General features: G+C 66.1%; 51 protein-coding genes (2 of these 51 cut by a window edge). 22 read left to right on the top strand and 29 right to left on the bottom strand.

Features of this window, described 5'->3' with window-relative positions; genetic code table 11:
• From HS053_RS05365 to HS053_RS05380, 4 genes are all read left to right on the top strand, one after another.
• A protein-coding gene (locus HS053_RS05365) for an SDR family NAD(P)-dependent oxidoreductase (RefSeq protein ID WP_174210191.1) crosses the window boundary here: on the top strand, positions 1-629 show its 3' portion. It extends 385 nt beyond the left edge of the window; 629 of the gene's 1014 nt are visible here — the last part of the coding sequence; its start codon lies off the left edge, out of view; its stop codon occupies positions 627-629.
• 130 nt (positions 630-759) lie between these two features.
• Positions 760-1536: a hypothetical protein gene (locus HS053_RS05370; protein ID WP_174210192.1), complete on the top strand. Its 777-nt coding sequence runs from the start codon at positions 760-762 to the stop codon at positions 1534-1536.
• Positions 1529-2668, top strand: a complete 1140-nt coding sequence (locus HS053_RS05375) for a GSCFA domain-containing protein (protein WP_174210193.1) — start codon at positions 1529-1531, stop codon at positions 2666-2668. The genes HS053_RS05370 and HS053_RS05375 overlap by 8 nt, the downstream gene beginning before the upstream one ends.
• An 80-nt stretch (positions 2669-2748) precedes the next feature.
• Complete coding sequence (locus HS053_RS05380) at positions 2749-3510, top strand: glycosyltransferase family 25 protein (protein WP_174210194.1); 762 nt, start codon at positions 2749-2751, stop codon at positions 3508-3510.
• A 3-nt stretch (positions 3511-3513) separates the two neighbouring features.
• Here HS053_RS05380 and HS053_RS05385 read toward each other — a convergent pair whose 3' ends face one another.
• Positions 3514-4509 carry a TRAP transporter substrate-binding protein gene (locus HS053_RS05385; protein WP_174210195.1) on the bottom strand — a complete coding sequence of 332 codons (996 nt, stop codon included), beginning with the start codon at positions 4507-4509 and terminating at the stop codon, positions 3514-3516.
• Between the two features lie 101 nt (positions 4510-4610).
• Between HS053_RS05385 and HS053_RS05390 the strand changes: the two genes are divergently transcribed.
• Positions 4611-6617 carry an ATP-binding protein gene (locus HS053_RS05390; protein ID WP_458358878.1) on the top strand — a complete coding sequence of 669 codons (2007 nt, stop codon included), beginning with the start codon at positions 4611-4613 and terminating at the stop codon, positions 6615-6617.
• Positions 6614-7219 carry a response regulator transcription factor gene (locus HS053_RS05395; protein ID WP_174210196.1) on the top strand — a complete coding sequence of 202 codons (606 nt, stop codon included), beginning with the start codon at positions 6614-6616 and terminating at the stop codon, positions 7217-7219. Before HS053_RS05390 ends, HS053_RS05395 begins: the two co-directional genes overlap by 4 nt.
• 33 nt (positions 7220-7252) lie before the next feature.
• Here the strand turns inward: HS053_RS05395 and HS053_RS05400 are convergent, their stop codons facing one another.
• The gene (locus HS053_RS05400) at positions 7253-8437 is read right to left on the bottom strand and encodes a sialidase family protein (RefSeq protein ID WP_206677581.1); all 1185 of its coding nucleotides are present in this window, start codon (positions 8435-8437) and stop codon (positions 7253-7255) included.
• A gap of 306 nt (positions 8438-8743) precedes the next feature.
• Here HS053_RS05400 and HS053_RS05405 point away from each other — a divergent pair, with 306 nt between their 5' ends.
• The 8 genes from HS053_RS05405 (at position 8744) to HS053_RS05440 (ending at position 17363) form a co-directional block, all read left to right on the top strand.
• Entirely contained in the window at positions 8744-10381 is a 1638-nt protein-coding gene (locus HS053_RS05405) for an ABC transporter substrate-binding protein (protein ID WP_174210197.1), read from the top strand.
• 79 nt (positions 10382-10460) lie between these two features.
• Complete coding sequence (locus HS053_RS05410; RefSeq protein WP_174210198.1) at positions 10461-11417, top strand: ABC transporter permease; 957 nt, start codon at positions 10461-10463, stop codon at positions 11415-11417.
• Entirely contained in the window at positions 11417-12367 is a 951-nt protein-coding gene (locus HS053_RS05415) for an ABC transporter permease (protein WP_174210199.1), read from the top strand. The genes HS053_RS05410 and HS053_RS05415 overlap by 1 nt, the downstream gene beginning before the upstream one ends.
• Positions 12364-13359, top strand: a complete 996-nt coding sequence (locus tag HS053_RS05420; RefSeq protein ID WP_174210200.1) for an ABC transporter ATP-binding protein — start codon at positions 12364-12366, stop codon at positions 13357-13359. The genes HS053_RS05415 and HS053_RS05420 overlap by 4 nt, the downstream gene beginning before the upstream one ends.
• On the top strand, positions 13356-14360 hold the full coding sequence (locus HS053_RS05425; protein WP_174210201.1) for an ABC transporter ATP-binding protein: 1005 nt from the start codon (positions 13356-13358) through the stop codon (positions 14358-14360). The genes HS053_RS05420 and HS053_RS05425 overlap by 4 nt, the downstream gene beginning before the upstream one ends.
• A complete protein-coding gene (gene pdxA, locus HS053_RS05430; protein ID WP_174210202.1) occupies positions 14357-15319 on the top strand; it encodes a 4-hydroxythreonine-4-phosphate dehydrogenase PdxA in 963 nt (320 codons plus the stop codon). The genes HS053_RS05425 and pdxA overlap by 4 nt, the downstream gene beginning before the upstream one ends.
• Positions 15316-16239, top strand: a complete 924-nt coding sequence (locus HS053_RS05435) for a dihydrodipicolinate synthase family protein (RefSeq protein ID WP_174210203.1) — start codon at positions 15316-15318, stop codon at positions 16237-16239. The genes pdxA and HS053_RS05435 overlap by 4 nt, the downstream gene beginning before the upstream one ends.
• Entirely contained in the window at positions 16239-17363 is a 1125-nt protein-coding gene (locus tag HS053_RS05440; RefSeq protein ID WP_174210204.1) for an iron-containing alcohol dehydrogenase, read from the top strand. Before HS053_RS05435 ends, HS053_RS05440 begins: the two co-directional genes overlap by 1 nt.
• Before the next feature lie 30 nt (positions 17364-17393).
• On the opposite strand, the gene HS053_RS05445 is transcribed toward HS053_RS05440, so the two are convergent.
• The gene (locus HS053_RS05445; protein ID WP_241699759.1) at positions 17394-18155 is read right to left on the bottom strand and encodes a FadR/GntR family transcriptional regulator; all 762 of its coding nucleotides are present in this window, start codon (positions 18153-18155) and stop codon (positions 17394-17396) included.
• Positions 18152-19243: a four-carbon acid sugar kinase family protein gene (locus HS053_RS05450; RefSeq protein WP_174210205.1), complete on the bottom strand. Its 1092-nt coding sequence runs from the start codon at positions 19241-19243 to the stop codon at positions 18152-18154. Before HS053_RS05450 ends, HS053_RS05445 begins: the two co-directional genes overlap by 4 nt.
• Positions 19244-19315: 72 nt before the next feature.
• Between HS053_RS05450 and HS053_RS05455 the strand changes: the two genes are divergently transcribed.
• Both HS053_RS05455 and katG read left to right on the top strand, forming a co-directional pair.
• Complete coding sequence (locus tag HS053_RS05455; RefSeq protein ID WP_174210206.1) at positions 19316-20215, top strand: DMT family transporter; 900 nt, start codon at positions 19316-19318, stop codon at positions 20213-20215.
• A 139-nt stretch (positions 20216-20354) separates the two neighbouring features.
• Positions 20355-22583, top strand: coding sequence for a catalase/peroxidase HPI (katG, locus tag HS053_RS05460; RefSeq protein ID WP_174210207.1), 2229 nt, complete (start codon positions 20355-20357; stop codon positions 22581-22583).
• Positions 22584-22646: 63 nt separating this feature from the next.
• On the opposite strand, the gene HS053_RS05465 is transcribed toward katG, so the two are convergent.
• Positions 22647-23279, bottom strand: coding sequence for a TetR family transcriptional regulator C-terminal domain-containing protein (locus tag HS053_RS05465; RefSeq protein WP_174210208.1), 633 nt, complete (start codon positions 23277-23279; stop codon positions 22647-22649).
• Entirely contained in the window at positions 23266-25311 is a 2046-nt protein-coding gene (locus HS053_RS05470; RefSeq protein ID WP_206677582.1) for a CocE/NonD family hydrolase, read from the bottom strand. The genes HS053_RS05465 and HS053_RS05470 overlap by 14 nt, the downstream gene beginning before the upstream one ends.
• A gap of 117 nt (positions 25312-25428) precedes the next feature.
• Between HS053_RS05470 and HS053_RS05475 the strand changes: the two genes are divergently transcribed.
• Positions 25429-27483, top strand: a complete 2055-nt coding sequence (locus tag HS053_RS05475) for an oxidoreductase (RefSeq protein WP_241699761.1) — start codon at positions 25429-25431, stop codon at positions 27481-27483.
• A 1-nt stretch (position 27484) separates the two neighbouring features.
• Complete coding sequence (locus HS053_RS05480) at positions 27485-28996, top strand: trimethylamine methyltransferase family protein (RefSeq protein WP_174210209.1); 1512 nt, start codon at positions 27485-27487, stop codon at positions 28994-28996.
• Positions 28997-29135: 139 nt separating this feature from the next.
• Here HS053_RS05480 and HS053_RS05485 read toward each other — a convergent pair whose 3' ends face one another.
• From HS053_RS05485 to HS053_RS05540, 12 genes are all read right to left on the bottom strand, one after another.
• A complete protein-coding gene (locus tag HS053_RS05485) occupies positions 29136-29813 on the bottom strand; it encodes an HAD-IA family hydrolase (RefSeq protein ID WP_174210210.1) in 678 nt (225 codons plus the stop codon).
• Positions 29810-30472 carry a phosphoglycolate phosphatase gene (gene gph / locus HS053_RS05490; RefSeq protein ID WP_174210211.1) on the bottom strand — a complete coding sequence of 221 codons (663 nt, stop codon included), beginning with the start codon at positions 30470-30472 and terminating at the stop codon, positions 29810-29812. Before gph ends, HS053_RS05485 begins: the two co-directional genes overlap by 4 nt.
• Entirely contained in the window at positions 30472-31164 is a 693-nt protein-coding gene (rpe, locus tag HS053_RS05495) for a ribulose-phosphate 3-epimerase (RefSeq protein WP_174210212.1), read from the bottom strand. Before rpe ends, gph begins: the two co-directional genes overlap by 1 nt.
• Positions 31161-32060, bottom strand: a complete 900-nt coding sequence (gene cbbX, locus HS053_RS05500; protein ID WP_174210213.1) for a CbbX protein — start codon at positions 32058-32060, stop codon at positions 31161-31163. Before cbbX ends, rpe begins: the two co-directional genes overlap by 4 nt.
• 80 nt (positions 32061-32140) lie before the next feature.
• On the bottom strand, positions 32141-32530 hold the full coding sequence (locus HS053_RS05505; RefSeq protein WP_174210214.1) for a ribulose bisphosphate carboxylase small subunit: 390 nt from the start codon (positions 32528-32530) through the stop codon (positions 32141-32143).
• Positions 32531-32540: 10 nt separating this feature from the next.
• The gene (locus HS053_RS05510) at positions 32541-34007 is read right to left on the bottom strand and encodes a form I ribulose bisphosphate carboxylase large subunit (protein WP_174210215.1); all 1467 of its coding nucleotides are present in this window, start codon (positions 34005-34007) and stop codon (positions 32541-32543) included.
• A gap of 14 nt (positions 34008-34021) precedes the next feature.
• Positions 34022-35101 carry a class II fructose-bisphosphate aldolase gene (gene fba, locus HS053_RS05515; RefSeq protein ID WP_174210216.1) on the bottom strand — a complete coding sequence of 360 codons (1080 nt, stop codon included), beginning with the start codon at positions 35099-35101 and terminating at the stop codon, positions 34022-34024.
• 12 nt (positions 35102-35113) lie between these two features.
• Entirely contained in the window at positions 35114-36307 is a 1194-nt protein-coding gene (locus HS053_RS05520) for a phosphoglycerate kinase (protein ID WP_347233296.1), read from the bottom strand.
• On the bottom strand, positions 36304-37305 hold the full coding sequence (gap, locus tag HS053_RS05525) for a type I glyceraldehyde-3-phosphate dehydrogenase (RefSeq protein ID WP_174210218.1): 1002 nt from the start codon (positions 37303-37305) through the stop codon (positions 36304-36306). Before gap ends, HS053_RS05520 begins: the two co-directional genes overlap by 4 nt.
• 1 nt (position 37306) lies before the next feature.
• On the bottom strand, positions 37307-39283 hold the full coding sequence (tkt, locus tag HS053_RS05530; RefSeq protein WP_174210219.1) for a transketolase: 1977 nt from the start codon (positions 39281-39283) through the stop codon (positions 37307-37309).
• Between the two features lie 23 nt (positions 39284-39306).
• Complete coding sequence (locus tag HS053_RS05535; RefSeq protein WP_174210220.1) at positions 39307-40179, bottom strand: phosphoribulokinase; 873 nt, start codon at positions 40177-40179, stop codon at positions 39307-39309.
• Positions 40180-40183: 4 nt separating this feature from the next.
• Entirely contained in the window at positions 40184-41191 is a 1008-nt protein-coding gene (locus HS053_RS05540) for a class 1 fructose-bisphosphatase (RefSeq protein ID WP_174210221.1), read from the bottom strand.
• A gap of 117 nt (positions 41192-41308) precedes the next feature.
• Between HS053_RS05540 and cbbR the strand changes: the two genes are divergently transcribed.
• Positions 41309-42244, top strand: a complete 936-nt coding sequence (gene cbbR, locus HS053_RS05545) for a LysR family regulator CbbR (RefSeq protein WP_174210222.1) — start codon at positions 41309-41311, stop codon at positions 42242-42244.
• Positions 42245-42255: 11 nt separating this feature from the next.
• Here cbbR and HS053_RS05550 read toward each other — a convergent pair whose 3' ends face one another.
• On the bottom strand, positions 42256-43110 hold the full coding sequence (locus HS053_RS05550) for a DMT family transporter (protein ID WP_174210521.1): 855 nt from the start codon (positions 43108-43110) through the stop codon (positions 42256-42258).
• Between the two features lie 82 nt (positions 43111-43192).
• A complete protein-coding gene (locus tag HS053_RS05555) occupies positions 43193-43798 on the bottom strand; it encodes a LysE/ArgO family amino acid transporter (RefSeq protein ID WP_174210223.1) in 606 nt (201 codons plus the stop codon).
• A 197-nt stretch (positions 43799-43995) separates the two neighbouring features.
• On the opposite strand from HS053_RS05555, the gene HS053_RS05560 reads away from it, so the two are divergent.
• A complete protein-coding gene (locus tag HS053_RS05560) occupies positions 43996-44877 on the top strand; it encodes a LysR family transcriptional regulator ArgP (RefSeq protein ID WP_174210224.1) in 882 nt (293 codons plus the stop codon).
• 200 nt (positions 44878-45077) lie between these two features.
• On the opposite strand, the gene HS053_RS05565 is transcribed toward HS053_RS05560, so the two are convergent.
• From HS053_RS05565 to HS053_RS05580, 4 genes are all read right to left on the bottom strand, one after another.
• Complete coding sequence (locus HS053_RS05565; RefSeq protein WP_174210225.1) at positions 45078-45821, bottom strand: YebC/PmpR family DNA-binding transcriptional regulator; 744 nt, start codon at positions 45819-45821, stop codon at positions 45078-45080.
• A 128-nt stretch (positions 45822-45949) separates the two neighbouring features.
• Positions 45950-47734, bottom strand: a complete 1785-nt coding sequence (locus tag HS053_RS05570) for an SLC13 family permease (RefSeq protein ID WP_174210226.1) — start codon at positions 47732-47734, stop codon at positions 45950-45952.
• Between the two features lie 71 nt (positions 47735-47805).
• A complete protein-coding gene (locus HS053_RS05575) occupies positions 47806-48708 on the bottom strand; it encodes a DMT family transporter (RefSeq protein WP_174210227.1) in 903 nt (300 codons plus the stop codon).
• Positions 48705-49517 (bottom strand): TIGR00282 family metallophosphoesterase, encoded by an 813-nt coding sequence (locus HS053_RS05580; protein WP_174210228.1) that lies wholly within the window; start codon positions 49515-49517, stop codon positions 48705-48707. Before HS053_RS05580 ends, HS053_RS05575 begins: the two co-directional genes overlap by 4 nt.
• 167 nt (positions 49518-49684) lie before the next feature.
• Between HS053_RS05580 and HS053_RS05585 the strand changes: the two genes are divergently transcribed.
• Both HS053_RS05585 and pdeM read left to right on the top strand, forming a co-directional pair.
• Positions 49685-52072 carry a ligase-associated DNA damage response DEXH box helicase gene (locus tag HS053_RS05585; protein ID WP_174210229.1) on the top strand — a complete coding sequence of 796 codons (2388 nt, stop codon included), beginning with the start codon at positions 49685-49687 and terminating at the stop codon, positions 52070-52072.
• Between the two features lie 27 nt (positions 52073-52099).
• Positions 52100-52747, top strand: coding sequence for a ligase-associated DNA damage response endonuclease PdeM (pdeM, locus tag HS053_RS05590; RefSeq protein WP_174210230.1), 648 nt, complete (start codon positions 52100-52102; stop codon positions 52745-52747).
• Here the strand turns inward: pdeM and HS053_RS05595 are convergent.
• From HS053_RS05595 to HS053_RS05615, 5 genes are all read right to left on the bottom strand, one after another.
• A complete protein-coding gene (locus HS053_RS05595; RefSeq protein WP_174210231.1) occupies positions 52731-53525 on the bottom strand; it encodes a LytTR family DNA-binding domain-containing protein in 795 nt (264 codons plus the stop codon). The genes pdeM and HS053_RS05595 overlap by 17 nt on opposite strands.
• A gap of 81 nt (positions 53526-53606) precedes the next feature.
• Complete coding sequence (gene folD / locus HS053_RS05600; RefSeq protein WP_174210232.1) at positions 53607-54497, bottom strand: bifunctional methylenetetrahydrofolate dehydrogenase/methenyltetrahydrofolate cyclohydrolase FolD; 891 nt, start codon at positions 54495-54497, stop codon at positions 53607-53609.
• 10 nt (positions 54498-54507) lie between these two features.
• The gene (locus HS053_RS05605) at positions 54508-55386 is read right to left on the bottom strand and encodes a bifunctional 5,10-methylenetetrahydrofolate dehydrogenase/5,10-methenyltetrahydrofolate cyclohydrolase (RefSeq protein ID WP_174210233.1); all 879 of its coding nucleotides are present in this window, start codon (positions 55384-55386) and stop codon (positions 54508-54510) included.
• Between the two features lie 33 nt (positions 55387-55419).
• Entirely contained in the window at positions 55420-55728 is a 309-nt protein-coding gene (locus HS053_RS05610; protein ID WP_174210234.1) for a chorismate mutase, read from the bottom strand.
• Between the two features lie 154 nt (positions 55729-55882).
• Positions 55883-56729 carry the 3' portion of a formate--tetrahydrofolate ligase gene (locus tag HS053_RS05615; RefSeq protein WP_174210235.1) on the bottom strand. It continues 830 nt past the right edge of the window, so the window shows 847 of its 1677 coding nt (coding positions 831-1677); its start codon lies off the right edge, out of view — the gene reads right to left on this strand; it ends in the stop codon at positions 55883-55885.

Consider the following 56729-nt stretch of genomic DNA (forward strand, 5'->3'; position numbering starts at 1 on the left):
CTTCGGCCTTTGGTGCCAATACCAAGATGCCCTATGCCGAAACCGACCGCGCCGACCATCAGATGTCCTTCTATGCCGCGACCAAGAAGGCGAATGAAGGCATGGCGCACAGCTATGCCCATCTCTTCGATCTGCCGGTGACGATGTTCCGGTTCTTTACCGTCTATGGCCCCTGGGGGCGGCCGGACATGGCGCTGTTCAAATTCACCAAGGCGATTTTGGCCGGGGAACCGATTGACGTCTACAACTATGGCGACATGAAGCGCGACTTCACCTATGTCACCGATCTGGTCGAGGCGATCCGTCTTCTGATCGACACCCCGCCGCAGCGCCCGGCTGATGGCATCGTGCCCGAAGGCGACAGCCTGTCGCCGGTGGCACCGTGGCGTGTGGTTAACATCGGCAATTCCGATGCGGTGCAACTGACCGATTTCATCGCCGCCATCGAAGAGGCAACCGGCCTGACCGCCACCCGCAACCTGATGCCGATGCAGGCGGGCGATGTGCCCGCGACATGGGCCAATGCCGACCTTTTGCGCAAACTGACCGGCTATAGCCCGCGCACCGATGTGCGCGAAGGTGTGCGGGCCTTTGTGGACTGGTATCGGGACTATTACCGCACGAACTGAGCGCCCGGGTGCGGCGGGCTCGCCCCTTGTCAAGCTGCGGCAAGGGTGGTTACCTCAATTCGGCAGGCAGCGCAGCGGTTTGCGCCGGGCATTCCGGCGCCCGACGGGGCGGTGCAAAAGGGGTAAGTCGGTGCCAAGCAATGTCGTGGTTTTCGGGCACAGCCATGTCTGGTCGTTTCGCCGGGCCATCGGCCTTGGCATTCCGCAGACCGAAGGGTTCACCTTCGAGGCCCCGCTTTGCGGCACCAAGGAAATGCCCGGCCCGATCGTGCTGCGCGATCTGCGCGGGCGGCCGCAACTGACCGCCACGCTGGCGGCGCTGCTGTTGCGGGGGGCAAGTGCCCCGAACCTTGAGGACACCTGGCTGCTGAGTGCGGTGCAGGGCAATCATTACAACCAGATGGGCATGTTGTCGCCTGACGGGCCCTTCGACTTCGTTCTGGAGGAACGGCAGGATCTGGCCGGGCTGCCCGGGGCGGCCATGCTGCCCACGGCGGCGGTCCGGGCCGCGCTGCGCGACACGATGGACGAAATCCCCGATTATCTGAAGGTCTTGGGCAAATGGCGCCCGCCGGCGCGCACCCTTATCGCCGGGCCACCGCCACCCGGCGAAAGCGAGGCCCCCCTCATCGAGGCGCAGGCCAGCCTTGCCACCCGCCATCCGGTGACCGCCGCCCCGGTGCGGCTGAAGCTCTGGCATCTGCAAAACGCGCTTTACCGTGATCTTTGCCGCCAGAACGGCATGATCTTCGTGCCGGGCGATATTGCCGGGACGCAGGACGAGACCGGCTATCTCAAGCCCGAATATGTCAAGGACAGTGTCCATGCCACACATGAATGGGCCATGCTTTACCTGCAGAAAGTGGCAGGCGTGATCCGCGCCCGCAAGGAGGGCCGCAATGTCTGAACCCGGCAAGGCGGTTCCCTGCCCCTACAAAAGCCTGCCCGGCCATGCCTATTGGCGCCGCGGCGTGTCTGCGGTGGCGCCCGATCAGATCGACCCGGTGGTCGCCCCCCGCTTTACCATCACCGCCGCCGACAAGGTGGCCACCGCCGGAAGCTGCTTTGCCCAGCATATCGCGCGGTATATCCGCAACGGCGGCGGCAGCTATTTCGTGACCGAACCGGGCCATCCCATTCTGGGGGCCGAACGGCTGGCGGAATACAATTACGGCACCTTCTCGGCCCGTTTCGGCAATCTTTATACCGTGCGCCAGTTGCTGCAAATGCTGCAACGGGCCTATGGGCTGCGCACCCCGCTGGACGATGTCTGGATTGAGCGGGACGGCAGCCTGACCGACCCGTTCCGCCCCTTCATCCAGCCCGGCGGTTTTGCCTGCGCCGCCGAGTTCGCCGCCGACCGGGCACAGCATTACGCCGCCATCCGCCGCATGGTCGAAGAGTCGGATGTCTTCGTCTTCACCCTTGGCCTGACCGAAGCCTGGGAGAATGCGCAGGATGGCACGGTCTATGCCATCTGCCCCGGCTGCGGCGCGGGAACCCACCATGAGGGCGAAAGCCGCTTTCACAACTTTTCGGTGACCGAAGTGACCGAAGACCTGCATCAGGTCGTGGCCTTCCTGCGCGCCCGCAATCCGGCGCTGCGGGTATTGCTGACCGTCTCGCCTGTGCCGCTGATCGCCACCTTCTCGGGTCAGCATGTGCTTGCGGCCACCACCTATTCCAAATCGGTGCTGCGGGTCGCGGCGCAGATGATGACAGATACATATGATTTCGTTGACTATTTCCCGTCATACGAAATCATCACCGCCGCCTTTTCGCGCGGGGCCTATTTCGCCGAAGACCTGCGCGAGGTTGAAGAGATCGGCGTTGCCCATGCGATGCGCACCTTCTTCCGGCATTACTGCACCGGCTTCGCTCCGGCGGACACCACCGCCCCCTCCCCACCCCCGGCCCCTGCCCCCTCCGCTGCGGCCAAACCGGAAAGCGTCTCGTCCCGCCTCAGCAGCGTGATCTGCGACGAAGAGCGGCTGATTGACGCTGTGGAAGAGAAGCCACGCGGCACCGTCAAAGGGTGATTGCAACTTCCGCGCCGCACGGGCAGAACGGGAGAGTAAATTGTTGACGGTTTTGTGCCAGTCACGCTGAGGGAGGCGACATGAACGCAAAGGTCGAGCGGGGAGCCGTCGTCGTTGTCAATCTGGATTCCGATGGCGACAGGCTGGCGCGGCTGACACCCGACCCGGCCCTGCAGGACATGCGCTTCATCCGTGTCTCGGCCATCCGCGGCGCCTCGATCGCGCGGGCGGTGGCGGGTTTCATCCCCGGCGCCGACACCTCGCGCCCCGGCACGCTGGGCTGCTTTCTCAGCCATGTGCGCGCCTGGGAGACCATTCTGGACGAGGGGCTGGACGGCGCGATCATTCTGGAAGACGACGTGATCCTTGTCCGCCCGCTGGCCGAATGCCATGCGCTGGCCAAGGCGCAGGGCGTCGATATGGTGTTCGTGAACAACCGCATGGCGCTGACCCAACCTTCGGACGAGGCGCAGGCCGACAATGAGGGGTTTTGCAGCGTGGTTGATGCCATTCTGGCGCGCAAGGATCTGAACCTGCTCGCCTGTGGTTTTGACGGCTATTACCTCAGCCGCGAAGGCGCGCGCCGCCTGATCGAGGTGGTGGCCAGCACCGGCGTCAGCTTTGACGTGGACTGGTTCGGGCTTTATGCCTGTCTGGGCCGCAGCGGCCTGTCGCATATCACCGCCAACCGCACCTTTCACCGCAAGCTGATGCAGATCGGCACCTTCTATGATCTGGCGGCGCCTGTGTTGACATCGGCCGTGCTGAAGGTTGCGGCGGTGCTGCACTCGGGCGTGCCCAGTTCGCGCATCCGCGAGGACAAGGCTGCCGCCCCCACCTGAGCGCTACCCCCCGCTGGCGGCGCGGACGGCAGCCAGCGTTCCGGCGCCGATCCGGTCGGCCATCGCATCCTGCACCGGCAAGAGGGCGGCCATCCATGCGGCCCGCTCCGTCTCGGTCAGTTCGTGAAACTCGGTGGTGCCGGCGGCGCGCATCGCGGCAAGGGCGGCATCATTCTCGCCCTTGGCGATGCTGTTGCCGTAATCCGTCGCCTCGGCCATCGCGCGTTCCAGCGCCGCGCGCAGATCGTCGGGCAACTCGTCCCAGAATTTGCTGTTCACGATCACCGCATAGCCCAGATAGCCGTGGTTCGAGATGGTGGCATAGGGCTGCACCGCGTTCATCCCTTGGGTATACATGTTCGACGGCGTATTCTCGGCCCCATCCACCAGACCGGCCCGAAGCGCCTGTTCCACCTCGGAAAACGCCATGACCTGCGGCACGGCCCCCAAGGCTGCCATCTGCGCTTCCAGCACGCGCGATGCCTGAATCCGCATCCTCAGCCCGCGGAAATCGGCGGGCATCCGCAAGGGGCGGTTGGCCGACATGATCTTGAATCCATTGTCCCAATAGGCCAGCCCGGTGATGCCCTTGTCCTCAAGCCGGGCCAAAAGGTCTTTGCCGACCGGCCCCATGGTGACGGCATGCAGCGCCTGATAGTCGCGGAAGATGAAGGGCAGGTCGAACACCTCGAAATCGGGCACGCCCAGCGGGCCGAACTTGGCGAGTGAGGGGGCAAGCATCTGCACCGCGCCCAATTGCAGCGCTTCAAGCTCTTCCTTGTCCTTGTAAAGCTGGCTGTTGGGGAAGACCTGCACATCGACCGCCCCATCGGTATAGCGTTCGGCAAGTTCCTCGAACCGGGCGGCGGCCTTGCCCTTGGGGGTATCGGGCGCCACGACATGGCTGAACTTGATCACAACCGGCTGCCCGAGCGCGGGCAAGGCCAAAAGGCCCGCAACGATCGCCGCCAGCACGGCCACCCGGTTTCCCACCCGCATTCCCGCTTCCTCCCGCCCTGCCCCTTCGGGCGGATTACATCCTTGATTGCAAGCTGTCACGCGCTGTCGCTAAGGTGACCGGCAGAGCGGGGGCGGGGCGTGTGACAGACCGTATAACAGACGGGGCACAGGACAACAGGGCGCAGCCGGGGACCGATCCCTGGACTGCCGAAGCCCCGCCGGGCGTCCGGCGGATCGACCTTCTGTCGCTTCTGCCGCTTGTGTCCATCGTGGCCCTTCTGGGGCTGGTCGTGGCGCTGGTCTGGCTGATCAACCGTTCCGATGTTGAACGGGTGCGCACCAAGCTGGCCACCGATGCGCTTTGGGTGGAACAGACCCTGCGCTTTCAGCTTTCGGTGGACGAAGACATGCTGGTGCGGCTGGCGCAAGAGGGGCTTGGCGGCACCGCCCCCGACCTTCTGGAAACCCGCGCCCGCTTGCACATCGCTGCCAACCCCGAGGTGCTGTCGGTGATCTGGTATGATGCGGCGGGCGCCACCGTTCATGCGGTTCCCGGGCGGGGCGCGCCGGCGGACCGCAGCCTTGTCGGCCTGTTGCAGGGTGCGCGCGTGGTCTCGACCCGCCCGGTTTATGGCCAGATCAGCGGCGACACCGTGACCTTTGCCATGCGCCCCAGCGACGATGGCGGCGTGGTGACGGTGACCATCGCCCTGCCGCTGCTGCTGGAACGCCATATCCCCTGGTGGATCGCCGAGCAATATTCGGTGCAGCTTCTGGCCGCCGATGGCAGCACGCTGGCCGAACGGGCCAGCCGCCCGCCCGCCCCCGGCACGCAGGCCCATTTGATCAGCTTCGATCCGCCACTGCGCGGCACCGTTTTGCGGATCGCGCCCTATGCCCCTTCGGCTGCCTTTGCCAACACCCTGATCTTGGTCGCTATTGCCGGGCTGGCGGGATTTTCGATTCTTGCGCTCTTTGCGCTTTACCGCAACGCCAACCGCCGCCGTCAGGCCGAGGCGCGGTTGCAGGGCGAAATCGCCTTTCGCCGCAGCATGGAAGACAGCCTGACGGTGGGATTGCGCGCCAAGGACCATGCCGGGCGCATCCTTTACGTCAATTCCGCCTTCTGCAATCTGGTCGGCTGGCCCGCCGGGGTCCTGATCGGCCATGCGCCGCCGATGCCCTATTGGGCGCCCGACCAGATGGAGGAAACCCTTGCCCGCCAGCAGGCGCTGGCCCGGGGCGGGGCGCGGCCGCAATCCTTCGAATCGCGTTTTCGCCACCGCGACGGGCGCGAGATCGAGGTGCAGGTTTATGAGGCGCCGCTGATTGACGCCAAGGGCGTGCATCGCGGCTGGATGGGGTCTGTCATCGACATTACCGAAGCCAAGGCCGCCGCCCGCCGCGCCCGCGCGCAGGATGAAAACCTTGCCCGCACTGGGCGGCTGGTGACCTTGGGCGAAATGGCCTCGTCGCTGGCGCATGAGCTGAACCAGCCGCTTTCGGCCATTGCCAGCTATGCCGCGGGCGGGCTCAACCTGATGCAGCAGGGCCGGGGTGACCCTGCGCTTCTGACCGGCGCGCTGGAAAAGATGCAGGTGCAGGCGCGGCGGGCGGGCCAGATCATCCGCGGCATTCAGAGTTTCGTGAAAAAGCACGAACCCCGCTTTGCTGCCGTGGCGCTTGAAGATGTGGTGCAGGAAACGCTGGGCTTCATCGCCGCCGATGCCCGCGAAAACCGGGTGCAGCTTGAAGCCGACCTCGCCCCGGTGGCGCCGGTGCAGGCCGACCGCATTCTTCTGGAACAGGTGCTGATCAACCTGATCCGCAACGGGATCGAGGCGATGCCGCAGACCCGCCGCCATGGCGATCAACTGACCGTCACCCTGCGCCCTGCCGAGGCGGGTGGCGCTGTGATCGAAGTGGCCGATCAGGGTGTCGGCATCGCGCCCGAGGTGGACGGCCATCTGTTCGACGCCTTCACCTCGACCAAAGCCGAAGGCATGGGGATGGGGCTGAACATCTGCCGCTCGATTGTCGAACTGCATCGCGGGCAGTTGACCCACCGACCCCGCCCCGGCGGCGGCACCATCTTCACCGTATCCCTGCCCGCCCCCGACGACCCACAGGAAGGCGCCGCCGCATGACCGAAAGCCCCACCGGAACCGTCCATATTGTTGATGATGAGGAAACAATCCGCGACGCGCTGGAGTTCCTTTTCGCCTCGCGCGGGATCACCGCCCGCGGCTGGCCCTCGGGCGAGGCGTTTCTGGCCGCCCAGCCGCTTGCCGATTGCGCCTGCATCATCCTTGACGTGCGGATGGGGGGGCTATCGGGGCCGGAAGTGTTCGACCGGCTGCGCGCCGGCGGCGATGTGGCGCCGGTGATCTTTCTGACCGGCCATGCCGATGTGCCGGTGGCGGTGCAGACGCTCAAGGCCGGGGCCTTTGACTTTGTGGAAAAACCCTTCAACGACAATCAGATCGTGGACCTTGCCCTGCGCGCCATCGCCGCCCATGCCGAGGCGCGCAAGATTTCGGGCGCAAGGCGCGATGTCGAGCGGCGCCTGGCATCGCTTTCCGCCCGCGAGGCCGAGGTGATGGCCCTGATGTTGCAGGGCCAGTTGAACAAGCAGATCGGCGACAGCCTTGGCATCGCCATGCGCACGGTCGAGGCCCATCGCAGCCGGGTCATGGCCAAGATGGGCGCACGCAACATCGCCGAACTGGCGGGAATCCTGCGGGGGTAAAACCTGTCTGGTCCGATCTGAACCGGACAGGCTTCAGCGCCGGGTGATCCCCGTCAGACGGACATATTTGATCGCCCGGCGGTGATAGGTATAGGCGATGTGCAGCGCGCCATCCGGCCCCTGCAGGATGGACGGATAGGAATATTCGCGGTTCAGCCCCTCGGCCGAATTGTTGCTCAGGCAATAGCCGCTGCCGGTCTCCAGATCGCGGCGCAGCGGAAAGGTGGCGCCATTGTTCCACGACATCGCCAGCGTCATCGGCGCGCGCGGCACGCCCCAGATGGCACCGCCCGTTCCCTGCGGCGCCTCACCGGCCTCATCCTCGATCTCGTCATAAAGCGAGGCGCGGCGCTGATCCGACATACCGGCATTGACCGGGTTCAGCACCATCGCCACCCGGCCATCGGCCAACCGCACCGCCTGCACCGACGAATTGTTGTTGGGCAGCGGCGTGGGCTGCGGCGCGCTCCACGTCAGGCCGCCATCGGTGGACAGGCTGCGCTGCACGGCATCGGCGAAGCGGTGACGGTAGAAGGCGGGCATCACCCCATCCTGCGGCGGCAGCGGGTTCATATGAACAGCGCCCAGACTGTCCGGCACCTCGACCGCCTGCCAGCTCTCGCCCTGATCGCGCGACACCAGCACGACAGCGGTATCCAGCGCCCCGGTCCAGCGCCCCTCAGGCGGGGTCACGCAGCGGAAACCCGGCAACAGCCATTCGCCCGCCGGGCCGATCTGCGGCGGCTGGCGCACGAAGACGCCGCGGAAATCGCCCAGCCGCTGCGACGGGCCAAAGCTGCGCCCGCCATCGGCGGAACAGCGGCTGAAAATCTCGCATTCATCCTGCCGTCCGCCGGGCTGCGAGGTGTGGAACAGCCAGACCGCACCCCCCGGCGCCACGAACAGCACCGGGTTCTGCTCCGAACGGTCCGCCGCATCGGTCAGCCGCATGGCCGCGCTCCAGCGGTCCGCCCCCGGCTCCAGCCGCGACATCCAGACCGAGATATCACCCATCCCCTCCATCGTGCCACCGAACCAGACACAGGCCAGCGCGCCATCCGGCAGCAGGCACAGATTCGCCGCGTGATTCTGGATGCAGGGCGAGGGCAGCATCGCCTCGGTCCGGTCGCTCTCATGGGCATGGGGGCGCAGCAAGCCATCCATGTAAGTGCTGATTTCTTCAGCGGAAAACTCACGGGCGGGCATGGGTGCTGGCATGACGACAGGCTTTCATCTCATAGCTGCGGGGAACAGGTGTGCAGGAAATCTGCGACATGACAGCACAACTTGTCAAGACATGTAAATTGGCAGGAGATAAGGCGAATCTAGAGTTAGATAACTGATATCACTATATTAAATATAAATCACCTCACAGGCAAGCGCAACAAATCCCGCGAAATTCTTCGCCTATAAATAACAAGTTGACATCTTGCTGCGAAAGCTGTTCGTTTATGTGCAGCAGGAACGTCACCTCGGAGGGCCGCAAACAGCGGCGTGGCGTCCGCTTCATCTGGGAGGAAGAACATGAAGGTTCGCAACACGCCGCAAGGCGCCGTCACCCGGCGCGCCGCGCTGCAACTGGGTCTGGGCTCGATCGTCGCCGCCACCGCATTCGGCGCGGGCGCCCGCATCGTCATCGCGCAAGAGGGTCAGGTGCTGAAGGCCATCAACCCGGCCTTCTCGCAGGACTGGTCGCCCCTGCGCGGCGGCGGGGTGCCGTTCCGCTGGAACTCGGTCTGGAACGCCAGCGCGATGTATTTCAACGAAAAGGGCGAGATTCAGCCCTATGTCCTGACCGAGTGGACCCCCTCGGCGGATTTCGCAAGCTGGACCTTCAAGGTGAACCCGGCCGCCACCTTTGCCGATGGCAGCCCGATCACCGCCGCCGATGTCAAGGGAAGCTGGGAACTCTCGGCGATGCCCGCCACCAAGAACCAGCGCGTTGATCAGGTTCTGGGCAATGTCGCGGGCTACGCCGCCGTCAAGGATGGCGCGGGCACCGATATTTCCGGCATCGTCGCCGGTGAGGATGGCACGCTGACCGTAACGCTGACCGGGCCGGACCCGATCTTCTTCCAGCGGCTGGCCAACCATATCGCGCCTGTCGTCAAAGTCTCGGTCGCGCGCGGCGCCGATGGCAACGAGGTGCCGGATTTCTTCATGGCCGCCAATGGCGCCACCTCGGGGCCGTTCATGCTCGACTCGGCCAATCTCGACACGGGCGAGCTGGTCTGGCTGCCCAACCCCAATTTCTTCGGCACCAAGCCGGTGCTGGCGCGGATCGAACTGACCGCCGTCGAAGACAACGTGACGGCGACGCAGATGCTGGCCTCGGGCGAGTATCAGGCGCATACCGAACTGGTCACCTCGACCATCGCGCAGGACCTTGGCGCGGAATTTGCGGCAGGCCCGGAAATCCCCACCAGCCAGCATTTCTGGTTCAACGCCGCCCGCGCCCCGATGGACGACCCCAAGGTGCGCGAGGCGCTGATCCTGGCCGTGGACCGCGAGGGGCTGATCAAGGCCAGCTTCCCCGATGGCCCGCACAAGAAAACCGACATGGTGATCAACGCCGTGCCGGGCGCCGATGACGCCGCTTTCGTGCCCTTCCCGCATGACCCCGAGCGCGCCAAGGCGCTGCTGGCGGAATCGACCTATGGCGGGCCGGACAAGCTGCCGAAGCTGCTCTTCGTCGGCATCTCCTCTCCCGCGAACGAGGCGGCGGCGCAGTATATCGCCGAACAGTGGCGCCAGCATCTGGGCATCACCGCCGTCGATATGAAGCCGCAGCAAGACCAATATGCCGGCCCCGACCAGAACGCGGTGCAGATCTTCCGCGACGACGTGGGCACCCGGGTTCCCGATGCAGCCTCGTATCTGAACGGCTCGATCGGTTCGGGTTCGGGCAATGCGCAGGGCAAGATGGGCGGTTACAAGAACGACAAGGTGGATGCGCTGATCGCCGAAGCCCTGTCGAAGCCGTCGGATGACGCGGCCCGCGTGGCCCTTGCGCAAGAGGCGCAGCGGCTGTTCCGCGACGACTACATGTTCATCCCGTGGTATAAGCAGACGATGAGCCGCTGGGCCAATGCCAATGTCGCAGGCATGGAAAAGAACCTTGACTGGCAGATCGTGGCGCCCTGGGCCATCTCGATCGCCTGATCCTGCACTGAAACGCGGCGGGCGGGGCCCAAGGCCCTGCCCGTTTTCACTTCTGCCCTTCTGACCCGGTGGATGCGCCATGCTGGCCTATGTTCTGCGACGGCTTTTGCTGTGGATACCTTCTGTCATTCTGGTGATGCTGGGGGTCTATGCGCTGGCCTTTTACGGCGCCGGTGACCCGATCAAGCTGATCTTCCTGCGTGCGCCGGGCGATGTGGCCTATGACCCGTCCAAGATCGAGGCGATCCGCGATCAGGCCGGGCTGAACCGGCCCTTCCTTGTGCAGTTCGGCAGTTACATGCTGAACCTTGTGCAGGGCAATTTCGGCAATTCGCTGACCTCGGGCCGCTCGGTCTGGGGCATGGTTTCGGCGGCGGCGCCGGTCTCGCTGATGCTGGGGCTTTGCGCCATCGTGGTCACCGCCGTGGTGGCGATCCCCTTGGGCATGATTGCCGGCATGAACCAGAACAGCCGGCTGGACTACACGATCCTTGGCACCGCCGTCACGCTCTGGGCCATTCCGGCCTATGTGGCGGGGCCGCTTCTGATGGTCATTCTGCTGGTCTTCCTGCCCAAAGGGTCCGTCCCCTACGGCTGGGGCGGGGTGTTCAGCGTCAAGATCATCCTGCCGCTGATCGTGCTGTCGTTCCAGCCGATCGCCCTGATCCTGCGCCAGACCCGCGCCGCCGTGATCGAGGTGATGAACGAAGATTACGTCCGCACCGCCCGCGCCAAAGGCGTGCCCGAGCATGTGGTGGCGCTGCGCCATATCCTGCGCCCGGTGCTGACGCCCGTGGTCACCCAACTGGGGCTGATCATGATCACCATCGTCAACGGCGCCATCTTTGTCGAACTGGTCTTCGGTCTTCCGGGGCTGGGGCGGCTGACGGTTTCGGCGCTGACCAATTCGGATTTCCCGGTGATCCTTGCGATCACCCTGATCGGGTCTTTCCTTGTCATGGCTTCGAACCTGCTTGTCGATCTGCTCTATCCCCTGCTTGACCCGCGCGCCGCCGATCAGAAGGAGGCTCGCTGATGTCGAGTGTGACCACCCAAATCGAAGACGAACGCCCCTCGTCGCTGTGGCGCGATGCGTGGAAGCGGCTGCGGCGCAACAAGCTGGCGCTGACGGGGCTTGGCGTGATTGCCGTGCTGGTGATCTTTGCCGCCTTTGGCCCCTGGCTCACGCCCTATGATTTCCTGTCGCAGAACCTGGATGCCCGCAACCTCGCCCCCTCGCTGTCGCATCCCTTCGGGACCGATGATCTGGGCCGCGATGTTGCCAGCCGGGTGATCTACGGCGCGCGGACGGCTTTTCTGGTGGCGGTGCTGGTCACGGCCATCGCGCTGGCCATCGGGGTGCTGCTGGGCGCCATCGCCGGGTTTTACGGCGGCACTTTCGACAAGGTGCTGATGTGGGTGACCGACATGACCATGTCGGTGCCGCAACTCCTCCTTGTGGTGGTGATCAATGCCAGCCTGAAGCAGCCGATCACGCTGTGGATGGAAGCCCGCTATCTGGCAACCATGAACCCGATCTGGCGTAACGGGGCCATCATCGACTTTGCGCTGGTCTTCGGCTCCATGGCGATCATCTCGTGGCCGCCCTATGCCCGGCTGGTGCGCGCGCAGGTGCTGTCGATCCGCAACCGGCCCTATGTGACGGCGGCCCGCGCGCTGGGGCTGACCAACCGGCTGATCCTGATGCGCTATGTGCTGCCCAATGCGATGGGGGCGCTGATCGTGGCGGTTTCCGCCGGGCTTGGCACGGCGATGGTGCTGGAAAGCGCCTTCTCTTTCCTCGGCGTCGGGGTCAACCCGCCCACGCCAAGCTGGGGCAACATGATTTCCGACGGGCTGCGGGTCTGGACCAATTACCCCCACCTTCTGGTGGCGCCTGCCGCCGTGCTGGCGGTGGTGACGGTGGCCTTCAACTTCCTTGGCGACGGTCTGAACGACGCGCTTAACCCGAAGGGGCAGAAATGACCGCGCTTCTGGACATCAAGGGGCTGACCATCGACATCGCCCGCGACACCGGCCCGGCAAGGGTGGTGGATGGCATCGACCTGGTGGTGAACGAGGGCGAAAGCCTGGGCATCGTCGGCGAGTCGGGCTGCGGCAAAAGCCTGACCATGCTGTCGCTGGTGGGCCTCTTGCCGAACCGGATCAAGGCCACCGGCGGCACGGCGCAATTCGGCGGGGCGGACCTGCTCAAGATGTCGCCGCGTGAACTTCGCAAGCTGCGCGGGGCCGAGATCGGCTTTATCTTTCAAGACCCGATGACCAGCCTGAACCCGGTGATGCGGATCGGCGACCAGATCGCCGAGGCGCTGATCTATCAGACCGGCATGGCGAAACCCGCCGCCCTGACCCGCGCCGGGGAATTGCTGGAACTGGTCGGCATCCCCTCGCCCCGCGACCGGCTGATGTCCTATCCGCATGAGCTTTCGGGCGGGATGCGGCAACGGGTGATGATCGCCATCGGCCTTGCCGGCTCGCCGCGCCTTCTGATCGCGGATGAGCCGACAACGGCGCTGGACGTGACCATTCAGGCCCAGATCGTCGATCTGGTGCGCGAACTGAAAGACCGGCTGAACATGGCGGTGGTCTGGATCACCCATGACCTTGCGCTGATCGCCGGGCTGGCTGACCGGATCGCGGTGCTTTACGCCGGAACCGTGGTCGAGGATGCGCCGGTCTCCACCATCTTCGAAAAGCCCAGCCACCCCTATACCCGGGGGTTGCTCGGCTCTCTCCCCACCCTCACCGATCAGCCGATGTCGCGCCTGCCGTCCATCGGCGGCACCCCGCCCGAGCCGGGCCGCCGCCCGCCGGGCTGCCCCTTTGCGCCGCGCTGCGCGCTGGCGATTGCCGCCTGTTCCGCCGCCGTGCCGCGCCTGACGGCGGTTCCCGGCAGCGACCCGCGCCACCGCGTCGCCTGCATCGTCACCACTGGCCAAAGCGAGGCCGCCGCATGAACGCCCCTCTCATCACCATCGAAAACCTGAAGAAGCGCTTCGACATCCGCATGGGCGCCTTTGGCGAAAAGGCGGCCTCGGTTCACGCGCTGGACGATTTCACCGCCGATATCATCGAGGGCGAGACTTTTTCGCTGGTGGGCGAATCCGGTTGCGGCAAATCCACCACCGGCTTTTGCATCCTGAACCTGCAACGGCCCAGCGGCGGGCGGGTGATCTACAAGGGCACCGACCTTGCCACGCTGGACGAAGACGGGATGCGCCCCTTCCGCCGCGATTTGCAGATCGTGTTTCAAGACCCCTACTCCACCCTCAACCCCCGCATGACGATTGGCGAGGCGCTGTCGGAACCGATCCTGTTCCATGGCCTTGCCACCAAGGCCGAACTTCCCGCCCGGCTGACCCGGCTTCTGGCCGATGTCGGCCTGTCGCAACGCTTCGCCAGCCGTTACCCGCATGAGCTTTCGGGCGGGCAGCGCCAGCGCGTGGCCATCGCCCGGGCGCTGGCCTGCGAGCCGCGCTTCATCGTCTGTGACGAGGCGATTTCGGCGCTGGATGTCTCGGTTCAGGCGCAGATCCTGAACCTGCTTCTGGACCTGCAAGAGAAATACAAGCTGACCTACCTTTTCATCGCGCATGACCTTGCCGTGGTCCGCCATATCAGCGACCGGGTCGGGGTGATGTATCTGGGCCGTCTGGCGGAACTGGCCCCGGCGCAGGCGCTGTTCGCCACGCCGCTGCACCCCTATACCCGCGCGCTCCTGTCGGCGGTGCCCGAGGCGAACCCCCATGCGGCGCAGACCCGGCAACGGTTGCAGGGTGAGGTGCCGAGCCCGCTGAACCCGCCCTCCGGCTGCCGGTTCCATACCCGCTGCCCGCTGGCGCGCGACACCTGCCGCGCCACGGTTCCGCCGCTGCGCGAGGTGGCCCCGGGCCACCGCGTTGCCTGTCACGCCGTCACCTCGGCCACCACCACCAACTGGGAGCCCGTATCGGCATGACCAAACCCCTTCTCGGCATCACCATGGGCGACCCTGCGGGCGTCGGGCCGGAAATCATCGTCAAGTCGCTGGCCGCCATGGATGCGGGCGCGCGGGCTGGCATCCGGGTTTATGGCCACCGGGGCAGCCTTGCCGCCGCCGAAGCCGTGCTGCAAACCGGGCTGGACCTCACCACGCTCGACATCCACCACACCGAGATTCCGGGCGCCCTGCCCGCCTTTGGCACCCTTGATCCGCGCTGCGGCGAGGCGTGTTTCCGCTTCATCGAAGCCGCCGTGAAGGGCGCGCAGGCGGGGGAAATCGGCTGCATCGTGACCGCCCCCATCAACAAGGCGGCACTCAATGCCGCCGGGCATCATTATGACGGCCATACCGGAATGCTCGCCTCGCTCACCGGGTCGAAATCCTCATGGATGCTCTTGGCGTCCGAGCGGCTGAACGTAATCCATGTCTCCACCCATGTCTCGCTGCGCGATGCCATCGGGCGGGCCACGGTGGAGCGGGTTCTGGCCACCATCCGGCAGGGCCATGCGCATTTCCGCCGCCTTGGCGTGGAAAACCCGCGCATCGCGGTGGCGGGGATCAACCCGCATTGCGGCGAAGGTGGGTTGTTCGGCACCGAGGATGATACTTTCCTTGCCCCCGCCGTCGCACAGGCGCAGGCCGAGGGCATCAACGTTCAGGGCCCGATTTCCGCCGATACCGTCTATCACCGCGCCTATAACGGCGCCTTCGATCTGGTGATCGCGCAGTATCACGACCAAGGCCATATCCCGATCAAGCTGGTGGCCTTCGATACTGCCGTGAACGTCTCGGTCGGGCTGCCGATTGACCGCTGCTCGGTCGATCACGGCACCGCTTTTGACATCGCGGGCAAGGGCATCGCCAACAACACCAACCTGAACCACGCGCTGGCCTATGGCGCGCAACTGGTCGCACATCCGAAGGTGCCTGCATGAACTTTCCCGTTTCCGGCGTCTTCTGCGCCTCTGCCACCCCGGTGAACGCCGACCTTTCCCCCAACCTGCCCGCCTTCACCGCGCATTGCCGCTGGCTGATCGACGAAGGTTGCTCCGGCATCGCCCTCTTGGGCACCACGGGCGAGGCGAATTCCTTCTCCTCCTCTGAACGCAAAGGGATCGTCGAGGCCGCGCTGGCCACAGGTATCCGGGGCGACCAACTGATGCCCGGAACCGGGCTGGCCAATATCCCCGAAACGGTGGAGCTGACACGCCACGCGCTGTCGGTGGGGGTGAACCGCGTCGTGATGCTGCCGCCCTTCTACTACAAGGGCGTCAGCGACGAGGGGCTTTATGCCGCCTATTCCCGCATCATCGAAGGGGTGGGCGACAACCGGCTTCAGGTGATCCTTTACCACATTCCCCAGATGTCGGGCCTGCCGATCAGCCTTGACCTGATCGAACGGCTGCGCGCCGCCTTCCCGCAGATCGTGGTGGGCATCAAGGATTCCGCAGGCAAGCTGGACAATATGCAGGCGATGATCGAACGCTTCCCCGGTTTCGCCGTGCTGGCCGGGGCCGACCCCCTACTTCTGCCACTGATGCAGATGGGCGGCGCGGGCTGTATCACCGCCACCTCGAACATCGTGGCGCGCGATCTGGCAACGGTGTTCCGCGGCGCCAATGACCCCTCGCAGGCCGAGGCGGTCGCCCGCGCGCAGGACCGCATCAACGCCTGGCGCAACCTGTCGAATTCCTACGTCCAGATCCCCACGATCAAGGCCATGGTCGCCCATCTGCACGGCGATGCCGGCTGGACCCGCACCCGCCCGCCGCTGGTGCCGCTGACCCCTGCCGAACTGGCCGAACTGGCCCCGCAACTCGCGGCGCTGACCGCCCCCACCGCCGGAGCCCTGTGATGAGCGATCATGCCCGCCCCCTCCGCCTCTATCAGCCGCGCCGGTTCGACTATGGCGCCGGGTCCGCCGCCGCCGTGGGCGAATGGGCGGCGGCAGAGGGATTTTCCCGCATTCTGGTGCTCACGCAAAAGGTGGTGGCACCGCTGATCGACCGGCTGCACCTGCCCGGCCAGATCACCGTCTTTGACGGGGTGGAACCCGAGCCCGACACCGCCAACCTTGCCGCAGCGCTTGAGGCCGCCCGCGCAGCGGCCCCCGATCTGGTGGTGGGCTTCGGCGGCGGTTCGGTGATGGATCTGGCCAAGCTGGTGACGGTGCTGCGCGGCGGGCAGGTGCTGTCCGAGGTGATCGGGCCGAACAAGGTTTCAGGCCGCCAGAACGCGCTGGCACTGGTGCCCACCACCGCAGGCACCGGGTCCGAGGCGGGCATCCGGGCGCTGGTCACCGATGCAGCCACGCTGAACAAGGTGGCGGTCGAAAGCCCGCATCTGATGGCCGACATGGTGGCCCTCGACCCCGACCTGACGATGAGCGTGCCGCCCGCGGTGACCGCCGCCACCGGCATTGATGCCATGGCCCATTGCGTCGAAGCCTTCACCAACCGCAAGGCGCATCCGCTGATCGACAATTATGCAAGGCTGGGCTTCGGCCTTGTGGCGAAATACCTGCCGCGCGCCGTGGCTGATGGCGGCGATGCCGAGGCGCGGGCGGCGCTGCTGCTCGCGGCCTATTACGGCGGCATCTGCCTTGGCCCGGTGAACACGGCGGCGGGCCATGCGCTGGCCTATCCCTTAGGCACGCGGCTGAAACTGCCGCATGGGCTGGCCAATGCGGTGATCTTCCCGCATGTGCTGGCCTTCAATCAGCCGGTGGCCGGGGCGAAGACGGCGGAAATCGCAGGCGCGCTGGGGCTGCGGTCCGACAGTGCCGCGGCGCTGCTGGAAGATGCCGCGCGCTGGTGCGCCGGGTTGGGGGTGGAGATGCGGCTTTCGGCGCTTGGCGCGCAAGAGGCCGACCTGCCGCTCTGGGCCAGCGAAGCCCATGCCATCCGCCGCCTGATGGACAACAACCCGCGCGACATGAGCGTGGGTGAGGTGCTGGACATCTACAGCGCCGCGTTCTGAACCCGGCAAGGGGGCGGCCAGAGCCGCCCCTCAGCGCCGCGAGGACAGGTCCAGAAGCCGCCCCTCGAACAGCCGGTCGCGCGAGCCGGTGACATGGCGCAGCATGGTTTCGCGCGCCACCTCCGCCTCGCCCCGGCGGATCGCCCGAAAGATCGCGTCATGCTCTTCCAGCACGTGGTCCAGCCCGCCGCGCACGGTCTGCAAGGACAGGCCGTGAAACTTCATCCCCACCGCGATATGTTCCTTCAAGGCCCGCATCGAGGTTTCGAAATACTGGTTGTTCGCCGCCGCCGTGATCGACAGGTGAAAGCCGAAATCGGCATCCTCGCGGTGGTTGCGCCGCTCGGTCGCGTCGCGCATCACCTGCAGGCAGGTCTCGATCTCGGCCAGATCGGCCTCGCCGCGGCGGCTGGCGGCAAAAGCGGCGGCCGCCGGTTCGATCGTCAGCCGGAATTCATAGCAACGTTGCAGGTCGGCGATGGTTTCCAGCGGCTGAAAGGCCAGCGGCTTGGGCGCCACCGGGGCCGAAATGAAGCTGCCCGCCCCCTGCCGCGACACGATCAGCCCCTCATCGCGCAGCCGTTTCAGCGCGGCGCGGATCACCGGGCGCGACACTTCGAACCGCTCGGCCAGCGCATTTTCGCCCGGCAGCCGTTCGTCGGCACCATATTCGCCATTGGCGATGGCGCGGCGGATACGGTCATGCACCACATCGGCCAAGAGCATGGAGCGGGGGCGGTCCGCCGCTTCGGCCCCGCGCCCCGCCAGATCGGTCAGCTCTCGGTTCATCATTCCTGCCCCGTATCCTGTGGCGTCTCTTGCGGCATCAGCCGGACCAGCGCATCTGTCGCGCCGAAACCACCCGATTTGGTTACAATAAGCGGTGCATCGGGAAAATCCAGCGGGCGGGACAGGGCCAGCCCCTCGGCCACCTCGCCCAGAAGGTGCAATGCCTGCACGCCCATCGCCGCCAGCACCGCCGAAGCCGTCTCGCCCCCGGTCAGCAAAAGGGCGGCCCGGCCCGGCAGATGGTCGCGGCAAAAGGCAGCGGCAAGGCGGGCGGAAACCGTGGCACCATCGGCGCCCGGACCGGGCACCGCCAGCAACAGCGTGTCGCCCCGGCCGGCAAAGGGCGGCGCCGCGCCATCCGGCGCCGGGGTAACGGCCAGCCCGGGCCGCGCGGCCCGCAGCGCCGCCACCTGCGCCAGCGTGATCGGATCGCGCGACCCCACGGCCAGCGCCACCGGGCCGGGCAGGCGCGGCTGGGGTGGCACCACCACCCCGCCGCCCAGCCGCCGCGCAAGGGCGGCGGCAAGGCCCCGCGCCCCGGCCAGAACCGTGCCGGGCTCTGCCGTCATGACAGCCCGGTCAAGGTCGGCATCCGAAACCGCATCCGGCGCGGTGACGGCCGGCCCGCTGGCCGCCACGACCGGCGCCAGCGGGATGGGCTCTGCCACGCCAAAGCCCGCGACCGCGCCGCCCCGCACCACCCGCCCCATCGCCGGGATCGCCGGGCAAAGCAGCGCGCGTCCCGCCCCGCGTGCCGCGGCCACCGCCGTCAGTTCCGCCGCCACATGGCCCTTGAGCCGCGAGTCAATTTTCTTGAACAGCCACTCCGCCCCGGCAAGCTGCCGCGCCGCCGCCGTTGCCCGCGCCGCCGCCTCGGCCTCTGTCCCCTCGCGGCTGCCCAGCGAGACGGCCACCACCGGCAGCCCCTCGGCCATCGCCCGCGCCAGCCCCTCTGGCCCGGTCGCAACAGCCGCCGCCAGACCCTGCGCAACAAAGGGCGCTGCGGCATCCAGCGCGCCGGTCAGGTCATCGGCAATCAGGGCAATGCGGATCGGCGGCATGGGCAACAGGCTTTCCTTGCGGGCTGCCATCAGCTAACACCGCAACATGTAAAGTTGCAACGCATTTGTAATATCGCAATCCCGTCCGCACCCGGAGCGCCCATGACCCAACCGCAAAGCCTTATCCTGCGTGGCATCGCGCTCAAACTGGCGTCGGTGCTGCTGTTCGTGGCGATGCAGGCGCTGATCAAGCAAACCGCGGCCCGCGTGCCCCCGGGCGAGGCGATGGCCTTCCGCTCGGCCTTTGCCATTCCGGTGATCCTGCTCTGGCTGGTCTGGCAGCGCGAGTTCCGGCTGGGCCTGCGCCCGGCGGCCCCCTTTGGCCATCTGTGGCGCGGGGTGATGGGCGGGGTTTCCATGGGGTTGGGATTTGCCGGGCTTGGCTATCTGCCGCTGCCCGAGGTGACGGCCATCGGCTATGCCGCGCCCTTGCTGACGGTGATCTTCGCCGCGATGTTTCTGGATGAAAAGGTGCCGCTCGCGCGCGGTCTGGCGGTGCTGGCGGGGTTCGGCGGCGTGCTTCTGGTGCTGACACCACGGCTCTCGGTCGGCGTGGACGGGCCCGAGGCGCTGGCCCACGCGCTGGGGGCGATGCTGGTTCTGGGCAGCGCGGTCTTTGCCGCACTTGCACAGGTCTTTGTCCGCAAGCTTCTGGGCAGCGACCGCACGCCGGTTATCGTCTTCTGGTTCTCGGTCACCTCGCTGGCGCTGTCGCTGGTCACCCTGCCCTTCGGCTGGGTGGTGCCCGGGCCGGGCGATGCGCTGGCGCTGGTGCTGGCCGGGGTGGTCGGGGGGGCGGCCCAGATTCTGCTGACCACCAGCTATCGCCATGCCGATGCCTCGGTCGTGGCGCCCTTCGACTATGCCTCGATGCTGGTGGCGCTGCTGGTGGGCTTTTTCGTCTTCCAAGAGGCACCCGGTCCGATGGTGCTTGCCGGGGCCGCCGTGATTTCGGCAGCGGGTCTTGCCGTGATCTGGCAAGAGCATCGCCGTCCCAAATGATAAGGGCGCCTTATCGCCTGCATCAGAAAATGCAACTTAAACCAATTGCGACGCTATGTTAGAAGGATTCCAGACTGACCGCGCCGCAGCCGGAATCGGTTGCCCCGGCGTGATGACAGCGCCCTTGAAGGAGAGCCCCATGGACGGAAACACCGCAGCCGGCAAATGCCCGGTGATGCACGGCACCAACCCCAGCGTGACCTTTGCGGGCCGCTCCAACCGCGACTGGTGGCCGAACCAGTTGAACCTGCGCGTGCTGCATCAGCACAGCCCGGCAGGCAATCCGATGGGCGCGGGCTTCAGCTATGCCGAGGCGTTCAAGGGGCTTGATCTGGCCGCCGTCAAGGCCGACCTGACCGCGCTGATGACCGACAGCCAGCCGTGGTGGCCGGCCGATTGGGGCCATTACGGCGGCCTCTTCATCCGCATGGCCTGGCACTCGGCGGGCACCTACCGCACCGGCGACGGGCGCGGCGGCGCCTCGACCGGCACGCAGCGCTTTGCGCCGCTGAACTCGTGGCCGGACAACGTGAACCTCGACAAGGCCCGCCGCCTGCTCTGGCCGATCAAGCAGAAATACGGCAATGCCCTGTCCTGGGCCGACCTGATGATCCTTGCGGGCAACGTCGCGCTGGAATCGATGGGCTTCAAGACCTTCGGCTTTGGCGGCGGCCGTGCCGATGTCTGGGAACCGGAAGAGGATATCTACTGGGGGTCCGAGGACAAATGGCTGATCGCCAGCAACGATCCGGCCAATACCGCCAGCCGCTATTCCGGCGAGCGTGATCTGGAAAACCCGCTGGCTGCGGTGCAGATGGGCCTGATCTATGTGAACCCCGAAGGCCCCGACGGCACGCCCGATCCGGTGGCTTCGGGCCGCGACATCCGCGAGACCTTTGGCCGCATGGCGATGGATGATGCCGAGACCGTGGCGCTGGTCGCCGGCGGCCACACCTTCGGCAAGGCCCATGGCGCGGGCGACCCCGCCCTTGTCGGCGCCGATCCCGAAGGCGCCCCGATCGAGCAGATGGGTCTGGGCTGGGCCAACAGCTTTGGCACCGGCCACGGCATCCACACCACTTCGTCGGGCATCGAAGGCGCCTGGAAACCCAACCCGACCAAATGGGACATGGGCTATCTGCGGGTGCTGTTCCAGTATGAATGGGAACTGACGCGCAGCCCCTCGGGCGCGCAAATCTGGCTGTCTCGCGATACGGCACCTGAAGACATGATCCCCGATGCGCATGATCCCTCGATCACCCATCGCCCGATGATGACGACCGCCGATCTCGCCATGCGGTTTGACCCGATCTATGGCCCGATCGCCCGGCGCTATCTGGAAGACCCGGCCCTCTTTGCCGATGCCTTCGCCCGGGCGTGGTTCAAGCTGACCCACCGCGACATGGGGCCGAAGGCGCTGTATCTCGGCCCGGAAGTGCCCGCCGAAGACCTGATCTGGCAAGATCCGGTTCCGGCGCGCGACCATGCGCTGATCGACGCCGCCGATATCGCGGCGCTCAAGGCCGAAGTGCTGGCCTCGGGCCTGTCGGTCTCCGAACTGGTCTCGACCGCATGGGCCTCGGCCTCGACCTTCCGGGGTTCGGACAAGCGCGGCGGCGCCAATGGCGCCCGTATCCGCCTTGCGCCGCAAAAGGATTGGGCGGTGAACCAGCCCGCGCAACTGGCCCGCGTTCTGGCGGTGCTGGAAGGCATCAAGGCCGGGTTCGACGCCAAGGCGGCGGGCGGCAAGAAGGTCTCGCTGGCCGATCTGATCGTGCTGGGCGGCTCGGCCGCGGTGGAAGCCGCCGCCAAGGCCGCCGGTTATGCGGTTGAGGTGCCCTTTGCCCCCGGCCGCACCGATGCCACGCAAGAGCAGACCGACGCCGCAAGCTTTGCAGCGCTTGAGCCGCAGGCTGACGGCTTCCGCAACTGGCAGCCCAAGGACTATGCCACTTCGGCCGAAGCGATGCTGGTGGACCGCGCGCAGCTTCTGACCCTCAGCGCGCCGGAAATGACCGTGCTGGTCGGCGGCCTGCGGGTGCTGGGCGCCAATGCCGATGGCAGCAGCCATGGCGTCTTCACCAGCCGCAAGGGCCAGCTCACCACCGATTTCTTTGCGAAACTGGTGGATATGGGCACCGTCTGGCGCCCGGTTCCCGATGCGCCCGGCCTTTATGAGGGCCGCGACCGCGCCACCGGCGCCGTGACGGCAACCGGCACGCGGGTTGATCTGGTCTTCGGCTCGAACTCGCAATTGCGCGCGCTGGCCGAGGTCTATGCCCAGAACGACGGCACGGCCAAGTTCGTGACCGATTTCGTCACCGCCTGGACCAAGGTGATGAACCTCGACCGTTTCGATCTGGTCTGAGGCATCTTCAGACCAACCAAGACCCCCGGCGTTCCGCGCCGGGGGTCTTTTCTTTGCCGGGGCCTATTTGCGCCCGTCCAGCGGCCCCAGAACCGCCTCGAGCGTGGACAGGCAAATGTCGCGCGCCGCCCGCGGCGACAGCAGCCGCGGCTCGATGCAGCGTTCCAGCCCCAACCCGTCCACCAGCGCAATCACCATTTGCGCCAGCGGCCTGACCTCAAGCACCAGCCCCCGCGCCGCGACCACCTCGGCCAGCACCGCCTCAAGATTGCGCAGATAGCGCGCATATTGCCGGCGATGTTCGCGCTTCAGCGCGGGGTTGTTGACGATCTCCCCCCAGAGCGCCAGCCAGATGTTCAGCTCTTCCCGGCTGAACAATTCCGGGGCAAAGATCGTCTCGACCATCGCCCGCAGCCGCGCGCCCGGTGGCGCCTCGGGCGTCGGCGCTTCGATCCCCTGATGCAGCCTGTGATACATGCTGCGATAAATCGCCACCATCAGCCCATCTTTCGAGCCGAAGTGATGGGTGATCAGCCCGCGCGACACCCCCGCCTCGCGGCAGATGTTGTCGATGGTGAATTCCAGAATGCCGCCCCGCGCCAGACAGGCCAGCCCTGCCGCAATCAGCGCCGCCTGTCGCTGCTCCGGGGTCAGGCGGCTGTATTTCGGCGCGGCGGGCACCTCAGACCATGTCACGCGCAATCTCCTCATCCCAGTGCCGCGCAAAGACCAGCTTGCCGTCCTCATGCGCCTCAAGCTGCATTTCGATGCGGAAATGCATGGCGGTGCAAGACATCCGCCCGCGCGAATGGTGCCGGATCGTCACCCCGGGAAAGGCCATTTCCACAAGGTAATCCGTGGTCATCTCGGCGCTTGTCGGGTCACCGTCCACCACCAGATGGCGGCAGATCCCGACCGAGCTTTGGGTCTGGCCGATGTCGGGCATGGTCTTGGCATAGGTCCATCGCGGGAAATCCACCTGCATCCGGCCCGAGAGCAGGTCGCGCGTCACCTGCCGGCGCGGCGCCTGCGGCACCTCATGGGCGATGCTGGGGGTCTGCGGCGCCTCTTCCGCCGGGCCGAACGCCGGCAGCGCGGCATCTTCGGCGCGCGGCGGGCGGACCGGCAGCTCCAGCGCGCTGTCGCCCAGATGCACCGTCAGCATCGCCAGTTCCGGCGAGGGCCAGGCGATGGGAAAGTAAGTGGTAGAGAGCGACACCGCCATCCGGTGCCCCGGCGGAAAGGCGTGGGCGATATCGTCCAGATCGACCACCGCATCATAGACCCGGCCCGGTTCCAGCGCCGTCGCATGTTCGTGGCTGTCGCGGTGCGTCAGGTTCAGCACGCCCAGCGCCACCCGGGCCACCCGTCCATCCGGCGCCACATCGTTCAGCCGCACCGCGACCAGCGCCTGCGGCCTGTCGCTGCTGAACCGCAGATGTAGCCGCGCCGCGCCCAGAATCTCCACCCGTTCCGCCAAAGGCGCCCCGGTGAACACCAGCGAACCGCCATCATCCTCACGCTGATCGCCGGGCCAGTCGGCATCGCCGCCATAACGCCCGACCTCCCCCGCGCCCAAGCCCACCCAAAGCGGCGAGCAGATACGCGCCTCCCCCTGCCCCGACCCGCCCAGCACCCCGCCCGCACCCAACGCCAGCCGCTGCGCCTGAATGCGCGGCGAGGGCCAGATATCCTCGGCCACCCAGCGCCCGGGGCGGGCGGCATAGCAGGTCTGCGGCGGCAGGCTGTCCTGCATCCAGACCCGATACATCGGGCCGTCCATCATGCCGGTATCCACCCCCTTCATCCAGTGATCCAGCCAGCGCACCACCTCTTGCAGCCAGCCGATGGCAGGCTCCACCGTCACGTCATGCGGAAAGCTATGCGCCCAAGGCCCGACCAGCCCCAGACGTGGCCCCGACAGCCCCGCCAGAAGGCGCGGCACCGCTTCGGAGTAATTGTCGGCCCAGCCGCTGACGGCATAGACCGGCACCTTGACCGCCGAAAAATCCTCACAAACCGAACCCTGTTTCCAATACGCATCCCGCCGCTGATGCTGCAACCAGTCCAGAATCCACGGCCGGTTCGCTTCAAGCCGCGCCTGCCACATCTCGCGCCAGCGGTCCCCCACCACCTGCGGATCGGGCGGCAGATCGTTGCCTGCGAACATGGTGGAAGACCAGTCGAAATTATCCTTCGACAGGCAGCCGCCGATCCAGTGGATATCGGTGGCATAGCGGTCATCGGTGGACCCCACCGTAATGACAGACCGCAGCGCAGGCGGCTGCCGCGCGGCAATCTGCAAGCCGTTGAAGCCGCCCCAGCTTATCCCGATCATCGACACCTGACCGTCGCACCACGGCATCACGGCCAGCAAGGCAATCGCCTCCACCCCGTCCAATTGCTCCTGCACCGAATATTCGTCGGTGATGATGCCGTCACTGTCGCCGGTGCCGCGAATGTCCAGCCGGACGCAGGCATAGCCATGCCCCGCCACATACATATGCAGCCCCTGATCGCGGGTGCGGGTGCCGTCGCGCAGCCGGTAGGGCAGATATTCCAGCAGAACCGGCACCGGCGCCCCCTGCAGGGCACTTTCCGGCAGCCAGACCTTGGCCGCCAGCCGCGCGCCATCGGCCAGGATCAGCCACAGCGTTTCAATCACGCTGACAGGGTGGGGAAAGGTGGTGCGGGTCTCGGCCATGGCGCTGCCCTGTTGAACGATCATGCAAGAGTATTGCAGGCAGGATGGCGCAGCCTTTGCGCTCCCGCAACTGGTTTTCAGCAGCCTTGACGCAAAGAAGCACCGCTGACTACTATACAATCATTCAACAATGAGGCCGCGATGACTCCCCAAACGGAACCCGGCGCAGACCCGGGCATGGACCCCGCCCATGCCATCCTGTTTCAGCCGGTCCGCATCGGCCCAGTCACCGCACCCAATCGCTTCTACCAGACACCCCATGCCACCGGCCTTGGCTGGCAGCGCCCGCAAGCCGGGGCCGCCCTGCGTGGCGTCAAGGCCGAGGGCGGCTGGGGCGTGGTCTGCACCGAATACTGCTCGATCCACCCCTCCTCGGATGACAGCCCCTATGGCTTTCTCACCCTCTGGGACGATGGCGACATCGCCCCCCTTGCCGCCACCGCCGACGCCATCCACGCCCACGGAGCCTTGGCCGGGATCGAGCTTTGGCACGGCGGCGCCCATGCATCGAACCGGATGACGCGGTTGCCCGGCCTTGCGCCCAATGTGCAACCGGCCATGTTCCACCTGCCCACCACCGCCCGGGCGATGGACCTGTCCGATATCCGCGCCTTCCGCCAATGGCAGCGCGACGCGGCGCTGCGGGCGAAACGCGCCGGGTTCGACATCATCTATGTCTATGCCGGGCATGATTATCTGCCGCTGCAATTCCTCTCGCGCCGCTCGAACGACCGGGGCGATGCCTATGGCGGCCCTCTGGAAAACCGCGCCCGCCTGCTGCGCGAGATGATCGAGGATACCAAGGACGCCGTGGGCGACACCTGCGCCGTGGCCCTGCGCCTTGCGGTCGATGAACTCCACGGGCCCCGCGGCATCACCAGTGAAGGCGAGGGGCGCGATGTGGTGGCCATGCTGGCCGAATTGCCCGACCTTTGGGATGTGAACGTGGCGGGCGCCCTTGGCAATGACAGCAAATCCGCCCGCTTCAGCCCCGAAGGCTATCAAGAGGCGCAGGTTGCCTTTGTCAAAAGCCTGACGACCAAACCCGTCGTCTCGGTCGGCCGCTTTACCTCGCCCGAAACCATGGTCAGTCAGATCAAACGCGGCATTCAGGATTTCATCGGCGCCGCCCGCCCCTCGATCGCCGACCCTTTCCTGCCCGCGAAAATCCGCGAAGGCCGGGCCGATGAAATCCGCGAATGCATCGGCTGCAACATCTGCCGCTCCGCCAATAACGAGGGCGCGCATCTACGCTGCACCCAGAACCCCACCATTGCCGAGGAATGGCGGCAAGGCTGGCACCCCGAGCGTATTGCCCCCGCCAAACCGGCGAGCGTTCTGGTGGTCGGCGGCGGTCCGGCGGGGCTTGAGGCGGCGCTGTCGCTGGGCCGCCGGGGGCTGCAAGTGACGCTGGCCGAGCGCGAAACCCGCCTTGGCGGCCGCATCCTGCGCGAAAGCAGCCTGCCGGGCCTGTCCACCTGGATCAGGGTGCGCGACTGGCGGGCGCATATGATCGGCAAACTGCCGAATGTGCAGGTCTTCCCCGGCAGCGCCATGACAGCCGCCGACATTGCCGATTTCGGCGCGGATCATGTCGTGCTGGCCACCGGATCGCGCTGGCGCCGCGACGGGATTGGCGTGGTGAACATGGACCCGCTGCCCCTGCCCGCCGCCCTGACCCCCGATGACATCTTTGCCGGGGCGCCGGTCACCGGCCCCGTGGTGATCTTCGATGACGAGCATTACTTCATGGGCGGCGCGCTGGCCGAAAAGCTGCGGCTGGCGGGGCATGAGGTGACGCTGGTCACCCCCCATGCCACCGCCTCAAGCTGGACCGCGCTGACCGATGAACAGGGTTTCGTGCAGGCCCGGCTCTTGCATCTGGGCGTGCGGCTGGAGCTTTCCAGCCTGCTGACCGGCCAAAACCACGACGCGGTGGACCTCGCCTGCGCCTATACCGGCGCCGCGCGCGCGGTCACCTGCGGCACGCTGATCCTTGTCACCGGACGCCTGCCGGTGGACGATCTGCACCGCGATCTTGCCGCCCTTGGCATCGCCGCCGAACGGGTGGGCGATTGCCTGCAACCCTCCTCCATCGCCGATGCGGTGCATTCTGCCCACCGCTTTGCCCGCAATTTCGGCGGCCCGCCCCCCGGCGTCTTTCGCCGCGAAATCCCCTCCCACAGGAGCGTCTGAGATGAGCAAGCGCAGCCGCCCCGCCCGCACGACCGGCACCTTGCAGCAGCCGCCCTTCGGGCAGGTGTCGCGCCCCTATGCGCCCATCGCCGTGCTGTCCGATGACCATATCGCCGCCATCCACGCCGCCGCCCTGCGCGTGCTGTCCGAAATCGGCATGGCCGTGCTGGAACCCCGCGCCCGCGAATTATTCGCCCGCGCCGGGGCCAAGTTCACCGGCGAGACCGTGCGCCTTGACCCCGGCCTGATTGCCGAATGTCTGGCCACCGTGCCGCAAACCTTCACCCTTGCCGCGCGCAACCCGCTGAAATCCCTGCGATTCGGCGGCAATGACTGCGTTTTCGCCTCGGTCGGCGGCCCGGCCTATGTGATGGACAATGACCATGGCCGCCGGGGCGGCACCCATGCCGAGATGTGCGACTACCTGAAACTGACCCACAGCCTGAACGTGCTGCACCAGATCGGCGGCACCCCGTTCGAGCCGATGGATCTGCCTGCCAACACCCGCTATCTCGACTGTTTCCTTGCCCAGATCCGGCTTTCCGACAAGAACTGGCAGACCGAGACGCTGGGCCGCGCCCGCACCCTCGACGGCATCGAACTGGCGGCCATCAGCCTGAACTGCACGGTGGACGATCTTGCCCACCGCCCCGCGCTTCTGGGCATCATCAACACCAACTCGCCGCTTCAGCTTGATATTCCCATGGCCGAGGGGCTGGTGACCATGGCCGAACACGGGCAGGTCAATGTCATCACCCCCTTCACCCTTGCCGGCGCCATGAGCCCGGTCACCCTCGCCGGCGCCCTCGTGATGCAACATGCCGAGGCGCTGGCGGGCATCGCCCTGACGCAGATCGTGCGGCCCGGGGTGCCGGTGATGTATGGCGGCTTCACCTCGAATGTGGACATGCGCTCGGGCGCGCCCGCCTTCGGCACGCCGGAATATACCAAGGCGGCCCAGGCTTCCGGGCAATTGGCGCGGCATATCGGCGTGCCCTTCCGCTCCTCCAACGTGACGGCGGCGAATGAGGTGGATGCGCAGGCGGCCTACGAATCGCAGATGGCGCTTTGGGGGGCGCTGATGGGCGGGGCGCATCTGGTGGAACATGCCGCAGGCTGGCTGCACGGCGGCCTGACCGCCAGTTTTGAAAAGCTGATCCTTGATGCCGAGATGTTGCAGATGATGCTGGCCTATTTCACCCCGATCCCGGTGGACGAGGCCAGCCTTGCCGTCGAAGCCATCCGCGATGTCGGTGCGGGCGGCCATTTCTTCGGCGCCGATCACACAATGAGCCGCTATGAAACCGCCTTCTACAGCCCGCTTTTGTCGAACTGGGACAATCACACCACCTTTATTGACCGGGGCAGCATTCAGGCCCGCGAACGCGCCAACACGATCTGGAAACAGATGCTGTCCGAATATCAGGCCCCCGCCCTCGACCCCGGCATTGACGAGGCCCTCACCGCCTATGTCACCCGCCGCAAGGCCGAAGGCGGGGCGCCGATGAACTGAACAAACGCCCCCTTCATCCTCTCTCCACAAATATCCTGCGGGTGCGAGCAGGGTGCTGCCCTTGCAGCGAAGACCCTGCGAAGCGCCGGAGGGGTGCAAAACCCCTCCGGGGCCTGCCAAAGGCGCTCCCCCTGCCCCTTCACCCCCAGCGCGCCAGATCAAACCCCGTCAAATCCGCCAGCACCTCAGAGGCCCCCGCAAAATCCTCGCCCGCCGTATAGGCCGAAGGCGTCACCACCACCCGCAGCCCGGCCGCGCGCGCCGACAAAACCCCATTCCGGCTGTCCTCAAACGCCAGCGCAGCCGCGGCAGGCAGGCCCAACCGCCGCAAGGCCAGCGCATAAACGTCCGGCGCCGGTTTCTTCGCCGCCACCTCATCGCCCGCCGCGACCACGTCGAACACATCGCCCGCCGCCCGGCCCCAGAGCGCCTGCGTCAGCGCCTCGACATTGCCGGGGCTGGTCGTCGTCGCCACCGCCAGCCGCAGCCCCGCCGCCCGCCCTGCTGCCACCAGCGCCAACACCCCGGGCCGCGCCATCAGCCCGCCGCCCGCCATCAGCGCCGCATAACGCGCCGTCTTCTCGCCATGCAGCGCCGCAATCGTGGCGTCCGACGGTCCGCTGCCACGCTCCTCGCGCCAGCGCGCCATCCGCTCCTTGCCGCCGGTCGTCGTCAACAGCCGCCCGTAATCGGCCATCGACCAGTGCCAGCCCAGTCCAGCCGCCGCAAAAGCCGCGTTGAAGGCCGCGCGGTGCGCCTCTTCCGTCTCGGCCAGCGTGCCATCGACATCAAAGATCAGCGCGGCCAGCCCGCTCATGCCGCAAGCCGGGCCGCAAGCCGCGATACAACGCCGGGAAGCTCGGCGAAATCGGCAAAGGCCGCGTCATGCGGCATCTCGGCCACCGGCGATTTGCGATAACCTTCGGTGTAAAGCGCAAAGGGCAGGCCCGCCGCTTCGGCGGTGGCGGCATCCACTTCGCTGTCGCCGACGAAAACCGCCGTGCCGCCACCCAGTTCGGCCACTGACAGATGCAGCATCGCCGGGTCCGGCTTCGGCAGCGTCAGCCGGTCACCCCCCACGACCGAGGCAAAGAACCCCGCCAGCCCCAGATCGGCCAGAATCGCCCGCGCCGGCACCTCGGGCTTGTTGGTGCAGATGCCCAGCCGATGCCCCGCCGCCGTCAGCGCCGTCAGCGCCGCGATCACCCCCGGATAGGGATGGGTCAGCGCGCTCGGCGCCTCGGTGTAATACCCCAAGGTCACCTTGGTCAGCCGGGCATGGTCGCCCGCAGGCAGGCCCCGCGCCGCAATCACCCGCTCCACCAGCTTCGGCAGGCCGTTGCCGACGAAAGAGGTAACCGCCGCAAGGTCCAAGGGCTCTGCCCCCTCGCCCACCAGCATCCGGTTCACCGCCGCCTGAATGTCCAGCGTCGAATGGATCAGCGTGCCGTCCAGATCGAAAACCACCGCAACCATCAGACCGCCACCGCTTCGGCTGCGGCGCGGATGGCGCGGATATTGGCGCCGTAAGGGGCGGGATTGCTGACCGAACCGCCCTTGAACACCGCCGAACCGGCCACCAGCACATCCGCCCCCGCCGCCGCGACCAGAGGTGCGGTCTCCACCGTCACCCCGCCGTCAATCTCGATATGGATCGGCCGGTCGCCGATCATCGCGCGCAGGGCGCGGGTCTTGGCCACCTGGCTTTCGATGAATTTCTGCCCGCCGAACCCGGGGTTTACCGTCATCACGCAGACCAGATCGACCATATCCAGCAGATGCGCCACGGCGTCCAGCCCCGTGCCGGGGTTCAGCGCCAGCCCCGCCTTTTTTCCAAGCCCGCGAATGGCTTGCAGCGTGCGGTGAATATGCGGCCCGGCCTCCAGATGCGCGGTGATCACATCGGCCCCGGCCTTGGCGAACGCCTCAAGATAGCTGTCCACCGGCGCAATCATCAGGTGAACATCCATCACCCCCTTGATATGCGGCCGGATCGCGGCACAGGTCGCCGGGCCAAAGGTGATGTTGGGCACGAAATGCCCGTCCATTACATCGACATGCACCCAATCGGCGCCCTCGGCCTCAATCGCGCGGCACTCGGCGCCGAAATTGGCGAAATCGGCGGACAGGATCGACGGGGCGATCTTGATACGGCGGTCGAACGTCATGCGGCATCTCCCTTGCGCGCGGTCTCCAGCCCGCCGTGAAAGACGCGGCTGGCCCTGATATCTTCGGCCTCGATGGTCGAGAGGGCGGCGGCCTCGACCACGCCCCCCCGGCTGAACAGCCGGTTGGCCTGCCGCAGCCGTGCCCGGTCCAGCGCATTGCGGATCGAACGGGCATTGGCAAACTGCGGCTGCACCCGACGCAGCGCGATATACTCTGCCAGCGCGGCCTTTGCACCCTCACTCAGCACATAATTCTGCGCTTCCATCATGCCCTCGCCGATCCGCGCCAATTCGTCCTCGCCGTAGTCGGGAAAGTCGATGTGATGCGCGATCCGGCTGCGGAATCCGGGGTTCGAGTTGTAAAAAAGCGCCATCCGGTCGGCGTAACCCGCAAGGATCACCACCAGATCGTCGCGGTTGTTTTCCATCACCTGCAACAGGATTTCGATGGCCTCCTGCCCGTAATCGCGTTCATTGTCGGGCCGGTAAAGGTAATAGGCTTCGTCGATGAACAAGACGCCGCCCATGGCGCGCTTCAGCACCTCCTTGGTCTTGGGCGCGGTATGGCCGATATACTGGCCCACCAGATCGTCGCGGGTGACGCTCACCAGATGGCCCTTGCGCACATAGCCAAGGCGGTGCAGCAGCCCCGCCATCATCTGCGCCACCGTGGTCTTGCCGGTGCCCGGATTGCCGGTAAAGCTCATGTGCAGCGTCGGCGTCTGCGCCGCCAGCCCCAGCGAGCGCCGCGCCCGGTCCACCAGCAACAGCGCCGCCGTCTCGCGGATGCGCGCCTTGACCGGGGCCAGCCCGATCAGCTCGGCGTCCAGCGCCTCCAACACCTCCCGCGCGCCCGAGGCCTCGAATTCTGCTTGCAGATCAATCATCTGGCTCATGGCCGTGTTCTCCCATGTCTGACGGCCCGGCCTTTGGGCAAAGGGGGTGCGGGGGGCCGATGCGGCCCTCCCGCCCGGTTTCAGCGCACCAGCTGATGCGTATAGCGGATCGACCGCCCGTCCACCTCGGTCCGGCTCATCGTCAGGGCCGGTTCCACCTTGGGCCGGTTGACGATGAAACTCATCGTCACGGTCTCAAACCCCCGGGTGCTGTCAAAAGCCACCAGCCGGATATAGGCCTCCGGCTCGGCCTTGCGGCAGGCGTCCAGCTCGATCATCACGCCCTTGGCGTCGCGCAGATCGAACATCGGATGGCCCCACATTTCCCAATAGGTGTTCCGGGGATGGGGGTCGTCGGTGTATTCCACCCCGATCGCCCAGCCCTTCGACAGGCAATAGTCGATCTGAGCGCTGATCTGGGCATCGCTCAGATCGGGCAGGAAGGAAAAGCAGCCTTGGGTCACACGCATTCTTGCCTCCTCACATGGCGACCGAGGCGGTCGGCACAAAGTCCGAGGCGTCGGTCGAGGTATAGTTGAAACTGATGTTGCCCCAGGTATCCAAGGCAGCTTCGAGCGGCTTGCACCACTTGGCGGCGGCCCGCAGGATTTCCGGGCCTTCCACGTCGATGTTGCGGCCTTCGTTGCGGGCCAGAACCATCGCTTCCAGCGCCACGCGGTTGGCGGTGGCCCCCGCCTGAATGCCCATCGGATGGCCGATGGTGCCGCCGCCGAACTGCAACACCACATCGTCACCGAACAGGCTCAGAAGCTGGTGCATCTGCCCGGCATGGATGCCACCCGAGGCGACCGGCATCACCTTCTTGATGTCGCCCCAGTCCTGTTCAAAGAACAGGCCGCGCGGCAGGTCCACGTCGTTCCGCGTCTCGCGGCAGACGTTGTAGAAGCCCTGAACCGTCAGCGGATCACCCTCCAGTTTGCCCACGGCGGTGCCGCAATGCAGATGGTCCACCCCCGCCAACCGCAGCCATTTGGCGATGACGCGGAAGGAAATCCCGTGGTTTTTCTGGCGGGTATAGGTGCCATGCCCGGCGCGGTGCATGTGCAGGATCATGTCATTGGCCCGGCACCATTCGGCAATCGACTGGATCGCGGTCCAGCCGATGATCAGGTCCACCATCACGATGACCGATCCCAGCGACTTGGCGAATTCGGCCCGCCGATACATCTCTTCCATCGTGCCGGCGGTGATGTTCAGGTAATGGCCCTTCACCTCACCCGTGCGCGCCGTGGCCAGATTGACCGCCTCCATCACATAAAGGAACCTGTCGCGCCAATGCATGAAGGGCTGCGAGTTGATGTTCTCGTCATCCTTCATGAAGTCGAGACCGCCCTTCAGCCCCTCATAGACCACCCGGCCATAATTCTTGCCGGAAAGCCCCAGCTTGGGCTTGGTCGTGGCGCCCAAGAGCGGCTTGCCGAACTTGTCCAGCCGCTCCCGCTCCACCACAATCCCGGTCGGCGGGCCACGGAAGGTTTTCACATAGGCCACCGGCAGGCGCATATCCTCAAGCCGCGCCGCCTTGAGCGGTTTGAAGCTGAACACATTGCCGATGATCGAGGCGGTCAGGTTGGCAATCGAGCCTTCCTCGAACAGGATCAGGTCATAGGCGACATAGCAGAAATACTGCCCCGGCGTGCCCGGCACCGGGTCCACCCGATAGGCTTTGGCGCGGTATTGGTCGCAGGCCGTCAGACGGTCGGTCCAGACCACGGTCCAGGTCGCGGTGCTGCTTTCGCCCGCCACCGCCGCCGCCGCTTCGATCGGGTCCACCCCCTCTTGCGGGGTGATGCGGAACAGCGCCAACAGGTCGGTGTCCTTGGGCTGATAGTCGCCGTCCCAATAGCCCATCTGCGCGTATTTCAGCACGCCCGCCTTGTAGCGCTGCTTCTTGTCGGTGATTTCGGTCTTGTTGCCATCGGCCATCTTCTTGCCCTCCCTCAGGCTGCTTTGGCGGTCTGCGCCGCCGGGTTCAAAGCGCCACTCGCATAGCGCCGGGCCATGTCATCCATTGCGATGACCTTGATCTTGCTGGCCATTCCGGCAGCGCCAAAGGCGTCCAGCCGGTCGCGGCACAGGTCGCGCATCGCGTCCATCGCCGGTTTGAGGAACTTGCGCGGGTCAAACTCGCGCCGGTTGGCCATGGCAATCTTGCGGAACTGCCCGGCCATCGCCATGCGGCAATCGGTGTCGATATTGACCTTGCGCACGCCGTGGCGGATGCCGCGCACGATTTCATCCACCGGCACACCAAAGGTTTGCGGCATCTCGCCGCCGTTCTCGTTGATGATGTCCTGCAATTCCTGCGGCACAGAGGAGGAGCCGTGCATCACCAGATGGGTGTTGGGCAGCCGGGCATGGATCGCCTCGATCACCGACATCGCCAGAATGTCGCCGGTGGGTTTGCGGCTGAACTTGTAGGCGCCATGGCTGGTGCCGCAGGCGATGGCCAGCGCATCCACCCCGGTGCGGGCGACGAAATCCACCGCCTGATCCGGGTCGGTCAGCAGCATGGAATGGTCCAGCTTGCCGGTGGCGCCATGGCCATCCTCGGCCTCGCCCTCGCCGGTTTCCAGTGACCCAAGAACCCCCAGCTCGCCTTCAACGCTGGCGCCCACCCAATGCGCCATCCGCGCCACCCGCTCGGTGATCTGGACGTTATAGTCATAGCTGGCGGGGGTCTTGGCATCCCCCATCAGGCTGCCGTCCATCATCACAGAGGTAAAGCCATGGCGGATCGCCGTCATGCAGGTGGCTTCGTCATTGCCATGGTCCTGATGCATACACAGCGGGATCGTGGGATAGATCGCCGCCAGCGCCTCGATCATCTTGGCCAGCATGATGTCATTGGCATAGGACCGCGCCCCGCGCGACGCCTGGATGATCACCGGCGCATCGGTGGCCTTCGCGGCCTCCATGATGGCCAGCCCCTGCTCCATGTTGTTGATGTTGAAGGCGGGCACGCCATAGCCATGCTCGGCGGCGTGGTCGAGAAGTTGTCTCAGGGTAATCAGCGCCATCTTGTCCTCCTGTTACGCTGCCTGATCGTCGCGCATCAGCGCGGCGATCCCGGGAAGGGCACGCCCCTCCAGCCATTCCAGAAACGCTCCGCCAGCGGTGGAGACATAGGTGAAATGCCCCGCCACCCCGGCGGCATTCAGCGCCGCCACCGTGTCGCCGCCCCCCGCCACCGAAACCGTCAGCCCGGCGCGGGTCAGATCGGCGGCCACCTTGGCTAAGGCCACCGTGCCCCGGTCAAACGGCGCCATTTCAAAGGCACCCAAGGGACCGTTCCACAGGATGGTCCGCGCCCCCTCCAGCACGCGGGCAAAGCTGTCCACCGCCTGCGGCCCGGCATCGAGGATCATCGCATCCGCCGGGCAGGCATCGGCGGGCACCACCATGCTTTCGGCCCCGGCGCGGAACTCGCGCGCGACCACCACGTCGGCGGGCAGGTGCAGCGTGCAGCCGTGCCGGGCGGCCAGTGCGCGGATTTCATCCACCGTGCCCAACTGGTCCGCCTCATGCAGCGAGCGGCCCATCGGCGCACCCTCGGCATAAAGGAAGGTATTCGCCATGCCGCCGCCGACGATCACATGATCCAGCCGGGTCACCAGATGCTTCAACACCGCAATCTTGCTGGACACTTTCGCGCCGCCGACAATCGCCACCGAAGGCCGCTTCGGCACCTCAAGCGCGCGGGTCAGCGCCGCGATTTCCTCGCACATCAGCGGCCCTGCGGCGGCGGGCATCAGCCGCGCGATTCCGGCGGTCGAGGCATGGGCGCGGTGGGCGCAGGAAAACGCATCATTGACATAGATGTCGCCCAGCCGCGCCAGCCGCGCCGCAAGGGCCATGTCGTTGCGCTCTTCCCCCGGCTCGAACCGGATATTCTCGACCAGAAGCACCTGCCCCGGGCGCAGGTCATCCGCCTCTGCCTCGGCCTCGTCCAGCGAGGCGAAGCGCACCGGACGACCCAGCGCGCGGGAAAGGTCATCGCGCAGGTGGCGCAGCGAAAAGGCCATATCCCCGCCCTTGGGCCGCCCGAAATGCGACAGCACCACCAGCGCCGCCCCACCGTCCAGCAGGGGCCGCATCCCGGTGGCAAAGCGGGTGATCCGGGTGGCATCGGTCACCCGCCCGCCCTCCATCGGCACGTTCAGATCGGCCCGCACCACAAGACGGCGCCCCGAAACCGGCAATTCGGTGATGGAGGTGATGCTCACAGCAGGCCCCCCATCGCCACGGCGGTATCCGCCATGCGGTTCGAGAACCCCCATTCGTTGTCATACCAGGACAACACCGAAACCATGGTGCCCTCCATCACCTTGGTCTGGTCCATGTGGAACACCGAGGAATGCGGGTCGTGGTTGAAGTCGGCGGACACATTCTTGGCCGTGGTAAAGCCGAGGATGCCCTTCAGCGGCCCCTCTGCCGCCGCGCGGATCGCCGCGTTCACCTCCTCGACCGTCGTCGCCCGCTTGGCGATGAACTTCAGATCCACGACCGAGACATTCGGCGTCGGCACCCGGATCGCAAAGCCGTCCAGCCGCCCGGCAAGCTCGGGCAGCACCAGCCCCACCGCCTTGGCCGCGCCCGTGCTGGTCGGGATCATGCTCAACGCCGCCGCCCGGCCCCGGTAAAGATCCTTGTGCATGGTGTCCAGCGTCGGCTGATCGCCGGTGTAGGAGTGGATCGTGGTCATCATCCCCTTTTCGATCCCCACCGCCGCATGAAGCACCTGCGCCACCGGCGACAGGCAATTGGTGGTGCAAGAGGCGTTGGAGACGATCCGGTCACCGGCGGTCAGCGTGCCGTGGTTCACCCCGTAAACGATGGTCTTGTCCGCCCCCTCCGCCGGCGCCGAAACCAGCACCCGCTTCGATCCGTTCTCAAGATGCAGCGCCGCCTTGGCGCGGTCGGTGAAAAGCCCGGTGCATTCCAGCGCGACATCGACATCGCCCCAGGGCAGGTCTTTCGGATCGCGGATTGCCGTCACCCGGATCGGCCCTTGTCCGGCGTCGATCCAGTCTGCTCCCGTGGTCACCTGCCCCGGAAAGCGGCCATGCACCGAGTCAAACCGCAGCAGATGGGCATTGGTCTCCACCGGCCCCAGATCGTTAACCGCGACCACGCGAATGTCGGTCCGTCCCGATTCCACGATGGCGCGCAGCACGTTGCGGCCAATCCGGCCAAATCCGTTGATGGCAACTTTAACCGTCATCTCATTTCCCTGTCAGTTTGCGGGCGGCCTGCACGGCGGCCTCGGCGGTGATCCCGAAATGGGCGTAAAGTGCGGGCGCCGGGGCCGAGGCGCCAAAGCCCGTCATGCCGATGAAGGCATCGCCCTCGCGCAGCACGGCGTCCCAGCCCTGCCGGATGGCCGCCTCGATCCCCACGCGCGGCGCGGTGCCCAGCACATCGGCGCGGTATTGCGGGCTTTGCGCGGCAAAAAGCTCGAACGAGGGCGCCGAGACCACCGCCACCCGCAGACCCAAGCCTTCCAGCGTGGCAGCCGCAGCCAGCGCAATCTCCACCTCCGACCCGGTGGCAATCAGCGTCACATCGCGGCCTTCCCCGCCACGCAGCAGATAGGCGCCCTTCGCCGTGAGGTTTTCCGCAGCATTCTCCCGCACCAGCGGCAAGTTCTGCCGGCTCAGGGCCAAAAGGGTCGGCGTCGCGGTCGCCCCCAGCGCAATCTCCCAAGCCTCCGCCGTTTCCACAGCATCGCAGGGCCGCAGCACCACAAGGTTCGGAATGGCCCGCAGCCCCGCCAGCGTCTCCACCGGCTGATGGGTGGGGCCATCCTCGCCCAGACCAATCGAGTCATGCGTCATCACATAGGTCACCGGCAGCCCCATCAGCGCCGAAAGCCGGATCGCCGGGCGGCAATAATCGGCAAAGGCCAGAAAGGTGCCGCCATAGGCGCGGAAGCCGCCATGCAGCGTGATCCCGTTCATTGCCGCCGCCATGCCATGCTCGCGGATGCCGTAATGCAGATAGCTGCCGCCGTAATCGCCGCGCTGCACCGCCCGCTGCCCCTTGGCCCGCGTCAGGTTCGATCCGGTCAGATCGGCCGAGCCGCCCACCACAAAGGGCAGCGCGTCGGCCACCACCTGCAACGCCATTTCGCTGGCCTTGCGGGTGGCGACCTTGGGCTTGTCGGCCAGAAGCCGCGCCTTGTGCGCCGCCATTGCCGCCGCCAAGGGGGCTGCGTCTGCCGCCTGCGCTGCCCGGAACGCCTCTGCCTGCGCCGAAGAGGCCAGCCGCGCCTGCCACCCGGCCCGCGCCGCTGCCCCCCGCGCCGCCACGCGGCCCCATGCCTCGCGCACCGGCCCCGGCACCTCGAAGGCGCCATGCGGCCAACCCAGATGCGCCCGCGCCGCTGCAATCTCTTCCGCCCCCAAAGGCGCACCATGCACATCATGGCTGCCCTGCTTGTTCGGCGCGCCAAAGCCGATGACCGAGCGGCAGGCGATCAGGCTGGGCCGCGGATCGGCCTTGGCCGCTGCAATCGCATCGGCAATCTCGGTCGGCGTATGGGCATCGCAGCCCAGCACATGCCAGCCCGCCGCTGCAAACCGCGCCTTCTGGTCGGTCGAGGTGGAAAGGGCCGTATCACCGTCAATCGTGATATGGTTGTCATCCCACAGCACGATCAGCCGCCCAAGGCCCAGATGCCCTGCCATATCAATGGCTTCGTGGCTGATCCCCTCCATCAGACAGCCATCGCCCGCCATGACCCAGGTCCAGTGGTCCACCAGATCGGGAAAGCGCGCCGCCGCCATCCGCTCGGCCAGCGCCATGCCGACCGCCGTGGCAATCCCCTGCCCCAGGGGGCCGGTCGTCACCTCGACCCCCTGCGCATGGCCATATTCCGGGTGCCCCGCGGTGCGGCTGCCCAACTGCCGGAACGCCCGCAACTGATCCACCCCCATGTCGGGATAGCCCAGGAGGTGGTTCAGCGCATAAAGCAGCATCGACCCATGCCCCGCCGACAGCACGAAACGGTCGCGGTCGGGCCAACGGTGATCGGCCGGGTCAATCGTGACAAAGCGGTTGAACAGCACCGCCGCCACATCGGCCATGCCCATCGGCATCCCCGGATGGCCCGAGTTCGCCGCCTGCACCGCATCCATGGTCAGCGCCCGCAGCGCATTGGCCATGTCTCTTTCGGTCACTGCCTGCGTGGCAATGTTCATGGTCTTGGTCCTTTCGGTTTGGCTCAGGCGCGCTTGGCGTCGCGGATCAGGCGCTCGATCAGCGGGGTCAGGATCAGTTGCATCGCAAGGTCCAGCTTGTTGCCGGGGATCACGATGGAATTGGCGCGGCTCATCCAGCTTCCGGCGATCATTGCCGTCAGATAGGGAAAGTCGATGCCGCGGGGCGATTTGAAGCGGATCACCACAAGGCTTTCATCCGGCGTCGGTATCCAGCGCGCGATGAACGGGTTCGAGGTATCGACCACCGGCACCCGCTGAAAGTTGATGTCGGTCTCGGTGAATTGCGGCGTGATGCAATGCACATAGGCGTGCATCCGGCGCAGGATGGTGTCGGTCACCGCCTCGGTGGAATAGCCGCGATGGGCCCGGTCGCGGTGGATCTTCTGGATCCATTCAAGGTTGATCACCGGCACCACCCCGATTTTCAGATCCGCCAGCGCGGCAAGGTTCACCGTGTCATTCACGACCGCGCCATGCAGCCCCTCATAGAACAAGAGGTCGCTGTCATCGGCAAAGGGCGCCCAGGCGGTGAAATTCCCCGGCGCAACCCCGGTTTTCGCGGCCTCTCCGGCGTCATGCACATAGGTTCGGGTGCGGCCCTTGCCCGTCTCTCCATACTCGCGGAAGACGCGCTGCAATTCCTCCAGCTCATTGGCTTCATAGGAGAAATGCGAAAAGGTCATATCCCCCGCCGCCTGCCGCCGCGCCAGCTCGTCCTTCATGTCGGCCCGGTTGAAGCGGTGGAAGGCATCGCCTTCGATGGAAACCGCCGTGATGCCCTCGCGCCGGAAAATCTGGTCAAACGTGTGCTTCACCGTCGAGGTGCCCGCCCCGGACGATCCGGTGACCGAGATGATGGGGTATTTCTTGCTCATGGTTTCAACTCCGAAACAGGCCGCGCTTGCCGAACAGGGCAGCGGTTTCACCTGCGGGCATGTCGTGATAGGCGGCGACGCGGGCAACCTTCGACAGGCTGCCAAAGATGAAGGGCGTGCGCTGATGCAGCGCGGTGGGCCGGGCGCGCAGGATCGGGTCGGTGCCGTCGGTCGCCCCGCCCCCCGCCTGCACCATCAGAAAGGCGATGGGCGCGCATTCGTAAACCAGCCGCAACCGCCCGTTCTCATAGCCCTTGCGGCTGTCGGCAGGATAGAGAAACACGCCGCCCCGGCTCAGGATGCGATGCACCTCTGCCACCAGCGAGGCGATCCAGCGCATGTTGAAATTCTTGGCCCGCGGCCCTTCGACCCCCGCCACGCAATCATCGACATAGGCGCGCACCGGCGCCTGCCAATGCCGGTAGTTCGAGGCATTGACGGCAAATTCGCTCGACTCCGTCGGCACCTGCACCTGCGCCTCGGTCAGAACAAAGCGCCCGGCGGTGCTGTCCAGCACATAGCGCTGCACCCCGTCGCCAAAGCTGCAAATCAGTGCGGTCTGCGGCCCGTAGATCACATAGCCCGCCCCGATCTGCTCGCGCACCGGGCGCAGGAAACTGGCCTCGGGGGTTGCGGCGGCCGGATAGACCGAGAAAATCGTGCCGATGGCGACATTGGTGTCGATGTTTGACGACCCGTCCAAGGGATCAATCGCCAGCGCAAAGGGCGCATCCTCGCGCAGAACCACCACCTCTTCCTGCTCTTCCGAGGCATAGTGGCGCACGCCACCGCGCCGCGCCGCCTGCAAGAACAGCTCATCGGCAATCACATCCAGCGCCTTTTGCGCATCGCCGTCGCTGTTGGTGCCCGCCGCCGCGCCCAGCGCCTCGTCCAGCCCGTTGCGGGCGATCCGCGCCGCCAGCGCAACCGAGGCGGCGGCAATCTCGGCCATCAGGCCGCGCAGGGCCGGCGGCACATGCGCATCCGGCAGAATGCCATGATCTGGCGTCATAATCCTCTCCTCCCAACCGGGCGCGACCTTCTGCGGATGCTGCCCTTGAGGCGACTATGGGTTGTCCGAATCTGAAAAGGAATTTAATAATCCTGATAACTCATTCAGGAATTTTGAATGCCCTACTCCGAAGCCGTCACCCTGCGACAACTCCGCGCCCTCTCTGCCGTGGCGCGTCTGGGCACGCTGACCGCGGCGGGTCGCGCCCTTGGCCTGACCACCCCGGCGATCCATGCCCAGATCAAGGCGCTGGAAGAGGCGGTCGGCACCCCCCTGTTGCAACGCGCCCATGATGCCCAAGGCTCGGGCCTGACCCCCGCCGGGGCGGTGCTTCTGGAAGGGGCCGAGCGGGCCGAGGCGGCGCTGGCGCAATCGCTCACCCGGATTGCGGCGATCAAGGCGGGCCGGGCGGGGCGCGTTCTCTTGGGCGTGGTCTCCACCGCCAAATATTTCGCGCCGGGGCTGGTGAAAATCCTGCGCACCCTGCATCCCGATATCGAGGTGTCGCTTCAGGTCGGCAACCGCGAAGAGATCCTGCGCGACCTTGAACGGATGCGTTTTGACCTCACGATCATGGGCCGCCCGCCGCGCAGCCCGCCGGTTCTCGCCCGCCCCATCGGCCCGCATCCCCATGGCATCGTGGCGCCAGCCGACCATCCTCTTGCCCATCGCGCCGCCCTTTCCGCCGCCGATCTGGAAGGCGAGACCTTCTTTTCGCGTGAGGAAGGGTCAGGCACCCGCATCCTGATGACCCGCTACCTTGACCGTATCGCCGATGGCCGGCCATTTCCGATTGTCGAAATGGGCTCGAATGAAACAATCAAACAGGCGGTCATCGCCGGGCTGGGCCTTGCCTTCCTGTCCTTGCACACGGTGCGCGACGAACTGGCCTCCGGCTCGCTGGTCACGCTCGACGCGCCGCAACTGCCGATCGAGCGGCACTGGTTTCTGGTGCAGAACATCGGCCAAAGCGAACAACCCGCCGCCGCCCGCCTTGCCGAAACCATCCTTGGCCTGAAAGGCAGCTTCCTGCCCCGGGTGCCCGGCACCTGAACGGCCCGGCCTCAAACCTCGGGCAACAGCGCCGCCCGCCGCTGCGCCGCCGCCCGCGCCTCGCCCAGCGTCGAAAGCGAGATCGCCCCGATGATCACCGTGCCGCCAAGGATCACCCAAGGGTCCACCGCCTCGCCGAACACCACCGCGCCCAGAAGGCTCGCCCAGACGATCTGCAAGAAGGTCACCGGCTGCGTTACCGCCAAAGGTGCGGCAGCAAAGGCCCGCGTCATGCAGTAATGCGCAAAGGTGCCCAGCACCGCCGTTCCCGCCAAAAGCGCCGCCTGCTCAAGGCTCAACGGCTGCCAGACCCAGAGCGCAAAGGGCAAAAGCCCCAGCGTCGAGGTCAGCGACAGAACCGCCACCACCGTCGCCGCCGGCATCATCCCCGCCAGCCGCTTGGCATAAAGATAGCTGCCCGCGAAACAGACCGAAGCCGCCACCTGCGCCGCCTGCCCCGCGCCCAGCTCGCGCATCCCCGGCCGCAGGATCACCGCCGCCCCCAGCAGCGCCACCGCAACCGTGGCCATCCGCGCGCCCGTCAACCGCTCACCAAAAACCAGCGCCCCGCCCAGCATCACCACCACTGGGTTCAGGTAACCGATCGCCGTCACCTCGGCCACCGGCAGCCGTGCCATGGCATAGAACCACAGGATCACCGCCGCCACATGCACCACGCCCCGCCCGGCAAACAGCCGCGCCGCACCGGGTGGAAATCCCGCCCGCAGCATCCTGCGCAGTTGCGGCAGCAAGATCACCACCCCGAAGCCAAAGCGCAGAAAGGCTTGCTGCGCCGCCGGCAGGTCGGTGCCGATATGGCGCACGATCCCGGTCAGCCCGACAAAGGACAGACCACAGGTCAGCATCCACAGCGCGCCCTCAACCGGGCGCCCCAGATCAAGCGCGGGCGTTTTCGCAGATATCGTCATGGCCCGCAGATGACCCGCTTCACCCGCCCAGCGCAAGCCCCGCCGCAATCGCCCACATCGTCACGCCGACCACGATCTCCAGCACCACCCATGCCCGCGGATTGGCAAAGACCGGCGCCAAAAGCCGCGCGCCAAAGCCCAGCGCGGCAAAGAAGCTGAAACTGCCCAAACCCGCCCCAATGCCGAAGGCCGTCCGGTGCGGATCATATTGCGCCGCGATCGAACCCAGCAACACAACCGTATCCAGATAGACATGCGGATTGGCCCAGGTCAGCACCAGACAGGTGGCCAGCACCCGGCCCAAAGGCACCGCCGCGCCGCCCGCAGGCCGCAGCGCTTCGCCGCCGCGCGCCGCCGCCCGGAACCGCAAACCGCCATAGACCAGCAGAAACGCCACCCCGGCCCAGCGCATCGCCTCGCCCAGCCAAGGCACCCGCGCCGAGACAAGGCCGAACCCCGTCACCCCCGCCGCGATCAGCACCGCATCCGAGGCGGCACAGACCAGCACCACCGCCAGCACATGCTCGCGCCGCAAGCCTTGCCGCAACACAAAGGCATTCTGCGCCCCGATTGCCATGATCAGGCTGATCGCCACCAACCAGCCCTGAACCGCCGCTTCACCCATACCATGCCCCTCCGTTGTCCGCAGGGTTCTGAGCCGGATACAGGAAAAGCACAACTTAACACTTCTTAGATTGATTAAGCTCTGCTAATCCCATTCATCTTTGCCCAAATATCCCGGGTGCGCTGATCGGTGCGCCATCGGTTCAAGCACCGATCAGCGCGGGGGCAGCGCCCCGAGGCCGACCACAGGACAGACCGATGCCCGACCGTGCCCAACTCGCCGCCCTCGCCGCCATCCACCGCCGCGGCTCCTTCGATCTGGCCGCCGCCCAGCTCCATGTCACCCCATCGGCCATCTCGCAGCGCCTCAAGGCGCTGGAAGAGGCGACCGGCACCCTGCTGATCACCCGCGGCGCCCCCTGCACCGCCACCGCTGCCGGGCTGCGGCTGATCCGGCACCATGATGAAATCGCCCTTCTGGAACAGGGGCTTGCCGCCGACCTGCCGCAGCTTGCCCCGGGGCCTGCCACGCTGCGGCTGGCGGTCAATGCCGACAGCCTTGCCACATGGATCATCCCGGCGCTGGCGCGCTGCCCCGGCTTTCTCTTCGATCTGGTGATCGACGATCAGGATGTCAGCCAAGACTGGCTTGCCCGCGGCGAGGTGGTGGGCGCCATCACCGCCCATGCCAAGGCTCCGCCCGGCTGCGAAACGCTGGCCCTTGGTGCCCTGCGCTACCGCGCCACCGCCGCGCCGGACTACATGGAACGCTGGATGCCGCAGGGCGCCACGGCGCAGGCCATCGCCCGCGCCCCGGCCCTGACCTTTTCCGACAAGGACCGCTTGCAGGATCGCTGGGTCGCCCGCCATATCGGCGCCCCGGCCCGCCGCGCCAGCTTTCCCAGCCACCGGCTCGCCTCATCTCAGGGGTTTGTCGATGCCTGCCTGCATGGCCTCGGCTGGGGCCTCAACCCCGAGCCGCTTGTGGCCGACCACCTCGCCGCAGGCCGGCTGCTGGAACTCGCCCCCGACACTGCGCTGGACGTGGCGCTGCACTGGCAATTCACCCGGCTCGCCGCCCCCGCCCTTGCGCCCCTGACCGCCGCCCTGCGCGCCGAAGCCGGACGCATTCTGGTCTGACGCCCCCTGCCTCCATCCTCTCTCCATAAATATCCTGCGGGTGCGAGCAGGGTGCTGCCCTTGCAGCGAAGACCCTGCGAAGCGCCGGAGGGGTGCAAAACCCCTCCGGGGCCGGCCACAGACACCCGGCCCGCCGAACCGCGCAAACAAAACGGCCCCGAGGTTTCCCCCGGGGCCGCCCTGTTCCGCCGCAAAAAGCCTCAGCCCAGTTGGGCCGCAACCTCTTCGCTCATGTCGAAGTTATGCGTCACCGTCTGCACATCGTCATCTTCTTCCAGCATGTCGATCAGCCGGACCAACTTTTGCGCGGTGTCCAGATCGACTTCGGTCAGGGTCTGCGGCTTCCAGATCAGCTTGGATTCGCTCGATTCCCCCAGCGCCTTTTCCAGCGCATCCGACACTTCCGACAGCGCCTCGACCGAGCAATAGACCCAATGGCCCTCTTCGTCCGATTCCACATCGTCCGCCCCGGCGTCCAGTGCGGCCATCATCACATCATCGGCCGAACCGGCGCTGGCGGGATAGGTGATCTCGCCCACCCGGTCAAAGCTGTGGCTGACCGAGCCGGTCTGCCCCAGATTGCCGCCGCATTTGGTGAAATAGCTGCGCACATTCGACGCCGTGCGGTTCAGGTTATCGGTCAGCGCCTCGACGATGATGGCGATGCCGTTCACGCCGTAACCTTCATAGCGGATTTCGCTGTAATCGGCGCCGTCGCCCATCTGGCTTTTCTTGATGGCGCGGTCGATCACATCCTTGGGCATCGATACCGCCTTGGCCGCCTTGACCGCCAGACGCAGACGCGGGTTCATGTCGGGGTCGGGCATCCCCATTTTCGCCGCGACGGTGATTTCCTTCGACAGCTTGGAAAACATCTTCGAGCGCAGTTTATCCTGCTTGCCCTTGCGGTGCTGGATGTTCGCCCATTTCGAATGGCCTGCCATGACCCCTGAACCCCTGATCCTTGGTGATGCGCTCCTCTACACCACCGCCCCCGCACAGGGCAACCCCAGCGCAACCCCGGCGCAAAGCCGCCCCTCCCCACCGGGGGAATGGCCGGAATGGCGCCGCCTCACGGGTAAAGCGGCCAGATCAGCGGGATCAGCGCCGAACACAAAAGCCAGGTGATCAGGTTCAGCGGAATGCCGATCCGCGTGAAGTCGAGGAATTTATACCCCCCCGGCCCGTAGACCATCATGTTGGTCTGATAGCCCACCGGCGTCGCAAAGGCCAAGGTCGAGGAAAACATCACCGCCACCACAAAGGCCCGCGGGTTCACCCCCAACTGATTGGCCAGCTCGATGGCGATGGGGGTAAAGACCACCGCCACCGCATTGTTTGACAGAAACTCGGTCAGGATCAGCCCGATCAGATAGACCGCGAGGATCATCAGGAAGGGCGACAGCCCCTGCATCAGCGGCTTGACCCAAGCCACGATCATCTCAACCGCGCCCGAACGGTCCAGCCCCTCGCCCACCGCCAGCATGGCAAAGATCATCGCCATCAGCCGGCCATCGACAAAACCCAGCGCCTCATCGGCGTCGATGCAGCGCGTCAGCAGGATCACCACCACGGCCAGAAAGCCCAAGGCCATGATCGGCGCCACATCCAGCGAGGACAGCAGCACCACCGCCGCCAGCGCGCCAATGGCAATCGGCGCCTTGGCCCGGCGATAAGCCTTCTGCTTGGGATGCGAGACATCGACCATGTCCATGTCATCTGCCAGCCGCTGAATATCCTCCGCCCGGCCCTCCAGCAGCAGCGTGTCGCCGACCTGCACCACCAGCTCATCCAACTGCCGCCCGATGTTCTGGCTGCGCCGGTGTGCCGCCAGAACATAAACGCCATAGCGCCGCCGCAACCGCAACTCGCCCAGAGGCCGCCCCACCATATGGCAGCCCGGGGTGATCAGCACCTCGACCGTTTCCGTCTCGACCGAGGAAAGCTTGTCGGCCACCCGCATGTCGGTGCGGCTTTGCATGTCGAGAAGCTCGCTCATCTCGGTGCGCAGGACCACCCGGTCACCGCCCTCCAGCACCACCGCCTGCAAATCGCGGCGCAAGGACAGGTCGCCCCGCAGCACGTCGATCACCCGCACGCCCGCGCGCTTGAACTGCGTCACGTCCAGCACCCGCGTCCCCACCAGCACGGAATCCGGCGGAATGGCGACTTCGGTAAAGTATTTCATCCGCTTGCGGTCGCCCAGCATCGCCGCCATCGACTGGCGCACCGGCAAGAGCCGGTCGGCAAACAGCGCCAGATAGAGGCCCCCCGCCAGCGTCACCGCAATGCCCAAGGGGGCAATCTCGAACAGGCTGAAATGCGCCATGCCCGCATCCTTGGCCACCCCGTCCACCAGAAGGTTGGTCGAGGTGCCGATCAGGCTGATCATCCCCCCCAGCACCGTCATGTGACTGAGCGGGATCAGCAATTTGGACGGCGCCGTGCCCAGCCGCACCGCAATCTGCATCACCACCGGAATCATCACCGCCACCAAAGGCGTGTTGTTCATAAAGGCCGAAGCCACCGCGACAAAGCCGAACAGCACGACAATGGTGGTCTTTGGCCGCTGGCCCACATGCGACTCGGCCAGCCCGATCAGCAATTCGACGGCCCCCGTCCGCACCAGCCCGCCCATGACCAGAAACATCAGCGCAATCGTCCAGGGCGCCGCATTCGACAGCACCGCCGTCGCCTCTTTCAACGGCAACAGCCCCAGCACCACCATCACAGCGGCCCCGGCCATCGCCACTACCTCAACCGGATAGGTCTCGCGGATGAACATAACGAACATGGCGGCAAGGATCAGCAGCGCCACAAAAGGCTGCATCGCCGGGTCAAGTTCCAGTCCGAACATTCCTCACCCCATGGCTGGTCTGCCGCGCTGATAGCGCGAAATGCCGCCATGGGGAATAATATTCTACAAACTCAGTCGCCAATAACCGCGACTGCCTGTTTCTCGCGCGGTTGCACCAGAAACATTCCCCCCAGCATCACCGCCGCCGCCAGCCAGACCGCCGGCGGGAATCGCTCGTTCAGGATCAGCATGGCCCAGATCACCCCTGCCGCCGTCACGATATAGCTCGTCTGGCTGGCAAAAACCGCCCCCGCCCGCGACGCCATCCAGACATAGGTGGCATACAGCAGCGCGTGCAGCGCGGACGAGGCGATCAGCGCCCAATCGGTCGGCCCGGGCGGCATCGGCATGACATAGAACTGCCCCAGCGCCAGAGAGATCGGCAGGCACAGCACCAGCCCGGCAACCGAGGCGCCGAACATCGCCTGCACCGCATCCAGCCCCTCGGTGCCGTTGCGGGCGACGAAAACCCCCTCCATCGCGTAAAACAGCGGCCCGATCAGCGCCACCGGCACCCAGATGGCAAGGCTCGGATCGGGCAGCACCGCCCCCGGCGCCGCGATCAGGCAAACCCCGGTCAGGCCCAGCCCCAGCCCCGCCGCCCGGCGCCAGCCGAAACGGTCCATCCCCAGCATGACCGACAAGGGAAAGGCGATCAGCGGCACCGCCGAAATCACGATCGACATGATCCCCGCCGGAAGCCGCGCCACAGACAGGTAAAAGGTGAAATTCGGCACCAGCGTGCCCAGCACCGCCACCACCAGATAGAACCGCAAGGCGCGCGGATGCAGCGCCAGCCGCTTGCCCCGCACCAGCGTCAGCGCGCCCAGCACCAGAACGCAGATCACCAATTGCCACAGGATCAGACCGAACGGCCCGTGGCCGCTGGATGCCGCGATCTTGCCCAAAGGCTGCGTGGCGCCCCAGCCGATGCCGGTCGCCAGCAGAACCGCCGGGAAATAGGCCGCCCTCATGGCCCCACCTGCGACAGCCGCCCGCCCTGCCGCACCGGCACGATCCGCGTGGCCTTGCCGGTCCGGTCGTCGGTTTCGATGTAGACGCCCGAAAGCGTCGCCTCGCCGCCCGCCGGTTCAAACCGCGCGCTGGCCATGCCGGTGATGAAGCGGCGCAAGGGCTCCAGCTTTTCCATCCCGATGACCGAGTTGTAATCGCCGCACATCCCCGCATCGCTCAGATAGCCGGTGCCGCCCGGCAGGATCATGTGATCGGCGGTCGGCACATGGGTGTGGGTGCCGACCACAAGGCTCGCCTGCCCATCCGCCCAATGACCCATCGCCATTTTCTCGCTGGTCGCCTCGGCGTGGATGTCCAGAATGCTGGCCTGCACCGCAGCCCCCAGCCGATGGGTTTTCAGCACCGTCTCCACCGCCGAAAACGGGTCGTCGAACGGCCGCTTCATGAAGACCTGCCCCAGCACCTGCGTCACCAGAACCTTCCGGCCCTGCGTCGCGTCGAAAATCCGCACGCCCCGCCCCGGCGCCACTTTTGAGAAGTTCAGCGGCCGGATGATGCGCGGTTCACTCTCGATGAACTGCATCATGTCCTTCTGGTCAAAGGCATGGTCGCCCAGCGTCAGACAATCCGCCCCCGCCTGCAACAGCACCCGCGCATGTTCCGCTGTCAGACCCGCGCCCTGACTGGCGTTCTCGCCATTGACCACCACAAAGTCGAGCCCCCAATCGGCCCGCAGTTTCGGCAGCCGCTCGACCACCCCGGCGCGGCCCGCGCGCCCCATCACATCGCCAAGGAAGAGTATTTTCATGGCCACGGGCATAGGCCCAGCGCCGCTCACCCGCAAGCGCGATGGCGACGGTTTCGGGCCGCTTTTGGCCGCCGGCTGTATATACGGAAAAACTACAGGAAACTACGCGAAATTGACGCAGAAACGACGGGCTTTTCGCAGCCCCTGCGCCGCCCTATCTTGCCGCCATGCACGCGCTGCCCGCACCCCTCGCCGACTGGTTCGCCGCCCAAGGCTGGGATCTGCACCCGCATCAGATGGCCATGTTGGGCCGTGCCGGGGCCGCCTCGACCCTGCTGATCGCGCCCACAGGCGGCGGCAAGACACTTGCAGGTTTCCTCCCAAGCCTTTGCGAAATATCGCAGAATCCGGTTCCCGGCCTGCACACCCTCTATATCTCGCCGCTCAAGGCGCTGACCGCCGACATCCGCCGCAACCTGCGCCGCCCGGTCGAAGGCGCGGGCCTGCCCATTCGGATTGAGGACCGCACCGGCGACACCACCTACACCCAGCGCCGCCGCCAACGCGCCGACCCGCCCCACATCCTGCTGACCACCCCCGAAAGCCTCGCCCTGCTGCTCTCTTACGAAGACGCACCCCGTATTTTTCAAGGATTACAGAGGGTTGTCGTGGATGAAATCCACGCCCTCGCCGAAAGCAAGCGGGGCGATCAGCTCATGCTATCCCTTGCACGTCTGTGCAATCTATCCCCGAACCTGCGCCGCGTGGGTCTTTCCGCCACCGTCGAAGATCCTCCGGCCCTCGCCCGCTTCCTTGGCCCCGACACCGCCATCCTGCAGGCCGACCCCGGCCCCGACCCCGACATCACCATGATCGAAACCGAGGCCGCACCGCCCTGGTCCGGTGGGGGAGGAAGATATGCCATCCCCGCGATTCTGAACGAAATTTCGCGCCATCAGACCACGCTGATCTTTCACAACACCCGCGCGCAGGCCGAGATTTTCTTTCACCACCTCTGGCTGGCGAACACCGACGACCTGCCCATCGGCATCCACCACGGCTCCCTATCCCGCGAACAGCGCGAGCGGGTGGAACAGGCGATGACCGAAGGAAAACTGCGCGCCGTGGTCTGCACCGGCAGCCTTGATCTTGGCATCGACTGGGGCGATGTCGATCTGGTCATTCAGGTCGGCGCCCCCAAGAATATCAAGCGCTTGGTGCAGCGGATCGGCCGCGCCAACCACCGCTACAACGCCCCCTCCAAGGCGCTTCTGGTGCCCGCCAATCGTTTTGAGGTGGTCGAATGCCTTGCTGCCCTGCAAGCGGTCAAGGCCCATGCGCTGGACGGCGAGCCGCGCGGCCCCGGCCGCCGCGATGTGTTGTGTCAGCACATCCTTGCCACCGCAAGCTCTGGCCCTTTCGACGCCGACACCCTTTATGCCGAGGTGATCACGGCCGGGCCCTACAGCACCCTTACCCGGCCCGATTTCGATGCCTGCCTCGACTTTGCGGCCACCGGCGGCTATGCTTTGCGCGCCTATGACCGCTGGCAGCGGCTGCTGCTGCGCAATGGCAAATGGCAGTTGCGCGACCCGCGCAGCGCCGCCGTGATCCGCCAGAACCTTGGCACGATCATCGACACCGAAACCCTGAAGGTCCGCCTGCGCGGCCGCGCCATTCCCTTGGGCGAGATCGAGGAAAGCTTTGCCGCCAGCCTGACGCCCGGCGATACATTTCTGATCGGCGGCGAGGTTGTGCGCTATGAAAAGCTGTCCGAACTGACCGTCGAAGTCAGTCGCAGCCCGGGGCGCGACCCCAAGGTCGCTGTATTTTCTGGAACAAAATTCGCCACTTCAACCCAGCTTTCGGCCCGCATTCTTGACATTTTGCAACAACCCCGCTGGCCAGAGCTTCCCCGCCACACCGCCGAATGGCTGACCCTGCAACGCGAGGTTTCCCGCCTGCCCGCGCCCGACCGGCTGCTTCTGGAAAGCTTTCCCCATGACGGGCGCGAGCATCTTTGCATCTATGGCTTTGCCGGGCGCAACGCGCAGCAGACGCTGGGCCTCTTGCTGACCAAGCGGATGGAGGAGACCGGCCTTGCCCCCCTTGGCTTTGTCGCCACCGACCATGCCACGCTGATCTGGGGACTTGATCCGGTGACCGATCCCGCGCCGCTCTTCGATCTGCCCCGCCTGCGCGAGGGGCTGGGAAGCTGGCTGCAAGGCAATGCGGTGATGAAACGCACCTTCCGCAATTCGGCGATCATCGCCGGGCTGATCGAGCGCAGCCATCAGGGGCGGCGCAAATCCGGGCGGCAGGCGACGTTTTCGTCGGACATCCTCTATGACACGCTGCGCAAATACGATCCGGGCCATCTGATGCTGCAAATCACCCGCGAAGAGGCTTTGCGCGGGCTGGTGGATTTCGCACGGATCGAAGAGATGCTGGCCCGGATCGGCCCGCGCATCGACCTTGTGCGCCTGCCGGGCCTTTCGCCCTTGTCCGCACCGCTGTTTCTCGAACCCGGCAAGGTGCCGGTCGAGGGCAAGGGGCGCGAGCGGCTGGCCGAGGATGCCGCCCGTGCCCTGTTGCGCGCGGCGGGTCTTGACTAAGCCTTGCCGCCGCCGCATCCCGCCGCCATGCCCCATGCCTTTACCCTTGGCCCTGCCGATCTGATCGCCCGCCCTTCGGGGGCGCTGCACTGGCCTGCGCTGGAGCTGCTCTGCGTGTCGGACCTCCACCTTGGCAAGTCCGAGCGCCTCGCCCGGCGCGGCGGCAGCTTGCTGCCGCCCTACGAGACGCAGGAAACGCTGGCGCGGCTGGACGACGAAATCACAGCCACAGGGGCGCGGCGGGTGGTCTGTCTGGGCGACAGCTTTGACGATCTTGCCGCCGCCGAGCGGCTGGACGAGGCGGCGCGGCTCTGGCTGATCCGGCTGATGGCGGGGCGCGAATGGCTGTGGGTCGAGGGCAACCACGACCCCGGCCCCGCCGATCTTGGTGGCAGCCACCACGGCGCGCTGCATCTGCCACCCCTGACCTTCCGGCATGAGGGCGGCGGCGAAGGCTTTGAGGTTTCGGGGCATTTTCACCCCAAGGCACGGCTGGCCGGGCAAAGCCACCCCTGTTTCCTGACCGATGGCCGGCGGCTGATCCTGCCCGCTTTCGGCGCCTATACCGGAGGACTGCGGCTGGAGGCGCCGGCATTGCAGGGGCTGATGGGCGCGGGCGCCCGGGCGATCCTGACCGGGCGGCGCTGTCTGGTGATCCCTATGCCGCGGAGCTAGCGGCCTCGACACCGAAACGGGCATCCACCTTGGGGCGATTGGCGCGGCTGACCGGAATCTTCTGACCATTGCGCAGGATCAGATGCATCTTGCCATCGTCGCGGTCCACGCCCGCAACCGCCTCCCATGCCACCCAATGCGAACGGTGGACCTGCACGCCTTCGACCGGCTCGGCCTCATCTATCGCGTCGGACAGGCGCATCAGCAGGCTGGCGCTGCCCGCACTTGTGGCGACCTCGACATAATGGTCGCGCACCGACAGCGCCCAAAGCTCGCCCTGCAGGCTGCTGTCCAGCCGCCGCATCAGGCGCGACAGGGTGGGTTCGGCGGCTTCGGCAACGGGCTCCTCGGGACTGCGGGCCTGCACCTCGGCCTTGACCGAATTGCGCACGGCACAGACCCCAAGCGAGACCGAGGCCACCAGCAACACCAGCTCGCCAAAGCCCGGGATGCCCGCCTGCGCCGGTTCGAAAAACAGCCGGACCAGCAGATAGAGCGGCGGACAGACCGCCACACAGATCAGAACCGCCGAAAGAAGCGAGCCGACCACATCGTCGCGCAGCCCCAAAGTGCCCGAAACAAAGGCGCGGATGACGGTGGCAACCGCGATGCCGACCGCCATCACCGGCGCCCAGAACGCCAGACGGGCCAGCAGGCTCATCTGGCCATAGCTGCCGAAAGGCCCTGTCACCGCGATTGCCAGTGTGACGACCAGCCACACCACCACAGGAATACGGCTCCGAAAATCCGTCTTCAATTCATTGACGAAGCCCGTCATTCACCCACCGGACCCGAACACAACTCCCCTCCGAGTAAAGGAGAATCCGCCCTGTTTCAATGGGCTGTGATGGAAAAGCCCTTATGCCGTCAAGCCTTCCGGTTCCGGCAGCCCATTGGCGCGGCAGCAGGCGGTCAGCGTATTGGCCAGAAGACAGGCAATGGTCATCGGCCCCACCCCGCCCGGGACCGGGGTTATGGCGCCCGCCACGGCCGCCGCGCTGGCATAATGCACATCGCCCACCAGCTTGGCCTTGCCATCGCGCTCGATCCGGTTGATGCCCACGTCGATCACGGTGGCGCCGGGTTTCACCATGTCGCCGGTGATCATCTCGGGCCGGCCCACGGCGGCCACGAGAATATCGGCGCGCTTGCAGACTTCGGCCAGATCCTTGGTGCGGCTGTGCGCGATGGTCACGGTGCAGCTATCGCCCAAGAGCAGTTGCGCCATCGGCTTGCCCACGATGTTCGACCGGCCCACGACAACGGCATTCAGCCCGGCCAGCTTGCCATGGTGATCGCGCAGCATCATCAGACAGCCCAGCGGGGTGCAGGGCACCATGCTCTTCTGTCCGGTGCCCAGAAGGCCGACGTTCGAGATGTGGAAGCCGTCCACATCCTTGGCCGGGTCAATCGTGTTGATGATCAGTTCCGAATTGAGATGCCCGGGAAGCGGCAGTTGCACCAGAATGCCATGCACCGTGGGATCGGCATTCAGCGATTTGACCAGCGCCAGCAGATCGGCTTCCGAGGTTTCGGCAGGCAGGCGATGCTCGAAACTGGCCATGCCAACCTCGACGGTCGAGGCGTGCTTGTTGCGGACATAGACCTGGCTCGCCGGGTCTTCACCCACCAGAACCACGGCCAGACCGGGCTGCAGGCCCTGCTCTTCGGCCAGACGCGCCACATGGGCCGCCACCTGCGCCCGCACTTTTGCGGCGAAAGCCTTGCCGTCGATCACTGTTGCCGTCATCTTTTCCTCCTTACACCGCCGCCGCAAAGGCCGCGCGGTAATGTTCCATCTGCATCCGGGTCGCAAGAACCGCATTGTTCATCAGGATGGCCACCGTCACCGGCCCCACCCCGCCCGGAACCGGCGTGATCCAGCCTGCCACCTCGGCGCAACTGGCGAAATCGGCATCGCCCACCGTCCTGCCTTCAACCCGGTTGATGCCAATGTCGATCAGCGCCGCCCCGGGTTTGAGCATGCTGCCGGTAACCAGCCCGGGCTTGCCCACCGCGACAAAGACCGCATCCGCCGCCCGGCTATGCACCGCCACCTGCCGCGTCATGTGGTGGCAGACGGTCACGGTGGCGCCCAGCCCCATCATCAGAAAGGCAATCGGCTTGCCCACGATCTCGGAATGACCAATGACACAGACATCCAGCCCCTCCATCTTCAGCGGCAGGGTCTTCAGGATTTCCACCGCCGCAACCGCGGTGCAGGGGCCCAGTGTCAGGTCGTTGTAAACGATATTGCCGATGGAGGAGGGGTGCATCCCCTCGACATCCTTCAAGGGATGCACCGCCTTTTGCAGCGCCTTCACCGGGATATGCGCGGGCAAGGGCCGCTGGATGATCACGCCATTCACCCGCGGATCGGCGTTCAGCCCGGCAATCACACCCTGCAACTGCTCCAGACTGATCGCTTCGGGATAATTGCGCGCCTCAAAGGCGACGCCCGCCGCCTCGGCCGATTTCTGCTGGTTGCGGACATAGAGTTCCGCCGCCGCCACATCGCCGACCGAAATCGAGATCAGCCGCGGTTGCCAGCCCGCCTCGGCCAGCGCCTGCGCTGCGCCCAGCGTCTCGGCCCGCATCCGCGCCGCAATGGCCTTGCCGTCAATCAGGGTTGCCGTCACTTGCCTTCGTCCCCTTCCGCCGGCCAGCTCCGGCTATTTCCGCAGAGAATCCGGCCCCAGATGGCTTTCCTCGCGGGCGATGGACCAGTCGATCAGCCGCCGCCAGAACTTCTCCACCAGATCGGGCGGCAGGCCGTAGGTCACGGCATGGCCGCGCACATTCTGCACCACCTGCTCCACCCGGTCGTCGATCCGGGCGGGCAGATCGACCTCGGCCTTGATCTGGGCCGCGCGGTCGATATAGGTCGCCCGCTCTGCCAGCATCGCCACAAGGGCGCCGTCCAGCCGGTCAATCTCGGCCCGCAGATCGGCCATGGTCACGCAGTCTTCAGGTTTCCGCATCTTTCGGTCCTCGCAGTCTCCGGCATTCCCTAAGACAATGCCAAAGCCGCGAAAAGCCCCTTCATCTTGGTCGAAATATCCCGGGGGTAAGCCGCCGGTTCGCCACCGGTCCGAGGACCGGTGGCTTGGGGGGCTGGCCCCCCGCTCCGCCAGATCAGAACAGACCCTCGACATGGCCCAGATCGTTCAGCCGGATCACTTCGGCGCTCGGAACCTTGGGCAGGCCCGGCATCGTCATGATTTCCCCGCAGATCGCCACGATAAAGCCCGCGCCCGCCGACAGCCGCACTTCGCGCACCGGCACGGTATGGCCCACCGGCGCACCGCGCACGGTCGGGTCGGTGGTGAAGCTGTATTGCGTCTTGGCCACGCAGATCGGCAGCTTGCCATAGCCCGCCGCTTCCCATGCCTTGAGCTGGTCGCGGATCGACTTGTCGGCGATCACGTCATCGGCGTGGTAGATGCGCTTGGCGATGGTTTGCAGCTTCTGGAACAGCGGCATGTCATCGGGGTAAAGCGGCGCAAAGTTCGCAGCACCCGATTCCGCCAGTTGCACGACCTTGTTGGCCAGATCCTCGATCCCGGCCGAGCCCTGCGCCCAGTGCTTGCACAGGATCGCTTCGGCGCCCTGTTCGGCGACATAGGCTTTCACCGCCGCAATTTCGGCATCGGTGTCGCTGTAGAAGTGGTTAATCGCCACCACCACCGGCACGCCGAAGGATTTCACATTGGCGATGTGGCGGCCAAGGTTGGGGCAGCCCTTCTTGACGGCTTCGACGTTTTCGGCGCCCAGATCGGCCTTGGCCACGCCGCCGTTCATCTTCATCGCGCGGACGGTCGCCACGATCACCGCCGCCGAGGGCTTCAGCCCGGCCTTGCGGCACTTGATGTCAAAGAACTTTTCCGCGCCAAGGTCGGCCCCGAAACCGGCTTCGGTGACGACGTATTCACCCAGCTTCAGCGCGGTCTTGGTGGCGATGACCGAGTTGCAGCCATGGGCG

It is taken from the genome of Tabrizicola fusiformis (genome assembly GCF_013328815.1).
Taxonomy (GTDB): Bacteria; Pseudomonadota; Alphaproteobacteria; order Rhodobacterales; family Rhodobacteraceae; genus Fuscibacter.

What these genes read in the sequence shown, in the direction of transcription:
- HS053_RS05445 (WP_241699759.1), bottom strand. Translation starts at nt 18,155, where the DNA reads ATGATGAACCGAGAGCTGACCGATCTGGCGGGGCGCGGGGCCGAAGCG.
- cbbX (WP_174210213.1), bottom strand. Translation starts at nt 32,060, where the DNA reads ATGAGCCAGATGATTGATCTGCAAGCAGAATTCGAGGCCTCGGGCGCG.
- HS053_RS05510 (WP_174210215.1), bottom strand. Translation starts at nt 34,007, where the DNA reads ATGGCCGATGGCAACAAGACCGAAATCACCGACAAGAAGCAGCGCTAC.
- HS053_RS05575 (WP_174210227.1), bottom strand. Translation starts at nt 48,708, where the DNA reads ATGAGGGCGGCCTATTTCCCGGCGGTTCTGCTGGCGACCGGCATCGGC.
- HS053_RS05480 (WP_174210209.1), top strand. Translation starts at nt 27,485, where the DNA reads ATGAGCAAGCGCAGCCGCCCCGCCCGCACGACCGGCACCTTGCAGCAG.
- HS053_RS05450 (WP_174210205.1), bottom strand. Translation starts at nt 19,243, where the DNA reads ATGGCAGCCCGCAAGGAAAGCCTGTTGCCCATGCCGCCGATCCGCATT.
- HS053_RS05400 (WP_206677581.1), bottom strand. Translation starts at nt 8,437, where the DNA reads ATGCCAGCACCCATGCCCGCCCGTGAGTTTTCCGCTGAAGAAATCAGC.
- HS053_RS05535 (WP_174210220.1), bottom strand. Translation starts at nt 40,179, where the DNA reads ATGAGCAAGAAATACCCCATCATCTCGGTCACCGGATCGTCCGGGGCG.
- HS053_RS05570 (WP_174210226.1), bottom strand. Translation starts at nt 47,734, where the DNA reads ATGTTCGGACTGGAACTTGACCCGGCGATGCAGCCTTTTGTGGCGCTG.
- pdxA (WP_174210202.1), top strand. Translation starts at nt 14,357, where the DNA reads ATGACCAAACCCCTTCTCGGCATCACCATGGGCGACCCTGCGGGCGTC.
- tkt (WP_174210219.1), bottom strand. Translation starts at nt 39,283, where the DNA reads ATGAACATTGCCACGCAGGCAGTGACCGAAAGAGACATGGCCAATGCG.
- HS053_RS05385 (WP_174210195.1), bottom strand. Translation starts at nt 4,509, where the DNA reads ATGCGGGTGGGAAACCGGGTGGCCGTGCTGGCGGCGATCGTTGCGGGC.
- HS053_RS05585 (WP_174210229.1), top strand. Translation starts at nt 49,685, where the DNA reads ATGCACGCGCTGCCCGCACCCCTCGCCGACTGGTTCGCCGCCCAAGGC.
- rpe (WP_174210212.1), bottom strand. Translation starts at nt 31,164, where the DNA reads ATGACGTTCGACCGCCGTATCAAGATCGCCCCGTCGATCCTGTCCGCC.
- HS053_RS05435 (WP_174210203.1), top strand. Translation starts at nt 15,316, where the DNA reads ATGAACTTTCCCGTTTCCGGCGTCTTCTGCGCCTCTGCCACCCCGGTG.
- HS053_RS05610 (WP_174210234.1), bottom strand. Translation starts at nt 55,728, where the DNA reads ATGCGGAAACCTGAAGACTGCGTGACCATGGCCGATCTGCGGGCCGAG.
- HS053_RS05540 (WP_174210221.1), bottom strand. Translation starts at nt 41,191, where the DNA reads ATGACGCCAGATCATGGCATTCTGCCGGATGCGCATGTGCCGCCGGCC.
- HS053_RS05560 (WP_174210224.1), top strand. Translation starts at nt 43,996, where the DNA reads ATGCCCGACCGTGCCCAACTCGCCGCCCTCGCCGCCATCCACCGCCGC.
- HS053_RS05380 (WP_174210194.1), top strand. Translation starts at nt 2,749, where the DNA reads ATGAACGCAAAGGTCGAGCGGGGAGCCGTCGTCGTTGTCAATCTGGAT.
- HS053_RS05415 (WP_174210199.1), top strand. Translation starts at nt 11,417, where the DNA reads ATGTCGAGTGTGACCACCCAAATCGAAGACGAACGCCCCTCGTCGCTG.
- HS053_RS05475 (WP_241699761.1), top strand. Translation starts at nt 25,429, where the DNA reads ATGACTCCCCAAACGGAACCCGGCGCAGACCCGGGCATGGACCCCGCC.
- folD (WP_174210232.1), bottom strand. Translation starts at nt 54,497, where the DNA reads ATGACGGCAACAGTGATCGACGGCAAGGCTTTCGCCGCAAAAGTGCGG.
- HS053_RS05455 (WP_174210206.1), top strand. Translation starts at nt 19,316, where the DNA reads ATGACCCAACCGCAAAGCCTTATCCTGCGTGGCATCGCGCTCAAACTG.
- HS053_RS05580 (WP_174210228.1), bottom strand. Translation starts at nt 49,517, where the DNA reads ATGAAAATACTCTTCCTTGGCGATGTGATGGGGCGCGCGGGCCGCGCC.
- HS053_RS05425 (WP_174210201.1), top strand. Translation starts at nt 13,356, where the DNA reads ATGAACGCCCCTCTCATCACCATCGAAAACCTGAAGAAGCGCTTCGAC.
- HS053_RS05550 (WP_174210521.1), bottom strand. Translation starts at nt 43,110, where the DNA reads ATGCTGACCTGTGGTCTGTCCTTTGTCGGGCTGACCGGGATCGTGCGC.
- HS053_RS05470 (WP_206677582.1), bottom strand. Translation starts at nt 25,311, where the DNA reads ATGATCGTTCAACAGGGCAGCGCCATGGCCGAGACCCGCACCACCTTT.
- HS053_RS05440 (WP_174210204.1), top strand. Translation starts at nt 16,239, where the DNA reads ATGAGCGATCATGCCCGCCCCCTCCGCCTCTATCAGCCGCGCCGGTTC.
- HS053_RS05405 (WP_174210197.1), top strand. Translation starts at nt 8,744, where the DNA reads ATGAAGGTTCGCAACACGCCGCAAGGCGCCGTCACCCGGCGCGCCGCG.
- HS053_RS05420 (WP_174210200.1), top strand. Translation starts at nt 12,364, where the DNA reads ATGACCGCGCTTCTGGACATCAAGGGGCTGACCATCGACATCGCCCGC.
- HS053_RS05505 (WP_174210214.1), bottom strand. Translation starts at nt 32,530, where the DNA reads ATGCGTGTGACCCAAGGCTGCTTTTCCTTCCTGCCCGATCTGAGCGAT.
- HS053_RS05565 (WP_174210225.1), bottom strand. Translation starts at nt 45,821, where the DNA reads ATGGCAGGCCATTCGAAATGGGCGAACATCCAGCACCGCAAGGGCAAG.
- HS053_RS05595 (WP_174210231.1), bottom strand. Translation starts at nt 53,525, where the DNA reads ATGACGGGCTTCGTCAATGAATTGAAGACGGATTTTCGGAGCCGTATT.
- gph (WP_174210211.1), bottom strand. Translation starts at nt 30,472, where the DNA reads ATGGTTGCGGTGGTTTTCGATCTGGACGGCACGCTGATCCATTCGACG.
- HS053_RS05555 (WP_174210223.1), bottom strand. Translation starts at nt 43,798, where the DNA reads ATGGGTGAAGCGGCGGTTCAGGGCTGGTTGGTGGCGATCAGCCTGATC.
- HS053_RS05410 (WP_174210198.1), top strand. Translation starts at nt 10,461, where the DNA reads ATGCTGGCCTATGTTCTGCGACGGCTTTTGCTGTGGATACCTTCTGTC.
- HS053_RS05485 (WP_174210210.1), bottom strand. Translation starts at nt 29,813, where the DNA reads ATGAGCGGGCTGGCCGCGCTGATCTTTGATGTCGATGGCACGCTGGCC.
- katG (WP_174210207.1), top strand. Translation starts at nt 20,355, where the DNA reads ATGGACGGAAACACCGCAGCCGGCAAATGCCCGGTGATGCACGGCACC.
- HS053_RS05395 (WP_174210196.1), top strand. Translation starts at nt 6,614, where the DNA reads ATGACCGAAAGCCCCACCGGAACCGTCCATATTGTTGATGATGAGGAA.
- cbbR (WP_174210222.1), top strand. Translation starts at nt 41,309, where the DNA reads ATGCCCTACTCCGAAGCCGTCACCCTGCGACAACTCCGCGCCCTCTCT.
- pdeM (WP_174210230.1), top strand. Translation starts at nt 52,100, where the DNA reads ATGCCCCATGCCTTTACCCTTGGCCCTGCCGATCTGATCGCCCGCCCT.
- gap (WP_174210218.1), bottom strand. Translation starts at nt 37,305, where the DNA reads ATGACGGTTAAAGTTGCCATCAACGGATTTGGCCGGATTGGCCGCAAC.
- HS053_RS05375 (WP_174210193.1), top strand. Translation starts at nt 1,529, where the DNA reads ATGTCTGAACCCGGCAAGGCGGTTCCCTGCCCCTACAAAAGCCTGCCC.
- fba (WP_174210216.1), bottom strand. Translation starts at nt 35,101, where the DNA reads ATGGCGCTGATTACCCTGAGACAACTTCTCGACCACGCCGCCGAGCAT.